The 57,671-nt window shown below is 63.0% G+C and carries 36 protein-coding genes (1 of these 36 running past the window's edge); 7 read left to right on the top strand and 29 right to left on the bottom strand.

Going from position 1 to position 57,671, the window contains the following annotated elements:
* On the bottom strand, window positions 1-587 hold the 5' end (the start) of the coding sequence (locus ABD837_RS13510) for an AAA family ATPase (RefSeq protein ID WP_345055398.1). 676 nt of this gene lie to the left of the window's left edge; the window shows 587 of its 1,263 coding nt (coding positions 1-587); it begins with the start codon at window positions 585-587; its stop codon lies beyond the left edge, outside the window.
* 459 nt (window positions 588-1,046) lie between these two features.
* On the opposite strand from ABD837_RS13510, the gene ABD837_RS13505 reads away from it, so the two are divergent.
* Window positions 1,047-1,733, top strand: coding sequence for a hypothetical protein (locus ABD837_RS13505; protein WP_345055396.1), 687 nt, complete (start codon window positions 1,047-1,049; stop codon window positions 1,731-1,733).
* A 186-nt stretch (window positions 1,734-1,919) separates the two neighbouring features.
* On the opposite strand, the gene plsY is transcribed toward ABD837_RS13505, so the two are convergent.
* Together plsY and ABD837_RS13495 are read right to left on the bottom strand one after the other, a co-directional pair.
* Entirely contained in the window at window positions 1,920-2,567 is a 648-nt protein-coding gene (gene plsY, locus ABD837_RS13500) for a glycerol-3-phosphate 1-O-acyltransferase PlsY (protein ID WP_345055394.1), read from the bottom strand.
* A gap of 176 nt (window positions 2,568-2,743) precedes the next feature.
* Window positions 2,744-8,323 (bottom strand): hypothetical protein, encoded by a 5,580-nt coding sequence (locus tag ABD837_RS13495; protein ID WP_345055391.1) that lies wholly within the window; start codon window positions 8,321-8,323, stop codon window positions 2,744-2,746.
* 314 nt (window positions 8,324-8,637) lie between these two features.
* Between ABD837_RS13495 and ABD837_RS13490 the strand changes: the two genes are divergently transcribed.
* Entirely contained in the window at window positions 8,638-9,666 is a 1,029-nt protein-coding gene (locus ABD837_RS13490; protein WP_345055389.1) for a Gfo/Idh/MocA family protein, read from the top strand.
* A gap of 52 nt (window positions 9,667-9,718) precedes the next feature.
* Here the strand turns inward: ABD837_RS13490 and ABD837_RS13485 are convergent, their stop codons facing one another.
* From ABD837_RS13485 to ABD837_RS13475, 3 genes are all read right to left on the bottom strand, one after another.
* The gene (locus ABD837_RS13485; protein ID WP_345055387.1) at window positions 9,719-11,542 is read right to left on the bottom strand and encodes a glycoside hydrolase family 43 protein; all 1,824 of its coding nucleotides are present in this window, start codon (window positions 11,540-11,542) and stop codon (window positions 9,719-9,721) included.
* A gap of 18 nt (window positions 11,543-11,560) precedes the next feature.
* On the bottom strand, window positions 11,561-12,418 hold the full coding sequence (locus ABD837_RS13480) for a fumarylacetoacetate hydrolase family protein (RefSeq protein WP_345055385.1): 858 nt from the start codon (window positions 12,416-12,418) through the stop codon (window positions 11,561-11,563).
* A 132-nt stretch (window positions 12,419-12,550) separates the two neighbouring features.
* Window positions 12,551-14,236 (bottom strand): sodium/sugar symporter, encoded by a 1,686-nt coding sequence (locus ABD837_RS13475; RefSeq protein ID WP_345055383.1) that lies wholly within the window; start codon window positions 14,234-14,236, stop codon window positions 12,551-12,553.
* A gap of 294 nt (window positions 14,237-14,530) precedes the next feature.
* On the opposite strand from ABD837_RS13475, the gene ABD837_RS13470 reads away from it, so the two are divergent.
* Entirely contained in the window at window positions 14,531-15,574 is a 1,044-nt protein-coding gene (locus ABD837_RS13470; protein ID WP_345055381.1) for a YeiH family protein, read from the top strand.
* Between the two features lie 150 nt (window positions 15,575-15,724).
* Here the strand turns inward: ABD837_RS13470 and ilvA are convergent, their stop codons facing one another.
* The 11 genes from ilvA to ABD837_RS13415 all read right to left on the bottom strand — a co-directional run bounded on the left by ilvA (window position 15,725) and on the right by ABD837_RS13415 (window position 28,932).
* Window positions 15,725-16,990 (bottom strand): threonine ammonia-lyase IlvA, encoded by a 1,266-nt coding sequence (gene ilvA / locus ABD837_RS13465; RefSeq protein WP_345055379.1) that lies wholly within the window; start codon window positions 16,988-16,990, stop codon window positions 15,725-15,727.
* A 370-nt stretch (window positions 16,991-17,360) separates the two neighbouring features.
* Window positions 17,361-18,422, bottom strand: a complete 1,062-nt coding sequence (gene ilvC / locus ABD837_RS13460) for a ketol-acid reductoisomerase (RefSeq protein ID WP_345055377.1) — start codon at window positions 18,420-18,422, stop codon at window positions 17,361-17,363.
* Window positions 18,423-18,603: 181 nt separating this feature from the next.
* Entirely contained in the window at window positions 18,604-19,206 is a 603-nt protein-coding gene (gene ilvN, locus ABD837_RS13455) for an acetolactate synthase small subunit (protein ID WP_345055375.1), read from the bottom strand.
* A gap of 133 nt (window positions 19,207-19,339) precedes the next feature.
* Window positions 19,340-21,115: a biosynthetic-type acetolactate synthase large subunit gene (gene ilvB, locus ABD837_RS13450; protein ID WP_345055373.1), complete on the bottom strand. Its 1,776-nt coding sequence runs from the start codon at window positions 21,113-21,115 to the stop codon at window positions 19,340-19,342.
* A 57-nt stretch (window positions 21,116-21,172) separates the two neighbouring features.
* The gene (ilvD, locus tag ABD837_RS13445; protein ID WP_345055371.1) at window positions 21,173-22,930 is read right to left on the bottom strand and encodes a dihydroxy-acid dehydratase; all 1,758 of its coding nucleotides are present in this window, start codon (window positions 22,928-22,930) and stop codon (window positions 21,173-21,175) included.
* Between the two features lie 130 nt (window positions 22,931-23,060).
* Entirely contained in the window at window positions 23,061-23,948 is an 888-nt protein-coding gene (locus tag ABD837_RS13440; RefSeq protein ID WP_345055369.1) for a branched-chain amino acid transaminase, read from the bottom strand.
* A gap of 296 nt (window positions 23,949-24,244) precedes the next feature.
* On the bottom strand, window positions 24,245-25,363 hold the full coding sequence (leuB, locus tag ABD837_RS13435) for a 3-isopropylmalate dehydrogenase (RefSeq protein ID WP_345055367.1): 1,119 nt from the start codon (window positions 25,361-25,363) through the stop codon (window positions 24,245-24,247).
* On the bottom strand, window positions 25,357-25,965 hold the full coding sequence (leuD, locus tag ABD837_RS13430; protein WP_345055365.1) for a 3-isopropylmalate dehydratase small subunit: 609 nt from the start codon (window positions 25,963-25,965) through the stop codon (window positions 25,357-25,359). Before leuD ends, leuB begins: the two co-directional genes overlap by 7 nt.
* Window positions 25,966-26,097: 132 nt before the next feature.
* Window positions 26,098-27,492, bottom strand: coding sequence for a 3-isopropylmalate dehydratase large subunit (gene leuC / locus ABD837_RS13425; RefSeq protein ID WP_345055363.1), 1,395 nt, complete (start codon window positions 27,490-27,492; stop codon window positions 26,098-26,100).
* Between the two features lie 107 nt (window positions 27,493-27,599).
* Entirely contained in the window at window positions 27,600-27,764 is a 165-nt protein-coding gene (locus tag ABD837_RS13420; RefSeq protein ID WP_345055360.1) for a hypothetical protein, read from the bottom strand.
* Between the two features lies 1 nt (window position 27,765).
* Complete coding sequence (locus tag ABD837_RS13415; protein WP_345055358.1) at window positions 27,766-28,932, bottom strand: 2-isopropylmalate synthase; 1,167 nt, start codon at window positions 28,930-28,932, stop codon at window positions 27,766-27,768.
* A gap of 166 nt (window positions 28,933-29,098) precedes the next feature.
* Here ABD837_RS13415 and ABD837_RS13410 point away from each other — a divergent pair, with 166 nt between their 5' ends.
* The 3 genes from ABD837_RS13410 (at window position 29,099) to ABD837_RS13400 (ending at window position 35,007) form a co-directional block, all read left to right on the top strand.
* The gene (locus ABD837_RS13410) at window positions 29,099-30,643 is read left to right on the top strand and encodes a hypothetical protein (protein WP_345055355.1); all 1,545 of its coding nucleotides are present in this window, start codon (window positions 29,099-29,101) and stop codon (window positions 30,641-30,643) included.
* Between the two features lie 281 nt (window positions 30,644-30,924).
* Complete coding sequence (locus ABD837_RS13405; RefSeq protein WP_345055352.1) at window positions 30,925-31,599, top strand: flavin reductase family protein; 675 nt, start codon at window positions 30,925-30,927, stop codon at window positions 31,597-31,599.
* A gap of 87 nt (window positions 31,600-31,686) precedes the next feature.
* The gene (locus ABD837_RS13400; RefSeq protein WP_345055349.1) at window positions 31,687-35,007 is read left to right on the top strand and encodes a cyclic nucleotide-binding domain-containing protein; all 3,321 of its coding nucleotides are present in this window, start codon (window positions 31,687-31,689) and stop codon (window positions 35,005-35,007) included.
* Window positions 35,008-35,146: 139 nt separating this feature from the next.
* Here ABD837_RS13400 and ABD837_RS13395 read toward each other — a convergent pair whose 3' ends face one another.
* The 9 genes from ABD837_RS13395 to ABD837_RS13355 form a co-directional block, all read right to left on the bottom strand.
* Window positions 35,147-36,193, bottom strand: coding sequence for an adenylate/guanylate cyclase domain-containing protein (locus ABD837_RS13395; RefSeq protein ID WP_345055346.1), 1,047 nt, complete (start codon window positions 36,191-36,193; stop codon window positions 35,147-35,149).
* An 82-nt stretch (window positions 36,194-36,275) separates the two neighbouring features.
* Window positions 36,276-36,656, bottom strand: a complete 381-nt coding sequence (locus ABD837_RS13390) for a response regulator (protein WP_345055343.1) — start codon at window positions 36,654-36,656, stop codon at window positions 36,276-36,278.
* A gap of 52 nt (window positions 36,657-36,708) precedes the next feature.
* Entirely contained in the window at window positions 36,709-38,718 is a 2,010-nt protein-coding gene (locus ABD837_RS13385; protein WP_345055340.1) for an ATP-binding protein, read from the bottom strand.
* Window positions 38,719-39,007: 289 nt separating this feature from the next.
* Window positions 39,008-41,164, bottom strand: coding sequence for an ATP-binding protein (locus ABD837_RS13380; protein WP_345055337.1), 2,157 nt, complete (start codon window positions 41,162-41,164; stop codon window positions 39,008-39,010).
* On the bottom strand, window positions 41,161-43,188 hold the full coding sequence (locus tag ABD837_RS13375; RefSeq protein ID WP_345055333.1) for an ATP-binding protein: 2,028 nt from the start codon (window positions 43,186-43,188) through the stop codon (window positions 41,161-41,163). Before ABD837_RS13375 ends, ABD837_RS13380 begins: the two co-directional genes overlap by 4 nt.
* 25 nt (window positions 43,189-43,213) lie before the next feature.
* Window positions 43,214-45,562 (bottom strand): ATP-binding protein, encoded by a 2,349-nt coding sequence (locus ABD837_RS13370; protein ID WP_345055331.1) that lies wholly within the window; start codon window positions 45,560-45,562, stop codon window positions 43,214-43,216.
* Between the two features lie 13 nt (window positions 45,563-45,575).
* Window positions 45,576-47,738 (bottom strand): ATP-binding protein, encoded by a 2,163-nt coding sequence (locus tag ABD837_RS13365; RefSeq protein ID WP_345055329.1) that lies wholly within the window; start codon window positions 47,736-47,738, stop codon window positions 45,576-45,578.
* Between the two features lie 65 nt (window positions 47,739-47,803).
* On the bottom strand, window positions 47,804-49,240 hold the full coding sequence (locus ABD837_RS13360) for a sensor histidine kinase (RefSeq protein WP_345055325.1): 1,437 nt from the start codon (window positions 49,238-49,240) through the stop codon (window positions 47,804-47,806).
* A gap of 2 nt (window positions 49,241-49,242) precedes the next feature.
* Window positions 49,243-49,920, bottom strand: a complete 678-nt coding sequence (locus tag ABD837_RS13355; RefSeq protein ID WP_345055322.1) for a DUF6989 domain-containing protein — start codon at window positions 49,918-49,920, stop codon at window positions 49,243-49,245.
* A 227-nt stretch (window positions 49,921-50,147) separates the two neighbouring features.
* On the opposite strand from ABD837_RS13355, the gene ABD837_RS13350 reads away from it, so the two are divergent.
* Window positions 50,148-51,098, top strand: a complete 951-nt coding sequence (locus tag ABD837_RS13350; protein ID WP_345055320.1) for an IS110 family RNA-guided transposase — start codon at window positions 50,148-50,150, stop codon at window positions 51,096-51,098.
* Window positions 51,099-51,234: 136 nt separating this feature from the next.
* Here the strand turns inward: ABD837_RS13350 and ABD837_RS13345 are convergent, their stop codons facing one another.
* From ABD837_RS13345 to ABD837_RS13335, 3 genes are all read right to left on the bottom strand, one after another.
* The gene (locus tag ABD837_RS13345; protein WP_345055317.1) at window positions 51,235-52,989 is read right to left on the bottom strand and encodes a hydroxysqualene dehydroxylase; all 1,755 of its coding nucleotides are present in this window, start codon (window positions 52,987-52,989) and stop codon (window positions 51,235-51,237) included.
* Window positions 52,990-53,183: 194 nt separating this feature from the next.
* Window positions 53,184-55,322, bottom strand: a complete 2,139-nt coding sequence (locus ABD837_RS13340) for an ATP-binding protein (protein ID WP_345055314.1) — start codon at window positions 55,320-55,322, stop codon at window positions 53,184-53,186.
* 84 nt (window positions 55,323-55,406) lie between these two features.
* Window positions 55,407-57,359, bottom strand: coding sequence for a tetratricopeptide repeat-containing sensor histidine kinase (locus ABD837_RS13335; RefSeq protein ID WP_345055310.1), 1,953 nt, complete (start codon window positions 57,357-57,359; stop codon window positions 55,407-55,409).
* Window positions 57,360-57,671: the final 312 nt, after the last annotated feature.

The raw sequence follows: 57,671 nt of genomic DNA, 5'->3' as shown, positions 1-57,671 counted from the left end.
ACGGCATGGGCTAGCGTTTTAAGCTGAGCATCGTTAGATGACCCCAAATCAAGTGGTCCTCTTAGGCTGTTTCCCACGATACCAAAATCTTCTTCTCCTACCACAGTACCCGACCGGCCATTCGGCAACAGATATGGTACTTGCACACCAGCATGTTCTCGTTCGTCGCCTTTATACATGCACTCAAAAACGACACAAGGGTTCGGGACTAGAACCTCGAATTTCTCATAACTGATGAAAACTTTCGACGGCTCCTTTTGTGTACCTTCAGAAATTTCAATCGTGTACCGAAGGTGTTTTTCATTTGCTGCCACTACTATCTCAAATGAAATAGGTCCTTCAATCCCCCGCGTCCGAATTCCTGCAAACCGATTACGTTTTCCCCAAGCACTTTTTAAATCAAGGGCCATTGCATCCGCTAAAAAATCCAGCGCGTCCAGCACCGTGGATTTGCCGCTGCCGTTCGGCCCGATGAGCACCGTGAGGGGCGTGAGGTCGCGAAACTCCACGTCGCGCAGGGCCCGGTAGTTTTTGATGCGCAGGTAGGTGAGGCGGGGCACGGCCGGAAGTTGGGCGCGGGTGGGCATAGCAGTAGCAACAGTTTGACACAAAGTAACACCGTTTGCCAACGCTCCTCCGCGCCGGGTTTCGATTCTCCCGAATCCTCCCTACCTTCCCCGCTCCTTCCGCTCCTAACTCCCACCCCTAACCCCCTTTCTACCAACCACCGCCGGGATGCTCCCTTCCCCGGCCGCCGGGCTCTCGGGCCCCGCCACCGTACTTGTCGACCCGGCCGGGATGCTCCCGGCTCCGGCCGCATCGCATGACGCCATACCACATAGGCTCGCCAGCCCGGCCGCACGCCCCGACGCCACCGCTGAGAGGCTTGACGGCTCCGCTGCTATCTCTGACGGCTCCGCCGCGATGCTTGACGCCACGGCCGCCTCGTTCGCGGCTGCGGCGGGCATCGTTGTCGGGTCCGCCGGGTTTGAGCGGCCAGCGGCACCCGTTATTTTTCCACGTTCACCCTTTTTCCCCTTTCCGCCATGAATGATAAGCAGCGGGCCAAACTGGCCATGTTCCAAACTACCCTGCTCGTGCTGAAAGAGCACACCGGGGACTACACCGCCAACAAGGCCTTGACGGCAGCCGTGGGTGCTTTCCAAACCGAAGTCGACCTCCTCGACCCCGAGCACCAGGCCCGGCGGCCTGAGTCGGGCGGCCTCACCCTCGTGAAGAAGAAAACCCGTGCCCGCGTGGTGCTCGCCGCCCACAACATCGGGGCCGCCCTCTTTGCCTTCGCCGCCGACCCTGCCCGCGAAGACCTTCCCCTCCAGGCCGCCGTCGACTACACCCAGCGCACCCTCGAGCGCCAGTCCGATGCCGACCTTATCCGCATCAGCGCCCTCATTCTCACCAAAGGCACCGAGCACGCCACCAACCTGAAAGACCTCGACGTGGCCGCCACCGACCTCACCGAGCTACGCGACGCCATCACCCAGTTCAAAGCCGAACAGGCCGCTCCCCGCGCGGCCCGCTCCGAAGGGGCCGCCGACACCAAGGAGCTGGCCTGCTACTACCGCGAAGCCCAGGCCCTGCTCGTGAGCCAAATCGACCGCCAGCTGGCCCGCTACGAAGCCAAAGCCCCCGCATTCTTCGCCGCCTACCAGTCGGCCCGCAAGCCCAACGCCACGGCCGGGCGCAGCGCCAAGCCGGCCCCCACCCCCGGCTAAAAGCCAGAACGATGTAGAGACGCGACCCTTCGCGTCTCGGCGTTGAACGAGTACGGCTGAACGACACCCGGACGGCGCAGTTCTGGAGACGCGACGGGTCGCGTCTCTACATCGTTCGCCATCAAACAACAGCGCCCGACCACAATGGTCGGGCGCTGTTGTTTAGGCACGGGCCAACAGACTCCCCTACTTCCGCTCCCACGGCATGGGCACGCGGCTCTCGGTGCCGCTGCGCAGCCGGCCGATGTTGGCGCGGTGGGTGTAAATCAGCAGGGCGGCCAGCAGGAAGCCCACGTACACCAGAAACGGCTGTGCCGGGCGGAACTGCGGCAGCAGCTGCAGCAGCGCGAAGGTGACGCCCGCCGTCATGCTGGCCAGGCTCACGAAGCGGAAGAGCAGCAGCATCACGATGAAAACGAGGATGCACACGCCTACCGTGGCCGGGGCCACGCCCAGCATCATGCCCAGAATGGTGGCCACGCCCTTGCCGCCCCGAAACTGCGCAAACACCGGGTAGATGTGCCCCACCACGGCCAATGCGCCGCAAGCCAGGCGGTAGTATAGCTCGTGCTCGGGCGCGATGGCGCCCTGGGCCACCAGCCACTGCGGCAGGAAAAAAGCAGCCACAAAGCCCTTCAGCGCATCCACAAACAGCACGAAGCTACCCGCTTTCGGCCCCAGTACCCGGAAAGTGTTGGTAGCTCCGGCGTTGCCCGAGCCGTGCTCGCGGATGTCGGCCAGCTTGAAGAAGCGGCGGCCCACCCACAGGGCCGTGGGAATAGAGCCAAGCAGATACGCGGCCAGCAGGGCCAGAGCGATGTAGAGGAAGGGCATTGGGTGGGCAATGAAGCGCTAAATGAGTATTGGGGCAATAAAGAACGTCATGCCGGGCGAAGTCAAAGCATTGCTGTCGCAAGAGTAACTGATTACTGCTGCGGCAGAGATGCTTCGACTTCGCCCGGCATGACGCTCAGGGTTTGGGAGAAGGGCCGGGCGAACTGGCGGGTGGCCTAGTTCTCGCCGAAGGGGTCGGAGCCAGCCTTTTTCTTCTGCTTCTCCTCGTCCTTCTTCTTTTTCTCTTCTTCTTTTTTCAGTTTTTCCTCTTCCTTTTTCTGCTTCTCTGCCTCTTTGGCCAGGCGGGCCGCCTCCTTTTTATCGGGAGCGTTGGGGACGTCGACGGGTGCTTCCGGGGTGGGCGGCTCGTTGGCTGGTGCGGCCTCTACAGCAGGACTGCCGGTGGCGGGCGTTTTGGCGGGCTCGGCCTTGCCTGCAGCAGAGGTGCTGTCGGTTGCCGCTTTCGTAGCAGGAGCCGGCTTGGCAGCCGGGGTTGTAGCGGGCGCTTGGGCCACCGCTTTTTTCGCGGGTGCGGGGGCTGGGTCTTCCATCACGCCATCGCCGAAGGGGTCATCGGCCTTGGCCTTTTTCTTCTTTTTGGCGGGCGCGGCAGCTGCCTCGGGGGCAGGCGCGCTGGGGTCGCTGGCCAGGGCCTCCTCTACGGGGTCCTTCTTCTTTTTCTTCTTGTTGGCCATCTCGTCGAAGACGGGGGCAGGCGCGGCCGGACGGCTTGATTTAGCGGCGGCCTTGGGCTTGATGCCCAGGAAGTCTTTCTGGAAATGGTCGCGGAAGTTGTCCGCGTCGGCAAAATCGCCCAGAAAAGCCCCGTAGTTGCTGGCGGTTTCGTACTCGCCCTTGGCTTTGTCGGCAATTTCGGCGTCGAAATCCTCGTTCTGCGATTTCACCAGCAGCAGGTTGTTGGCAAACTTCAGGTAATACCAGCTCGTCTTGTCGGCTTCGAGGTACATCTGCACGATGTCGCCCCCGGTTTCGCGGCGGATTTCGATGTAGCCGTTTATCAGCGCATTCATGGACTCCTTGCCCACGCCGGCAAGGCCAATGGGGCCAACCGAGTACCAGGCCCGGCGCCGGTCGTTCCAGCGCAGGTTCACCCGGCTCAGCAAAATGGTGTGGGCCAGCTTGGGCGAAAGCTTCATCAGCGGCTCGGCGAACCCGCGACGCTGCGAAGCGGCATCCACCCCCTTGTCGCCGATGAACTGGGCCAGGTTGAAGAACTCATTGGTTGAGCCGGTCTGGGCCTCGGGCAGGTTCTTGGTGGTTTTGGCCAATTCGTTGGCCATAATGTCGAGGGCTTTCGGCGGCAAGGTCACGTCGATGCCCAGCAGCGCCTCAACATCGTAGCGGGCACTATCGGGGTTGGCCGTGCCAACGCCAGCTCCCACCATCTTGAAGTCCTTGATGGTGTTGCCAATGAAGCTCATCGGGCCGTGGAACTTAAGCGAGTTGGTGGCATCGGTGTACGTCAGCGCCGAGCCCTCGTAGGCGTTAGCATCGGCCGGGTCGCTGCGCGAAATGGTGTATACCTCCTTCTTATTGTCGTAGCGCAGCTTGCCATCCACCTTGAAGACCGTCAGGTCGGTCGAGTTGGGAATGGCGGCCGCGTAGAGCGGGTAGAGCACATTGGTCTGGTCCGAGAGGAAAATGCCCGTTACGAGGGGCGCGCCGTCCTCCGCTTTCACGTCGTTCAGGTTCAGGCTGAAGTTTTTCGGGTCGATGGAATCCTTCACGGCCACCCACTGAGCTAAAGCGCGGTTCTTTCCAAACTGCAGCTGCACCTGCCCATTGAAGGCAAAGCCCCGACGGCGCGAGTTTAGCTCCACGTTGCCGCGGTAGCCGATGCGGGGCGTGAGCTGAAATTTGCTGGTATTGCTCACCACGGCCGTAGCCACGGTGGCCGGCCCTTCGGCGGCCCCGTTTTCGGTACCAATGGCCTCGCCCGATTCGTTGCGCTTAAATTTCTTGCCCTTGCCGGCCATCACGGCGGCCTGGTCGGGGCCGAAGCTGCCGAAGCGCAGCGCCACCGAGTCGTGCGCCGTTTTAAAGATGTACTCGCCGCTACCGGCAAACGACTCCTTCGAGAGCACGTCGATGTTGCTGTTATACAGGTTGTGGAACTTGGCCAGCGAGTCGAGCAGCACGTTGGCATTGTGCAGGCGCTGCAGGCGGCCAGCGGCCAGGATATTCACGCGGCCCGAATCAGGAATAATCCAGGCATCGGCCGCAGCGATGTAGGGCACGCCACCCACCTTCATCTGGTATTTGGCCAGGTCATAAATGCCGGAGGAAGCCTTGAACTTCAGGCCCAGCTGGTTGGGACTGGTAGCATAGAAGTACGACTTGGTCGAGTCGTTGCCCGGGGCTACACGCAGGCGCACCTCTTTCTTCTTGAAGTCCCAGTGCCCGCCGCTAAGGGTGGTACGGAACTTCGAGTACGGCAAATCGATACTGGCCTTGCTACCCTTCTCCCGTTTGAAATCGGCATAGCCGTTTTTCAAATTGTAGTTGAACTCCACTTCGGCAGCCGACAAGGCGGGCTTGTTTGCCTCCGCCGATTTCACGTTGAGGGTGGCGTGCCGGCCCGAGTAGCTGTCGGTTTTGAATGTGAAGTCGGGCGACCTGATGAAGGACTGCGGACCGTCGAGGCGGCCGTCGCCGCCGGCCGTGGTGGGCGTGAGCAGTGCCGTGCCCTTGAAGTTGTAGGCCGTGATGGTTTTCGCGCGCGCATCGCCCTTCGCGTACAGGCGAATGGGCGCGTCGGAGCCGGGCGGGGTGCTCAGGAACATGGAGTCCTGCTTCACTTTCCAGTTCATGATGTAGCCGCGCGGCAGCGCCATCTTCGGAATGTCTACGCCGTCGGTGTGCTTGGCCGCCACGTTGCCCATGGTGCCCACGGCCACCACCGAGTCGCGGTAGAGCACGAAACTGCTGGACGTGAACGTCCCCGTCTGGTACGTCACCATGCCATCGGCTTGCAGGCCGCGGCCGTCCATGCGCACTTTATCGAACACGCGGCCCTTGCCTTTGTAGAGCGGGAAGCCATCGCGGGGTACATCGTAGGTGAAGCCCAGCGCGCCGTCTTCCTGGAGGGTAAGCTTGGTTTTGAGGTCGGGAATGATGCCGCCGCTGCGGAAGGTGCCCTCGAAACCAGCTGCCGATTTACTCAGCCCGTTCAGCGAGTCAAGCTTAAAGGGCGGAATGTCGAACACCAGGGTCGAGTCGTAGGCTCCACCCAGCACGTCCTGCTTGCGGAAATACACGTTGGCCCCGCTCTTCGAGTCGAAGGCCGGGTACTGCGCCATCTTCTTGCGGCCCGACTTGTTTCTGGGGTCGTTCAGGTAGAGGCGCCCGGTACTTACCGAGCCTTTGTTGGTGAGGGCAAAGTCAGCTTTTTTACCAGTGGGGCGGCCCTTTTTGTCCTTGGTTTCGCTGCGAATGACGATGGAGTCAATCTTGGCCATGTCGACGTAGAACCCCTTGTAATCGAACTTGAAGTTGCGCCCCTTGAAGCGCATGGCCGAGGCCACTACCGTGCCGCCAAAGGTGATGTTGCGGTCCTGGCCGATGCGAATGATGGCGCTGTCGGGCTTCACGTACACCGTAGCCGAGTCGTCGGAAAAGTTGAAACGCTGCACGCCGCGCACCGTCAGCTCGTTGGTGTTGAGGTTAAGCGTGGCGTTTTTGCCCGAGCCCGCCAAGGACTTGATGGCGATGTGGTCGTAGTCCTTTTTGTCGCGGGCCGAAGCCACGTAGTGCGTGCCTTTGGGCAGAATGGTTACTTCACCGGTCTGGGGGTTCCAGGCCACGTAACCGTCGCGGGCCAGGCCCGACATGGCGCTGCGCATGTTGGCTTCGCTGGTGCCCAGGTCGGTGGCCAGGTTGCTCACATTCACGGTTTTCACGTTGCTATGCGCCTGGCTGTAGCCTACCAGCATCTGGAGCGGATGCAGCCGGTTGATGCTCTTCAACTGCTGGTATCGGTCGTTGGTGAAGAACTCCTTGCTTTCAAAATCGGCCGACTGCTGGTTTTTGGCCGAGAGCACTGCAAAGTCAAGCGCCGGCTTGTGCAAATCCCAGTTCAGGGCCTGCGTCCGGATTTCGAGCTGATGGTAGGAGTCGCTGTAGGGCGTGTTTTTGTATAAGCCTTCCTCGCGCGCCAGCTTCAGCTGCTGCAAGTTTTTGGTGTATTTGAGCTGCACGCCGGGGTGGGTAATCGAGTCTTTCGCCCCTTCGTAAATGGTAACGCCCGCCCGGCTGGCCGTGATGACGGAATCGCCGAGCACATAGGCCCGCGACGATGCCCGGAACTTGGGCTTACCCTCCAGGCTCACCGTCAGGTTAGAGAGCGAGCCATCGAGGGCCGCGCTCAATACCTTGAAGCCGGCCATCGACAAGCCCCCGCGGTACTGAATATTCTGGCCCAGGTTCTTAATCCGGGCATCGTTGGTGAGCGAAATGAAGCGCGGGTAGCCGGTGTCGACCTGCCCGGGCTTGCGGCGCACGCTCTTGTAGCTGAGGGCGCCCTTTACGGGTGCTTCCAGCAAGTACGGGTACGTCACCGTCACGGGCTGGGCCGTGAACTCGGGCTTGGTCATGTCGAAGTCGAACGGCCCCAGGTCAGCCGTGACCAGATTGGTGCGGATGGACCACACGAACTGCCCGCTCGAGGCCACAAACCGGTGGGTGTTGAACACTGCCGTGCCGCTCACTTTCTTGATGAAGACCGAGTCGCCCCCGGTCGCCATAAACATGTCGGCGTTTTCTACTTTCAGCACCGGCCCGCGCACGGGCGGTGGGGTGTACTCATCGTAAGGCATCGCCGAGGGCGTGAAAGCCGCCGGCTGGTCGAAATCCGACGATTTAGCAACCGGGGCAGCGGGCGTCGCAGCAGCCGGCTTGGCGCCGGCTTTGGCCACGGGCTTTTTGGCGGGCGCGGGCTTTTTCTTGCCCCCCCCCCAGCTATCGTCGGCATCGCCCCAGCCGCCGTTGGAAGGCGACGACCACATATCGGCGGTGTCCCAGCCGCTGCTGCTGGCTTTTTTCTTTTTGGGCGCGGGCTTAGCCGTTGCTACGGGCTTTTTGGCCACGGCCTTAGGGGCGGCGGGCAGCGGCTCCTCTTTGGGGGCGGGCGCGGTGGCCCCAAACTCCAGGTTCGACTGCGGCACCGCCAGCGGCGTGTAGGCAAACGAAATGGTGCCGTTCACGGCGCGCAAGGTGTTGTAGCCGGTGCGGTAGAGGTAGCCGCCGTGGAAAAAGCGGTTGGTGCTGGTCAGAAACCGGTCGGTTTCCATGGGCTCCTCGTGGTTGAGGCTCTGGGTCAGCACCTCGAGGAACTGGTCCATCTGCGCATCGTTGAGGTGCGCCAGGGTGGCACCGGCCACGATGGTATTGAACAGCGTTTCGAAGTGCGGGCGGGCCCGGAAGTGCTGGGCCAGCATGGTTTGCGAGAGCGCCACAATGTTGCGCTGCTGCGTGGTCGTCAGCCGGTTCGAGGACCATAGCTCCGTCATGCGGGCCGCGATAACGCGAGCGCCGGCATTGTTGGTGCTGGCCATCATCGATTGCACGTCGGCGATGTATTGGGCGGGGTCGGTCGAGAGCTTGCCAGACTGGTAGCGCGGCGTCGCAGAAGCCGCCGCTGGGGTAGCCGGCGCGGGCTTGGTTTGCGCCTGCGCAACCTCCACGCTGCTACTCAGCAGGCCCAGGCAAACACATATTATCGTTACGATTTGCTTCATAAATTGTCTATACACAGCAATAGGTCCGGGTGGGGCGGTGAGCGCAACGACCGGGAGTATTACCTCCCAAACGCTTAACTCCGAGGATAGTGCCCATAACCTACCGAAAATAAACCCGGTACAAGTTAGGCATAATCAAAAAATCAATTTCGCATTATGTGGGCTGAGAGCTCAATACCCTTTGATTGTCAATAATTTTCCTGCTTCCATCCTTTTCACTCACCTCCGCATTGTGCCACTTTAGGGGCTGCTGCTAGGTCCACACCTCATCAGCCCAAAGGGGGCGCGGCACTTGTCGACCCTATCTTGCCTCCATGGCTGCTACTCCCATTCGCACCGCGCTGCTGGCCTACGGCATGTCGGGCAAACTCTTTCAGGCCCCCTTTCTGGCGGCCCATCCGGGCTTCGAGCTCTACGCTGTAGTGGAACGCACGGAAGCGCGCATGCAACACGATTATCCCGGCATTCGGAGCGTTAGGAGCGTGGCCGAGCTGCTGGCCGATACCACCGTGGAGCTGGTAGTGGTGAACACGCCCAGCGCCACTCATTTCGAGCTGGCCAGCCAGGCGTTGCGGGCGGGCAAGCACGTGCTGCTCGAAAAACCGGTAGCTACTTCCGTCGCGCAGCTGCAGGAGCTGCTGGCCCTGGCCCGGGAGCAGGGGCACCACCTGCTGGCCTACCAAAACCGGCGCTGGGACAGCGACTTCAGCGCCGTGCGCCGCATCATCGCCAGCGGCCAGTTGGGCCAGTTGCTTGAAGCCCACTTCCGGTTCGACCGCTACAAGCCCGCGCTCAACACCAAGAAATTTAAGGAAGAGCCTGGCCCGGGTGCCGGCTTGCTTGCCGACTTAGGCCCGCATATCATCGACCAGGCCATCAGCTTGTTTGGAGAGCCCATCAGCGCGCGCAAGACCCTAGGCACCAACCGCCCCAACTCGCAGGTCGACGACTTTTTCAGTTTGCACCTGCGGTACCCGCAGGGGCTGAACGTGTGGCTGACTTCCAGCCTGTTGGTAGCAGCGCCCGGCCCGGCGTACGTGCTGCACGGCACCCAGGGCAGCTACCAAAAAGGCCGCACCGACCCGCAGGAAACCCAGCTCCTGGCCGGCCTTACGCCCACCGCGCCCGCCTATGGCCACGAGCAACCGGGCCAGGAAGGCCTGCTGACATTGGCCTCGGCCGAAGGCCAGCTGCACACCGCGCCCGATGCTGCCGCGCCGGGCAACTACCTGGGGCTGTTTGAAGCAGTGCACGAAACCATCCGGCACGGTGGCCCCTATCCGATTACAGCCGAACAGTTGCTGTGGCAAAACGAGTTGCTGGAGTTGCGGGCCGAGGATTGAGCTACCGGATAAAGACGCACACTTGCGTTTAATCACTGCATGACACCCAATTCTACTCCAATAACTGGGTCACGTGCCACCAGTCCACGTCGGCGTAGCCAGCGTCGTTGGTACGGCCCACGCGGCTACAGAACAGGCCCATTTTAGCCCCAATCCAACGGCCTTCACGGGCCGAAAACGCTTCCCCTATCTCCTCGAAGTTTTCGCCGTCGAGGCTGTAGCTGAAGCGGCAGCGGGCCCCGGCGCGCACTGCTACCCGCAGGTAAACAAGGCCGGAAGCGGGCGCGCTGATGCGCACGGGCACGGTGCTGGTTTCGAGCGTGAGCTGGTCGGTGTTGCGGCAGGTAGCCAGGGCGAAGCTCCAACGGCCTTTGTTGCTGCTCACCGACAAGTAGGCATAATCGAGCCCGTCCATTATCAGCCCCACCTGTTCGCCCTCGGCCCGGGGCACGAAGGTGAGTTTCGCAGTGGCAGTGAAGGTTTCGGCGGGCAATTTCTGCAGCAGGCGGCTGGGTACCAGGCCGTAGTTTTTGAAATCGGCCGGCAGGGTTTGGGCATAAAGACGCAGGTAACCTTGCGGGCCATTGGGCATGGCCCAGCCCGCCTGCGGGTTGGCCGGCCACTGCCACTGCGGCCCCAGCGCGACGCCCTCGAACTCGTCGGAAGTCGGCGGTGCCGCCAGGGCAACGGGCGGCCCGGGTACACGGGGCTTGCGGTAGCGCAGCACGGGCTGGCCGCGCCCGTCGCCGTCGGGGTCGGTGCCGATAACGGGCCAGTCGTTTTGCCACACCATGGGCTGCAAGTGCACAACCCGACCGTAGGGGCCCCGGTCCTGGAAATGCAGAAACCAGTTCTCCTGCCCATCGGGCGTATCAACCCATGCGCCCTGGTGCGGGCCATTGATGGCCGTTTTGCCCTGGTCCATCACAATGCGCGCCTCGTAGGGGCCAAACACGGTTTTGGCCCGCAGGACGGTTTGCCAGCCGGTGGGCACCCCGCCGGCGGGGGCAAAAATGTAGTAATAGCCGTGGCGCTTGTAGAGCTTGGGGCCTTCGATGGTGGGGTGCTCGGCGTGGCCGTCGAACACGAGCGCATCATCGCCAAACAGGTGCAGGCCGTCGGGCGTCATCGGGCTCACGGCCAGCACGCTTTTGATGCCGGCGCGGCTGCCCGCAAAGGCGTGCACGAGGTAGGCGCGGCCGTCATCGTCCCACAGCGGGCAGGGGTCAATCCACCCTTTGGCTTCCTTGATGAGAGTGGGCTTATCCCAGGGGCCGGCGGGGTTGCGGGCGCGGGTCACGTAGATGCCCCTATCCGGGTCGGGGAAATACAGGTAAAACTGCTGGTTGTGGTAGCGCAGAGCCGGGGCCCATACGCCGTTGCCCGGCTGCGGCAGCCGGAAAGCGGCCGGTAGTTCGGGCAGGGCGTTGCCCAGCAGCTCCCAGTTCACCAGGTCTTTCGAATGCAGAATAGGCAGGCCCGGCAGGCTGCTGAAGCTGGAAGCCGTAAGGTAGTAATCGTTGCCCACGCGCACCACGTCGGGGTCCGAGTAGTCGGCATTCAGCACGGGGTTCTGGTAGGTGCCATCGCCGAGGTCGGGCTGCCACACTGGGGGCAGGCCAGAGGTAACCACAGGGGCGGCAGCTATGGGCGCAAGAGTGGCCTTTTTCGGCATCCGCGCCGGGCGTGCTCCTCGCGCCGGTTTAGCAGCAGGGGCTTGGCCCGCAACCGGCAGCAGCGGCAGCACCAGCAGGCTCGCTAACAGCAGCAGTAGTTGTCCTTTCCTGCCCAGGCTCTGGGCCGCACCCTGCTCCCCGGCGGCCCGGCAGGCAGCTCCAGTGCTGATAGCTTCCGGCCAGGTCGCGGTGCAGTGCATAAGGGCGTACTATGGATATTAAGCAGGCGAATAAGCCCGCAGCACCTGGCGGGCGCTGCCCAAGCCGTCGATGCCCATCTCGACTATGTCGCCTGGGTTCAGATATTGCGGGGGCTTCAGGCCTATGCCCACGCCAGCCGGGGTGCCGGTCGAGAGCACATCACCAGGCAGCAGGGTCATAAACTGGCTGACGTAAGAAATCAGAAAGGGCAGCCCGAAAATGAGTTTGGCGGTGTTGCTGTCCTGTTTGGGTTGGCCGTTCACCGTCAGCCAGAGGCGCAGGTTGGCGGGGTCGGCAATCTCATCGGGCGTTACGAGCCAAGGGCCCAGCGGCGCGAAGGTATCGCAGCCCTTGCCTTTGTCCCAGGTGCCGCCGCGCTCCAGCTGGAAGGCCCGCTCCGACACGTCGTGGTGCAGCACGTAGCCAGCTACGTAGTCGAGCGCGTCGGCTTCGGTTACGTAGGAGGCGCGGCACCCAATTACCACGGCCAGCTCCACCTCCCAGTCGGTTTTCTCGGAGCCGCGCGGGATGATGATGTCGTCGTTCGGCCCGGCCAGGGCACTGGTGGCTTTTAGGAAGAACACCGGTTCGGCAGGGTAGCCCAGGCCCATTTCATCGGCGTGGTCGGAGTAGTTCAGGCCCACGCACACGATTTTCGAGGGGCGCGCCACGGGCGGGCCGAGGCGCTCATCGTCCGGCAGCACCGGCAGCTCGCCGGCCTGCGCCTGCACAAAGGCCGCCAGCCGCGCCGGACCGTTGGTGGCGAAGAACTGCTCGTTGTAGTCTTCGCCGAAGGCAGCGACATCGTACCGTTTCCCATCGAGCAGGACTCCCGGTTTTTCGTGGCCGGCGGGGCCGTAGCGTAACAATTTCATTTGAAGCAAAATAAAGTTTGAAAGCTATAAAACGGGTAGAGACGCAACATTTTGCGTCTCCTCGCGAGCAAATCGTTCAACGAGGAGACGCAAAATGTTGCGTCTCTACCTACATTACCCCAGCAGGTTTGCCTACCAGTACACGGTGTAGAGCGTGGTGATGATAACCAGAATAACCGCCACGCCGGCCAGGAAGCTGGGCTGCGGACGGAACATGGTGCGGTCGACTTCGAGGCCGTTGGTTTTTACGCCACGGTTGGTTTCGAAAATACTGATAACGACCATGGCCAGGATGCAGATGATGAACACGAAGCCCATGCGGTCGAGGAAGGGGATTTCATATACACCCTCGGCATTTTTCACCGCGAAGCCAAAGGGCGCCAGGCCCGACAGGTCCGCCCAATTGGGCAAGAACTTGAACAGCACCGACAGCAGGAAGCCGCCAATGGTAGCAAACAGGGCCGCCGTCGAGGTGGTGCGCTTCCAGAAGAAGCCCAGGATGAACATGGCGAAAATGCCCGGCGACACGAAGCCCGTGTACTCCTGAATGTACTGGAACCCGCCTTTTTTGTCGATGCCTAGGTGCGGTGCAATCAGCACGCCCATAATCATGGCCACGACTACGGCAATTTTGCCGGTGGCTACCAGCGTCTTTTCCGAAGCTTCGGGGTTGATGACTTTCTTGTAAACGTCGAGCGTGAAGATGGTGGCAATAGAGTTGGCTTTGCCAGCCAGCGAGGCCACCACGGCGGCCGTGAGGGCGGCGAAGGACAAGCCCTTCAGGCCCACGGGCAGGATGTTGAGCAGCACCGGATAGGCGCGGTCGGGGTTCAAATCGGCGCCGGCACCAAACTCGGCCGAGCCAAATACATCCTGCTTATAGAGCACGAAGGCCGCGATGCCGGGCAGCACCACAATCACGGGCATCAGCAATTTCAGGAAGGCGGCGAACAGGATACCGGCGCGGGCCGTGGGCAAGTCGGCGCCCAGGGCGCGCTGGGTAATGTATTGGTTGCAGCCCCAGTAGTTCAGGTTCACAATCCACATGCCACCGAGCAGCACCGTAAGTCCCGGCAAGTCGATGTAATTTGGGTTGTCGCGCTTGAAAATCATGTGGAAGTGGTCACCGGCCTCCGAGGTGAGCAGGTTGAAACCGTTGATGACGCCGCTGGTGCCGTTGTGCTCGGCCACCAGGTTCAGGGCCAGGTAGGTGGTAGCCAGGCCGCCCAGAATCAGGAAGAACACCTGAATCACGTCGGTGAAGCCAATCACCTTCATGCCGCCCAGGGTGATGAGGACGGCGAACGCGGCCAGCATGTACAGGCAGAAGGTGAGGTTGAGGCCCGCGATGCTGCTGATGGCAATGGCACCGAGGTAGAGAATCGAGGTCAGGTTGACGACGATGTAGAGCGCCAGCCAGAACAGGGCCATAATCATGGCCACGGTGCCGTTGTAGCGCTGGCTCAGGAACTGCGGCATCGTGAAAATGCGGTTCTTGAGGTACACCGGAATGAAGAACGTGGCCACCACGATGAGCGTGATGGCAGCCATCCACTCGTAGGTGGCAATAGCCAGGCCCATTTTAAAGCCCGAGCCCGACATGCCCACAAATTGTTCGGCCGAGATGTTGGAGGCAATCAGCGAAGAGCCGATGGCCCACCAGGTAAGCGAGCCCTCAGCGAGAAAGTAGTCTTTCGAGTCGCCTTCGAGGGTGCCGTCGTGCCCGGTTTTGCGGCGGTAAATCCAGATGCCGTAGCCGGCAACGATGATGAAGTAGACGAAAAAAACGATGTAGTCAATCGTTGCGAGCTTGTTCATTGAGCAGCGTTGAAAAAGAGAGTGCAGTAAGTTGCCAGCGGAAGGAACGCAGCGGGCAGACTATGAAAAAGTAATGTTCCGCCAAAAAAACCGCTTCTGAAAGGAAAACCTGGTATTTCTTTCCGTAATCGATTGTGGTAGGCGCGCGGCCCAAAGTCATTCCGCCTCGCCAGCAACCAGTAGTACTGGCGCAGCGGAAAGGCCTATTATAATCTCAGGTAATTCCGAATAACACTTTTCAATTACCCAAAACATGGGCAGCTACGTAATTTTGACCCAACTACATGCGCTCCCATGCCTGCTCCCACCCAAGCCCCACCCACCCACATTACCCCAGCGGCAACCGAACCAGTGGCAGCACCTGCGGCCGGTTTCTGGCGCGCTTTCCATACGCCGCATCTGGTGGCGGGCTACCCCGTTACGGGGCAGCAGGTGGTGTTTGGGCTGCTGCTCGTGTTTTGCCTCACGCCTTGGGCCTCGCCGCCGGTGGCGCTGGCGCTGGGCCTGGTACTGGCCCAAACGTTGGGCAACCCCTTCCTTTCCCAAACCAAAGCCGCTACGGCCAAGCTGCTGCAATACTCGGTGGTGGGCCTGGGCTTCGGCATGAATGCCCACGCGGCGGTGCAGGCCGGCCGTGAGGGCATTTTGTTCACGGTGGCTTCCATTTTCGGTACGCTGGTGCTGGGCTACTTGGCGGGGCGCTGGCTGGGGCTGGGCCGCCACGTTACGCACCTTATTTCGTGCGGCACCGCTATTTGCGGGGGCAGCGCTATTGCGGCCGTGGGGCCGGTGCTGCACGCCAAAGATGAAGAAATGTCGGTGGCGCTGGGCACGGTGTTCGTGCTTAATGCCATTGCGCTGTTTGCCTTTCCGCCCATCGGCCACGCCCTGGCCATGACGCAGCAGCAGTTTGGCCTGTGGTGCGCCATTGCCATTCACGACACGTCGTCGGTAGTGGGGGCGGCCAAGGTCTACGGCGACCAGGCGCTGCAGGTAGCCACCACCGTGAAGCTGGCCCGGGCCCTCTGGATTATCCCGGTCAGTATTGGCACGGCCATGCTTTTCAAGCAAAAGGGTGTTAAAATCACGATTCCCTATTTCATCTTCGGTTTCATCGCGGCCATGCTGCTGAACACCTACGTGCCCGCCCTGCATCCGCTGGGTCCGGTGCTGGTGAACCTGGCCAAAATCGGCCTCACGCTGACCCTGTTCTTTATTGGTGCTGGCTTGTCGGCCAAAATCGTGCGCTCGGTGGGCGCCCGGCCGTATGTGCTGGGCGTGCTGCTGTGGGTGGTTATTTCGAGTGTTTCGCTCTGTGTAATTCTGCACACGGTGTAGAATCTATAACGCAAGAATGAACGTCATGCCGAGCGCAGCCGAGGCATCTCGCGTGCAACAGTAACTCAATTGTTCAACGATGTTGATTAGTGGTGGCACGCGAGATGCCTCGGCTGCGCTCGGCATGACGGGCTTCCTTTAATCAAGCTGCTACACCAGCAGCGCCAGGAAATCGGGCTGGCCGTTGAGGTATTCGAAGCGGAAGCCCTCCTCCCCCATGCGGGTTTTGATGGCTTCCACGTCGTGCGGCTGCTTCACTTCGATGCCGACGAAAACGGGGCCTTTTTCCTTGTTGTTTTTCTTGATGTACTGGAAGTGGATGATGTCGTCGCCCTCGGTTAGCACCTGGTTCACGAAGCGACGCAAAGCGCCGGGAGCCTGGTTGAAAGTCACCATGAAGTAGTGCTTCAGGCCCTGGTACTTGGCGGCGCGCTCCTTGATGTCCTCCATGCGGGTGATGTCGTTGTTGGAGCCGCTCACCACGCACACCACGGTTTTGCCCCGGATGCGGGCGGCCAGCTGGTGCAGGGCCGAGATGGTGAGCGTGCCCGCAGGTTCCAGCACCATGCCTTCCTCGTTGTACATCTTTAGCAAATCGAGGCAGACCTGGCCTTCGGGCACCAACACTACTTCATCGAGCAGCTCACGGCACAGCTCGTAGGTGAGTTGGCCCGGGCACTTCACCGCCGCGCCATCCACGAAGCTGTCGATGCTGGCCAGCGCCGCGTGCTGCTGGTTTTGGATGGCATCGTGCATCGAAGGCGCGCCCAGCGGCTGCACGCCAATGAGCTTGGTGGCCGGGCTCAATAGCCGAAACACGCTGCCTACGCCCGCCGCCAGCCCGCCCCCACCAATGGGCATAAAGCAGTAATCAATCGGCCCGGGAGCGGCTTTCAGAATCTCCAGCCCCACGGTGGCCTGCCCTTCCACGATGGCTAAATCATCGAAGGGGTGAATAAATGTGCTGCCGCGCTCGTCGCAGAATTCCCGGGCCTCGCGAAATGAGTCGTCGAAGCTGGCCCCGGTGAGGATGACTTCCACGAACTCTTTGCCAAAGAGGCGCACCTTGTCGACCTTCTGGGCCGGCGTTTGGGCGGGCATGAAGATGTAGCCCCGCAGGCCCAGCAGCTGGCAGGCGTAGGCCACGCCTTGGGCATGGTTGCCGGCGCTGGCACACACAATTTCGCGCTCGCCGGCAATGGGCGGCAGCGTGCTCATCTTGTGGTAGGCCCCGCGAATCTTGTAGGAGCGCACTACCTGCAAGTCCTCCCGCTTGAGCAGCACCGTGGCTTCGTAGAGACGTGAGAGGCCGTGGTTTTGCAGCAAGGGCGTTTTGTAGATGACATGCTTGAGGTTGCGCGCCGCCCGCTCCACGTTTTTGAGCAGCACGGCGGGCTGAGCCACTATTTGGTCCATATGCTTGCATTTAAGTAGTCGAGAAAAAGTAATTCGGCATCGGCCCGGTCCGACCGCCCTAGGCGGTCGGACCGGTTGAAGCACCTCCGGTTTTGCGCTGACGACAACCGGTCGGACCGCCTAGGGCGGTCGGACCGGGCCGGACGATGACCTGATTACTTCTGCTCGATTACTTAACAGGTGAAAAGCGGCCTGGTACCAAGGCACCGGCTATTCTTGCCTTCCAAAAAAGGAAAGGGCTAGGGCTGAAACATATTCTTCGGTTTACAAGCAATAAGTTTCAGCCCTTGGAACATATTTTGAAACTCTTCCCGAATATGTTTCAAAGCCTGAAACTTATTTAGAATCAGCTCCCGAATATGTTTCAAGTCTAGGCTTCCACCCTCTCGACGGCTTTGGAGCGCAGCTGGCGCACGGTCGCGCCGGTGGCCCACAGCTCCGACTCGCGCACTTCTTTCAACTCGGCTTCCAACTCCTGGCGGTAGTTGGGCGTGGTGCCGCGCTCGATGGTGCGGCGCGCTTCTGCGCCGCTGGCCACACTGTCGTACAGCTCATTGAGAACGGGCAGGGTGGCTTCGCGGAAGCGGCCCTTCCAGTCCAGCGCCCCGCGCTGGGCGGTTACCGAGCAGTTGGCAAACATCCAGTCCATGCCGTTTTCGCCCACCAGCGGCACGAGGCTCTGGGTGAGCTCTTCCACGGTTTCGTTGAAGGCCTCGGAGGGCGAGTGGCCCCGCTGGCGCAGCACCTGGTATTGGGCTTCGATGATGCCGGCCAACGCGCCCATCAGCACGCCGCGCTCGCCGGTGAGGTCGGAGTACACTTCCTTCTTGAAGTCGGTTTCGAACAAATAGCCCGAGCCCACGCCGATGCCCATGGCAATGGCCTTTTCCCAGGCTTGGCCCGAAGCATCCTGAAACACGGCGAACGACGAGTTCAGCCCACCACCGGCCAGAAACAGGCGGCGCAGGCTGGTGCCGCTGCCCTTGGGCGCCACCAGAATCACGTCCACATCGGCGGGCGGGATGATGTTGGTCTGGTCGTTGAACGTGATGCCGAAGCCGTGCGAGAAATACAGCGTTTTGCCCGGCGTAAGCTTGCTTTTGAGCAGGGGCCACAGCGCAATCTGGCCCGCATCCGACAGCAGGTTGCAGATGATGGTGCCGCGCTCGGCCGCTTCTTCCAGCGAAAACAGCGTCTCGCCCTCCACCCAGCCGTCGCGGATGGCCCGGTCCCACGACGGCGTGCCCTGGCGCTGGCCGACGATGACGTTGAAGCCGTTGTCGCGCATGTTCAGGGCCTGGCCCGGGCCCTGCACGCCGTAGCCGATGACGGCAATGGTGTCGTTCTGGAGGTATTCCAGCGCCTTTTCAAGCGGGAATTCGTCGCGGGTGATGACGGTTTCGTCAACGCCGCCGAAGTTGATTTGTGCCATAGAGGTTGGGGTTTTGAAGGGTTTAGTATTGAATGTTCTGGCGTTCGCCTCACCCTCCCGGCCCCCTCTCCGGCGGAGAGGGGGAGCCAAGCGACAGAGGCTTTATTTGTTTCAATAGAATTGATGGTCGTTGAACCGCTGTGCCCCCCTCTCCACCGGAGAGGGGCTGGGGGTGAGGCGGCTACATCGTAAACACCGCGTCGCGGCTGTTCAGAAACTCGTTTTCGGCCACGTCTTCGCCGGGCTCGCGGCGCTCGAACTCGCGCAGCTTGTGGTTGAAACCGTCGCTGGCTTTGATGATGGCAATGCGGGCGCTGCGCACGAATTCGATGAGGCCGTAGGGCTGCAATACCTTGATTAGCGCGTCAGTCTCCTCGCGGTGGCCCGTCGTTTCAAACACCGTATAATCCTTGCGAATGACTACGGCGCGGGCCCCGTTTTCGCGCAGCAGGCGCTCCACCGAGGCGCGCTCGGCTATCACGTCGGTGGGCACTTTGTAGAGGGCCATTTCCTGCCAAATCACGTCGGCGTTGGTGTTGTAGTATACTTTCAGCACCTCCACCTGCTTCTCAATCTGGCGGGCCAGCTTGCTCACTACCTCTTCGGTTTCGGTGATGACGATGTTGAAGCGGTGGATGCCTTCGATTTCGGAAGGCGACACGTTCAAGCTCTCGATATTGATTTTGCGGCGCGAAAAAATGATGGCAATGCGGTTGAGCAATCCCACCTGGTTTTCGGTGTAGGCCGTGATGTTGTATTCCTGGCGGTCGATGGTGAGGAGCATGGTTTCGGGGCGATGTAGAGACGCGACCCATCGCGTCTCGGCGTGTGCTGATGTTGTTATGACTGCGCGGCGCAGAGTGTTTTTGGCGGGCCGTTCTGGCGGGAGACGCGAAGGGTCGCGTCGCTACACCGTGCTACCGCAGCCGTATTTCCGCCACGCTGCAGCCTTGCGGCACCATCGGGAAGATGTTGTTTTCCTTGGCCACCAGCACTTCCAGCAGGAAGGAGCCGGGCTGCTCCAGCATCTGCCGCAACGCGGGCTGCAAAGCCTCACGAGCTTCCACACGGCGGCCGGCGATGCGGTAGCCAGCGGCCACGGCCACGTAATCGGGGCTTTCGATGTCGACGAAGGAGTAGCGGTGCTGATGGAACAGCTCCTGCCACTGCCGCACCATGCCCAGGAAGCGGTTGTTGAGGATGATGATTTTCACCTCGACGCCGGTTTGCATGATGGTGCCCAGCTCCTGGATGGTCATCTGCACGCCGCCGTCGCCGATGATGGCCACTACCGGCCGGTGCGGCGCACCGAATTTGGCCCCAATAGCGGCCGGCAGCGCGAAGCCCATCGTGCCCAGCCCGCCGCTGGTGATGTTGCTGCGGGTGTGGTTGAAGCGGGCGTAGCGGCAGGCCACCATCTGGTGCTGGCCCACGTCGGTCACGATGATGGCCTCGCCCTGCGTCAGCTCGTTGAGCTGTTGCAGCACCTCGCCCATCGTCAGCTCCTCGCCGGTGGGGAACAGCTCGTCTTTTATCACGGCGGCTACTTCCTCAGCCATGTAATCCTGAAAGCGCTGGTGCCATTCGGGGTGGCTTTTCGACTCGATGAGGGCGGTGAGCAGCGGCAGGGTTTCTTTGCAGTCGCCCCACACGGGCACGGTGGCGGCCACGTTTTTGTCGATTTCGGTAGGGTCGATGTCGAGGTGAATAACCTGAGCCTGCCGGGCGTACTTGTCGAGGCGGCCCGTTACCCGGTCGTCGAAGCGCATGCCGATGGCAATGAGCACGTCGCACTCGTTGGTGAGCACGTTGGGGCCGTAGTTGCCGTGCATGCCCAACATGCCCACGTTCAGCGGGTGGTCGGTGGGCAGCGCACCCGCGCCGAGGATGGTCCAGGCGGCCGGGATGCCGCTTTTTTCGATGAAATCCTTGAACTCCTGCTCGGCTTTTCCCAAAATCACACCCTGGCCCCAAAGCACGAACGGGCGCTCGGCCTGGTTGATGAGCGCCGCCGCCTCACGCAGGTATTCGGGCCGCACAATGGGCACCGGCCGGTAGCTACGAATGTGCGTGCACGGCACGTAGGGCGCAAAATGGAACGGCTGGAGCTGGGCGTTTTTGGTGATGTCGATGAGCACCGGGCCGGGGCGGCCGCTGCGCGCGATGTAGAACGCCTTGGCCAGCGCTTCGGGGATTTCCTCGGCCTTGGTCACCTGGTAATTCCACTTCGTAACCGGCGTGGTGATGTTGATGATGTCGGTTTCCTGGAAGGCATCGGTGCCCAGCAAATGCGCAAATACCTGCCCCGTGATGCACACCAGCGGCGTGCTGTCAATCTGCGCATCGGCCAGGCCCGTTACCAGATTGGTGGCGCCCGGCCCGCTGGTGGCAAACACCACCCCTACCCGGCCCGAGGCCCGCGCATAACCCTGCGCCGCGTGGATGCCGCCCTGCTCGTGGCGCACCAGCACGTGGTTCAGCCGGTCGTGGTAGTCGTAGAGGGCGTCGTAGATGGGGATGATGGCTCCGCCGGGATAGCCGAACACGGTGTCTACGCCCTCGGCCAGTAGGATGTCGAGCACAGCCGTGGCCCCGGTAGCAGTGGGGGCTAAGGTTTCTTCTGCAGCTAATGGAGCAGCAAAAACCGTGGTTTCCGGCTCGGCTAGGGCTATGGTTGGCTCAGTGGTTAACATGGATTTGAGCTTGAATTCGGTTTTATGGCGCGGCTGGGCCAGGGGGTGAGGTTGGCGTCAGGCCGAGTAGTGGGTGATGGTGTCGCGGAGCAAAGGCTCCGCGCTACTTTCTTCCAATAAATCGGTGATGCAGCCGTGGCTGGCGTCGCTCACGGTGCGGATGTATTTCAGCAGCACGCCCTGGCGCACGGTGGGGCGCGGGCGCTGCCACTGGCTGCGGCGCAGCTCCAGCAAAGCCGGCTCAATCTGGATATCAATGGTATTAGCGGCCGCATCGAGGATTATCCAGTCGTCGTTTTCGACCAGCGCGATGGCCCCGCCGTCGTAGGCCTCGGGGCAGACGTGGCCGACCACGAAGCCGTGGGTGCCGCCCGAAAAGCGGCCGTCCGTAATCAGGGCCACCTTATCGCCCAGCCCCGCCCCAATAATGGCAGACGTGGGCTTGAGCATTTCCGGCATGCCCGGCCCGCCCTTCGGCCCTACGTAGCGAATCACCACCACCTGCCCGGCTTTGATGCTGCCTTGGGTGATGCCTTCGTTCAGCGCCTCTTCGGAGTCGAACACGTTGGCCGGCCCTTCAAATCGCAGCCCTTCCTTACCCGTGATTTTGGCCACTGCACCGCGCGGGGCGAGGTTGCCATACAGAATCTGGATGTGGCCGTCGGCCTTAATTGGGTTGTCAAACGGCCGTAACAAATCCTGCTCGGCACCCAGCGGCTGCACGTCGGCCAGGTTTTCGGCCAGGGTTTTTCCGGTCACCGTCAGCAGGTCGCCGTGGAGCAGGCCGGCATCGAGCAGGGTGCGCATCACGGCGGGCACGCCGCCCAGGGCCGAGAGGTCTTCCATGAGGTACTTGCCGCTGGGCTTGAGGTCGGCCAGCACCGGCACGCGGTTGCTCACGGCCTGGAAATCCTCCATGCTCAGCGGCACACCGGCCGCGTGGGCAATGGCAATGAGGTGCAGCACGGCGTTGGTGGAACCGCCCAGCACCGTTACCACCACCAGCGCGTTCTCGAAAGCTTCGCGTACCAGAATATCGCGGGGCTTGATGTCGCGCTCCAGCAACCGGCGCAGGTAGGCCCCAGCGTCGAGGCATTCCTGGTTTTTCTCCACGCTCACGGCGGGCAGCGACGATGAGAACGGCACGCTCATGCCCAGCGCCTCGATGGCGGCGGCCATGGTGTTGGCGGTGTACATGCCACCGCAAGCGCCCGGCCCCGGGCAGGCATTGTGAATGATGCCGCGGTAATCTTCGTCCGAAATCTGGCCCTGCAGCTTCTTCCCATAAGCCTCAAAACACGACACGATGTTGAGCTGCTGCCCCTTGAAACTGCCGCCCTTAATAGTGCCGCCGTACACCATCAGGCTCGGCCGGTTGAGGCGGGCCATGGCGATGAGCGCGCCGGGCATGTTCTTGTCGCAGCCCACCACGGTGGCCACGGCGTCGTAGTTGTGCGCGCCCGCCATGGCCTCAATCGAGTCGGCAATAATCTCGCGCGACACCAGCGAAAACCGCATGCCCGGCGTGCCATTCGTAATGCCGTCGCTCACCCCAATCGTGTTGAAGCGCAGCCCCACCAGTCCCTGCGCCTGCACCCCCAGTTTCACGCCGTCGGCCAGCGCGTCGAGGTGCATGTTGCAGGTGTTGCCCTCAAACCCCGTGGAACAGATGCCCACAAATGGCTTGCGCAAGTCCGCATCCGACAACCCCGAGCCGATGAGCATGGCCTGCGAGGCCGGCAAGCTGTCGTCCTGGGTGTAGATGCGGCTGTATTTGTTGAGAATCATGGTGTGGTTGGGGTAGCAGGTTTTCATTATCGGGCTGTTCGGACGTCATGCAGAGCGTAGCGAAGCATCTCGCGTGTGGTAGTAATTCAGTCGTCAGAATTAGTGGTGGCACGCGAGATGCTTCGCTACGCTCTGCATGACGGGCTTTTTACATCGTTCAGGCATTCTGCTCGACCAGCGCGCCCGTCACTAAGGCCCGGTAACGCTCGGCCAGCTGGGCACCCAACGTTTCGGAGAATGGCGTGCTGAATTCCAGCTCGTCGATGGCGGCAATGCCCACAACTTCGGCGGCAGTGCCGGTGTAAAAGGCTCCAGTAGCGCCCTGCAGCTCGTCGGGCGTGAAGAACTTTTCCGTCACGCGGATGCCGGCTTCGCGGGCCAAATCGATGATGGTGTTGCGGGTGATGCCGCGCAGAATGCTGCCCTGCGGGGCGGTAAACAGCTCGCCGTCTTTCTCGAAGAAGAAATTGGCGCCGGGGCCTTCGGCTACGTAGCCGTTCATGTCCAGCAATAAGGCTTCATCGTAGCCGCGGCCTTTGGCTTCGGAACTGGCGATGATGGAGTTGACGTAGTGCCCCGACACTTTGGCTTCGATGGGCACGGCCTTGGGGTTGGGGCGCTGGTAGGGCGAGATGGTGAGGCGCAGGCTCTGGTCGCCGAGGTACTTGCCCCAGTCCCACACGGCAATGAGCAGGTTGCTGCTGCTGGCGTGCTTCAGGGTCATGTTGGGGTCGCCGGCGTACACCAGGGGCCGGATGTAGGCATCGGCCAGGTTGTTCTTTTCGAGCAGCTGGTAGGTGATGTCGGTTAGCTCATCTACTGAATAGTGGAAAGGCAAGCCAATGCTCTGGCAGGAGTAGTGCAGCCGCTCGTAATGCTCCTGCGCTTTAAAAATCTGCGTGCCGCTGGGCGTTGCGTAGGCGCGAATGCCTTCGAAAACCGCGTAGCCGTAGTGCAGCGACTGGGCGTAGGCACCCACCACGGCTTCATTGGCTTTCACGAACTCGCCATCCACAAAAGCCAGGGTATCGGAATTGAAATACATGTGCGTTAAAACTTGAAAGAGAGAAGGGTGTATCGAAAAAAAGCCTTTCTAAGCGCGGGGCTTAGAAAGGCTTTTGCAGGGTGCATCAAGCTGTTCCTAAACGCCCGCCGGGCAAGGAGTAATGACAGTAAAGAAGAACAGACAGCGTTTTTTCATGGGTATTTAAAACGTCATGCTGAGCGCAGCCGAGGCATCTCGCGTGGGGTAGTAATCCAATCGTTGAAAAGAGTTAGTGGTGGCACGCGAAATGCCTCAGCTGCGCTCGGCATGACGTTCTAATACCATCCTTCAAGCGGTCAGATAATCGTGCTAAGTCCGATTTCGACGTTGTACTTATTCCACTGCTTCTCCCGCGAGTCAGCAACCCAGAAAGCAATGTAGTTGCCCACTTCTTCGGTGGTGTAAGGCGCGGAGTGATTGAGTTCCTGGGTCAGAATGCCGTTGTTGAGTGCTTCGTCCACAGCTTCGCGCACGAGGGCCGCTTCTTCGTGTAGTTCCAGGTGCGCGAGCAGCATGGCAGCCGAGAGAATGGCGGCAATGGGGTTGGCAATGCCCTTGCCCTTGGCCTGCGGGTAGGAACCGTGGATGGGCTCGAACAGCGCCACTTGCGCGCCGATGGAGGCCGAGGGCAGCAGCCCCATCGAGCCGGCAATCACCGACGCCTCGTCGGAGATGATGTCGCCGAACATGTTCTCGGTCAGAATCACATCGAACTGCGTGGGGTTGAGGATGACCTGCATGGCGGCGTTGTCCACGAACAAGTAGTCCACCGTCACCTCGGGGTATTGGGTTGCCATTTCGCGCACCACTTCGCGCCAGAGGCGGGAAGTTTCCAGCACGTTGGCCTTGTCCACGAGCGTAAGATGTTGCCGGCGGCCGGCGGCGGCCTGAAACGCCAGGTGCGCGATGCGCGCAATTTCGGGACGGCTGTAGGTGCAGTGGTCGTAGGCCACTTCACCATCGGCGGTGCGGCCCTTCTCGCCGAAGTATATACCGCCGGTCAGCTCCCGGAAGATGAGCATGTCGGTGCCTTCGATGCGCTCCCGTTTTAGGGGCGAATGGGCCAGCAGCACATCGTAGGCCACCACGGGGCGGATGTTGGCGAACAAGCCCAGCTCCTTGCGCAGGCGCAGCAGGCCTTGCTCGGGGCGCACCTTGGCGCTGGGGTTGTGGTCGTACTTCGGGTCGCCGATGGCGCCGAGCAGCACGGCATCGGCGTTGCGGCAGGCGGCGAGAGTTTCGTCGGGCAGCGGGTTGCCCGTGGCGTCGATGGCGCAGGCGCCCACCGGGTGCGAGCTCAGGTCGAAGTGGTGGTGGAACCGCTCGGCCACGGCTTCGAGCACCTTTACGGCCTGCCGGCACACTTCCGGCCCAATGCCATCGCCGGGCAGTACGGCTATTTTCTTGCTTACCATTTTGTTTCCCAGGTCCAGTTTCGGTTTTGTTCGTAGGCCTCGATGGCGGGCTGCTGGCTCACCAGGTAGTCGATGTCGTCGTAGCCGTTAATCAGGCATTCCTTTTTGTAGGCGTCGATGTCGAAGTGAAAGCTCTCGCCGGTGGCGGGTACGTGCAGCGTCTGCTCGGGCAGGTTCACCACGAATTGGGTGTCGCCATCCTTTTCCGCAAGGGTGAACAGGCGGGCCAGCCCGGCATCGGTTACTTGCAGGGGCAGCAAGCCGGTGTTCAGCGCATTGCCCCGGAAGATATCGGCGAAGTAGCTCGAAATCACCACCCGAAAACCGGCATCGTACAGCGCCCAGGCGGCGTGCTCGCGGCTGGAGCCGCAGCCGAAGTTCTTGCCCGCCAGCAAAATCTGGCCCGCATAGCAGGCATCGTTGAGCACAAAGTCGGGCTTCGGCGTTCCATCGGCGTTGTAGCGCCAGTCGCGGAACAGGTTTTCGCCGAAGCCTTCCCTGGTCGTCGCCTTCAGGAAGCGGGCCGGAATAATCTGGTCCGTGTCGATGTTTTCGAGCGGCAGCGGCACGGCGGCGGAGTATAGGGTTTGGAATTTTTCCATTGGAGTAGTGACAAAATCGGCTGTCATCCTGAGCTTGCGAAGGACCTTATCAGGTCAGAACGATGGGCAGTAATTCAATTGGTGCGGGCGTGATAAGGTCCTTCGCAAGCTCAGGATGACAGAGAAAAAAACTCAGTTCAAATACTGCGTGATGTCTACAATGCGCCCCTGTACGGCCGTAATCGCCGCCACCAGCGGACTCGCCAGTAACGTGCGCGACCCTGGCCCCTGCCTTCCCTCGAAGTTGCGGTTCGAGGTAGCCACACAGTAGGCCCCGGCGGGGATTTTGTCCTCGTTCATGGCCAGGCAGGCGCTGCAGCCCGGTTCGCGCAGTTCAAAGCCGGCGTCGGCCAGAATCCGGTCCAGACCCTCGGCAATGGCTTGCTGCTCTACCTGCTTGGAGCCGGGCACGATGATGGCCTCGACGTGGCCGGCCTTGTGCTTGCCCCGCACGTAAGCCGCTACCGCCCGCAAATCCTCGATGCGCGAGTTGGTGCAGCTGCCGATGAATACGTAGTTAATTTCCTTGCCCAGCAGCGACTCGCCTCGCTGGAAGCCCATGTACTGCAGTGCCTTGTCGAAGCTCTCGGCTTCGCTGGCCGGCACTTCGCTGGGGATGTGGCCGTTCAGGGCGATGCCCATGCCGGGGTTGGTGCCGTAGGTTATCATCGGCGGGATGGCGGCCGCATCGAAGCGGTGCTCAACCTCAAAAACTGTGTCTCCGTCCGAATACAGCGTTTTCCAATAAGCCACAGCCTGCTCCCACGCGGCTTCTTTTGGCGCATAAGGCCGTCCCTGTACGTAGGCGAAAGTCGTTTCGTCGGGGGCAATGAGGCCGCCACGGGCACCCATTTCAATACTCATGTTGCACACCGTCATGCGGCCTTCCATGCTCAGGGCGCGCACGGCGCTGCCGGCGTATTCCACGAAGTAGCCGGTAGCGCCACCCGTGCCGAGCTGCGCAATCACGTAGAGAATCAAGTCCTTGGCCGTGACGCCGGGCCCCAACTCGCCTTCTACCGAAATGCGCATGCGCTGGGGACGGCTGAGCAGCAGGCACTGGGTGGCCATTACCTGCGCCACCTGGCTGGTGCCGATGCCGAAGGCCACCGCGCCGAACGCGCCGTGCGTGGAAGTGTGGCTGTCGCCGCACACAATGGTAGTGCCGGGCAGCGTGAGGCCCAGCTCCGGCCCAATAACGTGCACGATGCCCTGGCGGGCGTGGCCCAGGCCATACAATTCCACGCCATATTTGGCGCAGTTAGCGGTCAGCTTATCTACCTGCGAGCGGCCCAGGGGGTCGGCAATGGGCAGGTGCTGGTTGCGGGTGGGCACGTTGTGGTCGGCCGTGGCGAGGATGCGCGCGGGCCGAAACAGCGGCAGGTCGCGGGCTTCGAGTTCATCGAACGCCTGCGGGCTGGTCACCTCGTGGATGAGGTGCCGGTCGATATAGACGATATCCAGGCCGCCGGGCGCGGGTTGAACCACGTGCGCTTCCCAGATTTTATCGAATAAGGACTTGGCCATTTTTGGTAGAGACGCCTATTTGCGTCTCGTCGTATGGTGGTTTTGGATGGAAATCCAGGAGCATCTATCGTTCAATGACGAGACGCGAATACGCGTCTCTACCTCGTTCAGGCTTCCGTTTGGGTGAAATCAGGAGTGGTGGGGGCGGCTTGCTGAACCACGGCCACGGCGTAGCTAATCCAGTCGGCGTAGCGCTGGGGCGCTGGTTCTTCGGGTTGGTGCTTATTGGCAGCAGCCGTGAGGCTGGTATAATGGTCGTTGGAGGTGTTCATATCAGTTAGCGGTAATGAGTTTTTCCTGTTCAACTAATTCGTGCAAGTCCTGGTCCACGACTTCCCGTTGGCGGTCGGCCAGCTCCATGAAGCGGGCGTAAGCCTTATTCAGCTCGGGCTTTTCGAAATCGTAGCCCAGCTTCTGGAGGCGGTAGGCCAGGGCGGCGCGGCCGGAGCGGGCCGTGAGCACGATGGACGAGTCGGCCACACCCACTTCTTTGGGGTCGATAATTTCGTAGGTTTCGCGGTGCTTGATGATGCCATCCTGGTGGATGCCGCTGGAGTGCGAGAAGGCGTTGGCGCCCACAATGGCCTTGTTGGGCTGCACGGGCATGGTCATCAGGTGCGACACCAGGGCCGAGGTTTCGGACAGCAGGCGGGTGTTGATGTTGGTGTGCAGGTTGAGGTAGGGGTGCTGGCGCAGAATCATCACCACTTCTTCCAGAGCCGTGTTGCCGGCGCGCTCGCCCACGCCATTTATCGTGCATTCAATCTGGCGGGCGCCGTTCATCACGCCGGCGATGGAGTTGGCGGTAGCCAGGCCAAGGTCGTTGTGGCAATGCGTGGACAGCCGCACGGTGTGGATGCCGCGCACGTTTTCGTGCAGAAACTTAATTTTGGCGCCGTATTCCTGGGGCAGGCAGTAGCCGGTGGTGTCGGGGATGTTGAGGACGGTGGCGCCGGCTTTAATAGCCGCCTCGCAAACGCGGGCCAAGAATTCGTTGTCGGTGCGGCCGGCGTCTTCGGCATAAAACTCCACGTCTTCCACAAAGCTTTTGGCGAGCTTCACGGCGGCGATGGCGCGGGCCAGCACGTCCTCCCGCGTGGTGCAGAGCTTGTGCTGAATGTGAATATCGGACGTGCCGATGCCGGTGTGAATGCGCGGGTAGCGAGCGGGCCGCAGGGCCTCGGCAGCCACGCGAATGTCGTTTTCGACGGCCCGCGAGAGGCCGCATACGGTGGCTTCGCGGGTTTGGGCAGCAATGGCCTGCACGGCGGCAAAATCGCCGGGGCTCGACACCGGGAAGCCGGCTTCGATGACGTCGACGCCGAGCTCTTCGAGCTGGCGGGCAATGAGAAGCTTCTCGTCGCGGTTTAGCTTGCAGCCCGGCACCTGTTCGCCGTCGCGGAGCGTGGTATCGAAGATATGGATTTGCTGGGTAGCCATGCGATAATTGCCCGGAAGCATTGGGCTGAGCGTGTGAATAGGTCGGCAAGAACTACCCCACGCCTGCGCCGCAAAACCACATTTTTGGAAATCTTACTATTTCCAAACCCCGGTTTTTATCTAATAAACGGCTGCCTTTCACACACTTGCATTAGCACCTTATACAATGCCTACCAAAAGCCAGGAGCCTGTTTTTCAGTTAATAAAGTCCCTGACGCGGACCGAAAAGCGCCATTTCCGGCTGTTCACCAACCGGCCGGGCCCAAGCGAGGACCTCAAATTCTTGCTGCTTTTCGATGCGCTGGACGCGCTGGATACCGCCGATGACGCGGCCGTGCTCGCCCAGGTGCCCAGCTTGAAGCGCGCCCAATTGGCCAACCTCAAGGCCAGCCTCTACCGGCAGTTGCTGGCCAGCCTGCGCGTGTACCACGCCAGCCAGAACCCCGACATTCAGCTCCACGAGCAGCTCGACTACGCCCGGGTGCTCTACAACAAGGGCTTCTACCAACAGGCGCTGCGCATGCTGGAAAAGGTGAAACAGGGCGCGCGCCAGGCCGAAATGCCGCACATCGTGCTACTGGCCCTCGACTTCGAGAAGATTATCGAAAGCCAGTACATCACCCGCAGCCTGAAGGACCGCGCCGATACCCTCACCGCCGAGGCCACCGATACCGTGGCGCACCTGGCCAACCAGCACGCGCTCAGCAATGCCTCGCTGCGCCTTTATGGGCTGTACTTGAAGGCCGGGCACGCCCGCAACCGCGCCGACCACGAGCGGGTAACGGCGTTTTTCCGGGAGCAATTGCCGCCGCAAATGCCTAGCGGAGGTGGCTTTTTCGAGAAGCTCTATTTCTACCAGGCCCACGTGTGGTACCACACGCTCAACCAGGATTTCCGGGCGGGCTACCGCTATGCCCAGAAGTGGGTCGACTTGTTTGAAGCCGCGCCGGCCATGAAGGAGCTGCAAACCATGCTCTACATCAAAGGGCTGCACAACCTGCTGGCTTCGCTTTACAACCTGCTGTACTACAGTAAATTCAAACAGGTGCTGGTAACGCTGGAGGAATTTGCCGCCAACCAGACGCGGCGCAGCAGCCCTAACACCGAAATCCTGCTGTTTCAGTACCTCTTCACCAACCGCATCAACGCTTACTTTCTGGAAGGCCGCTTCACCGAGGGCCTGACCATCATCCCAGACCTGCTGGAGCAATTGGAGCGCTACAAGCCGCAGCTCGACCTGCACCGCACGCTGGTGCTGTACTACAAAATTGCCAGCCTGTACTTCGGCAGCGGCGAGTTTGCGAAGGCCATCGAATACCTGAACCTGATTATCCAGCACAAGGAATTGAGTTTGCGCGAGGACCTGCAATGCTTCGCCCGCATCCTGAACCTAATTGCGCACTACGAGGCCGGCGACGACGCGAGCCTCGATTATCAGATTCGCTCGGTGTACCACTTCCTGGGTAAGATGGACGACCAGCAGCCCATGCAGGTCGAGATTTTCCGGTTTCTGCGCAACGTGGGCAACATCGCGCCGCACGAGGTGCGGGATGCCTTTGTCCGGCTCCGCGACAAGCTCATCGTCATCGCCGCCACGCCCTACGAGAGCCGGCCGTTCCTGTACCTCGACATCGTTTCGTGGCTGGAAAGCAAAATTTCGAACGTGTCGGTGCAAGAGGTAATGCAGCGGAAGTTTCGGGGGATGAAGTAACTGACGTTACACCGCCAGGCACCCCGCGCCGCTTAAACTATTCCAACGGCGTGGAGATACGAACTGAAAGTTGGCGCTACTGCCTGGCGGGCTTCTCAAACAAAGTCGTGCACAACATCCCTAAAGTAAGTAGCGCGAACGCTGCGAGTTCGCGTGGGACCGTATTGGCTGGGTATTTTGAGGGAAGTAGGCAAGTAGTCGAGAATGCCGCAAGAATCGGGTTTTCGGCCGGGCGGCGCGGCGGGAGCTTTGCAGCATAATTCACCTTCGATTGAAACTCCATGCACATTGCTAGCGAACCCGCCATTCTGTATTTCGGCACGCCGGTCGTGCTCATCAGCACCGTCAACGCCGACGGCTCCGTGAACCTGGCCCCCATGTCGTCGGTGTTCTGGCTGGGGTGGCGGGCCGTGCTGGGGCTGGCTGCTCCGTCGCAAACCACCCAAAACCTGCTGCGCACTGGCGAGTGCGTACTCAACCTGCCGTCGGTTGATTTGGTAGGAGCCGTGAACCGCCTGGCCCTCACCACCGGCTCGGACCCGGTACCCGCTGGCAAGCAGCAGAAAGGCTACCGCACCGAGCGCGACAAGTTCGGCACGGCGGGCCTGACGCCGGTGGCCGCCGATACCGTGGCGCCCCCACGGGTGCGGGAGTGCCCCGTGCAGCTCGAAGCCGTAGTGGAAGCCGTGCATGGCCTAGCCGACAACGACGCGGCCATTCGCGGCCGGCTGGTCAGCATCGAAGTGCGGGTTCAGCGCGTGCACCTCGAAGAGTCGATTTTGCTGGCCGGGCACCCCAACCGCGTAGACCCCGATAAGTGGCGGCCGCTCATCATGAGTTTTCAGCATTTTTATGGCCTCGGGGCGCGGGTGCACGACTCGGCCCTGGCCGGCATTGCCGAGCACCTCTACCGCAGCCCCGACGTGGACCGGGCCCGGCAGGCGCTGGCGCAATAGGCCGCAGGAGCAGGGACGGCGGCCCAAAGCAGGGCGCGTGTATCTTTGGGCGAAGCCGCGCCCGGTGGTGCCGGCGCTATTTCCTGCATGCTTTCGGCCACCTCTCTGCAACGCCTCTTCGGCATCAAAGCCAGCGAAACCCGCACCGTGGGGCTGTTTTTGCTGCACAATTTTTTGCTCGGCATCGGCTCGGTGCTGGTGTACGTGGCGGCCAACGTGCTGCTGCTCGAGCACAACCCCGAGCAGAGCCTGCCGCTCGGCTACGTCGTGGGCGCGCTGGCCATGATGGCCGTGGGCAAGGTCTACACGCATTTCGAGCATCATTACCTGCTGAAAAAACTAGCCGTGCGCGTGCTGCTGGCCGTGGTGGCGCTGGTGGGCGTGCTGGGCGTGCTGGTGGTGGTGGGCCATTCGGTGGCAGCGGCCGTCGCCATCATGGCCGGCTACCGCGTCATTTACCTGCTGACTAATCTTGAATTCTGGGGGATTTCGGCGGTGGTGTTCGATGTGCGGCAGAGCAAGCGCTTGTTCAGCATCATCAGCTCGGGCGACATGCCGGCCAAAGCCCTGGGCGCGGTGCTGGCGGCCCTTATCCACGGCGACGGGCAGCTGCCGGTGCTGCTGGGCGTGTCGTTTGTGGCATATCTGGGGGCCCTTTTTACGCTACGCGCCACCCTCAGCTCGCACGTGGTGGAAGCTACGGCGCGGCCGGTACGGGCCGTGGCGCAGCCGCCGAAGAAACTGGTGCAGCAGCTGTTCGGCGGCAGCCAGCTGGTGCTGGCCATGTGCCTGAGCCTGGTGACCATCGCAGCAGTTATCACGGCGGTCGAGTACATGTTCTTCCTGAACGTGAAGCACAAGTTTCACGATGCCGATGACGTGATGCAGTCGGTGGGCTGGCTGCTGGCGGCCACCTACTTAGCGGCCACGTTCTTTAAGCTGCTGGTGAGCCGGCAGGCGCTGGAGCGCTACGGCGTGCAGTGGTCGCTGCGGCTGCTGCCGGTGGTGGCACTGGTGGCACTGGCGGTGTTTGGCGGCTACAAAGTGGCCAGCGGCTACTCGCAAACCGGGCAGCTGGCCTTCTACTGCGGGCTGTACCTGCTGCTCGAAGTGCTGCGCCGCACCGTGTTCGACCCGGTGTTTCTGGTGCTGTTTCAGCCGCTGGCGCCACCGCAACGGCTGGCGGCTCACACCCTGGCCAAGGGTTTTTATGAACCCGTGGGCATGGCTCTCACGGGCCTGTTGTTCTTCGCATTGCGTTCGTCGGGCCTGCTCGATGGCGGCCTGCCCTTCTTCTGGATGGGCGCGCTGCTCGTGCTGGCACTGCTGTTTTTGCGACGCACGTATCTGAATTACCTGGCCGAATTGAAAGAGGGCCTGGGCCGCCGCTTCGCCGAAACCGCCGAGCTGGCCTTGCCCGATGCCGCCCGCCACGTCGTGCTGGCCCACCTGCTCAGCCCCCACCCCATTGAGGTACTGAACGCCGTGGCCTGGCTGCGCAAGCACGAGCCCAATTCGCTTCCCGAGCACGCCCCACGCCTGCTCGAACACCCCGACGAGCGCATTCGCCTGGCCTTGCTGGCTGCGCCCGAAGCCCGCCCGTTGCCACTTAATACTTTGGTAGGGTTGGCCCAACACGACCCTGTTCCGGCAGTACGCGAAGTTGCTGCACGTGAGCTAGCTACTGCTTCTCCTATCGAATCAGTCCGAGCTGTTCAGGATATGCTTTTGACCGGAATTGATTGGGCTGCTCGCCAAGGTGCTATCCGGGGATGCCTGGCACTCGAAAAGGGCAATGTAGCTGCCCGCAAAAGTTTACGGGCGCTACTTACCGACAATCGTCCCGCTGCACACCAAGCGACAATAGCATTATTAAGTTTCTATCCACTAGATGTGCAGCAGCAGTTGATTGAGCGCCAACTGGCCAGTGCCGAGCCCGAAGTTGCGCAAGCTGCGCTGCGAGCCATTGGCACCGTCGGACACCTGGACTTGGCCCCTCACCTGCTAACTGCCATCAACGACAAGCAGCGCTGGCAAACAGCGGCCGACAGCCTCGTGGCCCTGGGCCCGGCCGTGGTGCCGCTGGTGCGCGAAGCCTTATTGCGCGAGGCCGAGCCGGCCCACCCGCATCGCCTGTCCACGGTGCTCGAACGCTTGGATACCACCGCCAGCCGTGCTGTGCTGGTGGAGCTGGCCCAACATCCACACCTGTTTTCGCGTGGGGTGGCGCTGCGGGCGCTACGCCGCTTTCCGGCCCTGGCAGCCGACCGCCCCACATTTGAGCACCTGCTCCGCGATGAATTCAGCTTAGCTGCGCAGTTACTGCAAGGTGTGGTAGCCGATGGCCGCCCCGCACTGGCCGTTGCCGTTGACTACGAATTGACGCTGCTACACCAGCGTGTATTTGGCTTGCTAACCCAACTCTACGATGCCGAGCTGGTGGCCACCGCCCAGCGCAACGTGGCTCACGCCGCCCGCGAGCGCCAGGCCAATGCCCTCGAAATTCTCGACAACCTCATTCCCCGGCCCATTTATCAGGGGCTGCAAGCGCTGCTCGACGACTCGCCGGTGGCCGACAAGGCCCGGCTGTTCGCCAGCCTTACGGCGGCTCCGGCGCATCACCACAGCCTCGTGCCCATGAGCGCGGCGGCCGCTGCCGGTAGTGCCATCGCCCCGCCGCCCCACGTGCACCACTACGCGCCCCAGCCGAGCGCTGAGTCGCTGCCGATGCTGTTGCTGCGCCACGGCCACAGAGCCTTCACTTCCTGGACGTTGAGCCAGGCGCTGCGCCACTGGCAGCCCACCGAACCCAATGCCCTCGAGCTGCTGCGCCCCTATTGTGCCTCGCCCTACCTGCTGTTGCGCGAGAGTGCCAGCGTGGCGGCGCAGGCCCTCGCGGCCCGGCAAGGCCTTTCTCTTTCCGCCCTTCATCTTCCTCTTGAAATGAGCCACGCTCACGCTACTTCCGACACTCAAATTTCAGCCCTGGAGCGGGTGGTGGTGCTAAAAAGCACTGCCCTGTTTGCCACCACGCCCGAAAACGTGCTCAGCAGCATTGTGCCCATCATGAAGGAAGTGACGTTCCGGGAGGGCGAGGAGATTTTTGCCAAGGGTGACATTGGCACTTCGCTTTTCATCGTGCACGATGGGCAAGTGGGCGTTTTCAATGGGCCGCAGCAGCTGGCTACGTTTGGGCCGGGCGACTTCTTCGGCGAGCTGGCGCTGCTCGACGCGGAGCCCCGCTCGGCCACGGCCGCCGCGCTGAGCGAGGTGCTGGCTTTCCGCATCGACCAGGAAGACTTCTACGATGTGATGGAGGAGCGCGGCGAGGTGCTGCGCAACATTCTGCGCATGCTGTGCCAGCGCATTCGCACCCAAAACGAGAAGATGCGCGAGTTGGCAGGGTAAGTAGCACGCAGCCTTTGCTGCGTACACGAGCGCAGCGAGTATGACGGGCCTACTGCTGATACTCGCTGCGCTCGTGTACGCAGCAAAGGCTGCGTGCCACGACGTGGCGTGGTGCTTACGACGCGTACGGCTCTCTATACTACTCTACCACCTCGTAAATCTTCACCGGCTGGGCCTTGTTTTTGAGCACCACCTCATCCACGTACTGGCACTGAAAGGACTCCTTTACCTTTAAGTAAACGGCTTCGCTGATGATGACCTGGCCGGCTTTGGCCGCCGTCTGCAGGCGTTGCGACATGTTTACAACGTCGCCGATAACAGTGTAATCCAAGCGCTTAAGGGACGCCGAGCCGATGTTGCCCGACACCACTTCACCGGTGTTCACGCCAATGCTCACCTCGGGGCGGTAGTCGAGGCCGGCGGGCAGGGGCGTGCTGCTCTGCTGCAAGGCGGCACGGGCCGATAAGGCTGCGTCGATAGCGCGGTCGAGGTGGTGCTCGCCGCGAAAAACGGCCATCACGGCATCACCCATAAATTTATCGACGTGGCCGCCCTGGGCAATAAACTCCTTCACCACCAGGTCGAAATAGGTATTGAGCAGGCCCACCACGTCGGTAGGCGGCATTTTTTCGGCCAGCGCAGTAAAGCCGCAGATGTCGAGGAAAACGACGGTGGCCTCCACGGTTTCGGAAGCCAGCAGGCGGTTTTCGAAGTCGGGCCGTGTCATGAAGTTGAGCACGGTTTCGTCGACGTACATCTTCAGGATGTTGTTTTCCTGAATGGCGCGAATGGTGTCGCGCAGCTGGCGCACCTGCTCGGCGGTTTTCTCGATGGTGAGCTCCAAGTCGGCGAAATCGACGGGCTTCACCACGAAGTCGAACGCGCCGCGGTTCATGGCGGTGCGCAGGTTGCCAAGGTCGCCGTAGGCCGATACGATGACGGTTTTCATGTCCGGGTGCTCAGCGTGGGTGCGCGTGAGCAGGGTCAGGCCATCCATCACCGGCATGTTGATGTCGGAGAGGATGACGTCGGTATCGGGGTGTTCGAGGATGCGCGTGAGGGCCTCCTGGCCATTACTCGCAAAGACGAACTCGTACACGCTCTCCCGGATTTTGCGCCGAAACTTCTGCTTAATCAGCAGCTCAAGGTCGGCTTCGTCGTCGACAACCAGGATTTTGGTTTTCATAGGGGGAGCGGCAATCGGAATAACAGCACGAAAATACGTTTGAAAAGGATGAAGCGAAGCTCCGGTTCCTGACTGGCCTGGCCTACACTGTGGGCAGCTCCTGCAGCTTTTGCCGTAACACGGCAAAATCGAGGGGCTTGGTGAGAAAGTCGGTGGCGCCTAGGCTCAGTGCTTGCTGCCGGCTATTGTCGTCGCCGTAAGCCGTAATCATCATCATGGTAGTGGGCGGCATGTGGCCTTCCTGCTTCACGTAGCCCAGCAACTCGAGGCCGCTCATGCCGGGCATGTTGATGTCGGAGAGAATGAGCAGCACTTCGGAAGGCCGGGCGCGCAGAAATGCCAGGGCTTCCTCGCCCGAAAAGGCGAAGTTGAAGCTCAGCTCGCCGCTGCGGATTTCGCGGCGGAAACGCTGCTGGAACAGGTCGCGCACATCGGTTTCATCGTCAACAACCAGAATTTGCATGGGGTGAATTTGCAGAATGATGAGGGAGTTTCAAAGGTAGCCCCGCCGCGGCTTAAGCCGGTAGGCAGACGAGGAATTCGGTGCCTCGCCCCGGCTGGCTCTCCACGCTGAGCGTTCCGCCGTGGGCTTTGGTGATGATGTCGTAGCTCAGCGACAAGCCCAGCCCCGTGCCTTCGCCCGTGGGTTTGGTGGTGAAGAAAGGCTGGAATATTTTGGCTCTGATGTCGTCGGGAATGCCCGTGCCGTTATCCGCCACACGGATTTCGACTTGGTTACCGAGGTATTTGGTGCTGACACTGACGGTGGGTTTATAGCCGGCTTCGCCCCTTTGCTGGCGCTTTTGCACGGCATAGAAGGCATTGCCTAACAAATTCAGCAGCACCCGGCCCAGGTCGGTCCCGGCGGCTTCGACCAGCGGCAGGCTCGGCGCAAAGCCGGTTTCCAGAGTGGCGTTGAAGGTTTTGTCCTTGGCCCGCAGACCTTGGTAGGCTAGGCGCAGGTACTCGTCGGCCAGCTGGTTCAGGTCCGTCGGGGCGCGCTCGCCGGTGCTCGTGCGGCTGTGCTCCAGCATCCCCTTCACGATGGCCGCCGCCCGCTTGCCGTGCTCCGTGATTTTCACCAGGTTCTGCGTTACATCCTCGGCCAGGGCGGCCACTTCGGCCGCGTCGCCGGCGGCCTGCGCTTCCCGCAACTCGTCCATCAGCTCGGTGCTCACTTCCGAGAAGTTATTCACGAAGTTGAGCGGATTCTGAATCTCGTGGGCGATGCCGGCCGTGAGCTCGCCCAAGCTGGCCATTTTCTCCTTTTGGATAAGCTGGGCCTGCGTGGCGTGCAGGTCGGTCAGGGCCTGGTTGGTTTGGTCGCGCTGGGCCTGAATTTCGGCTTTCTGCTGGTGGAGCAGGGCGTTGGCCCGCTGCTGGCGGCGGTTGCCGCGCCAGAGCACGAAGCCCAGACCCGCCAGCAAGGCCAGCACGGCCAGCGTGGCCCCGAGCAGCAGGCGCTGGCGCCGGGCGCGGGCCGCATCGAGCAATTGGGCTTGCCGCAGGCCAGCGATGCGTGCGCTCTGGGCGCGCTCGGCTTGCTCGATTTCGTAACGGGCCACATGCAAGGCCCCCTCGTTCGTGTCCAGCGAATCGGCCAGGGCCAGGGCGGCGACTGCGTAGCGAGCAGCCGGGGCGGGCTGGCCGTGCTGCTGGTAGAACCGGGTGAGCGCGCGCAGGTAGCTCAACCGCAGCGGGGTGCTGTGGAGTTGCCGGGCTTGGCGGTAGGCCGAAAGCCACTGGGTCTCGGCCCGGCCCGCGTTGCCCTGGGCCCCGTAATACCGCGCCCAGGTCGCATCCAATTCCAGGTTGCCGCTCGCTGATACCAGCGGGAGGCGAAGGGAATCGACAAGGTGCTGAGCTGTCTGCAGGAACGGTCGGGCCATTTCTGGGTGGCCCTGCGCCAGCAGCACCGCACTACGCAGCGTAGCGACGTGGGCTTGCTTGGTAGCCAGGGGGTAGCTTTCGCGTATGGGGAGCACAAGGGCACTGTCGAGCGCGCGCAACGCCGCCGGGTAGTCGCGCCGCTGCAAGTACACTTCGGCCATGGTTTTGTAGGCATAGTAACTGTCGCCGCGTTGGCGGCGCAGCCCGGCCACCGCCTGCTGGAGGTAGTGCAGGGCCTTGGCCGTGTTGCCCCACTCGGCGTAGAGGCTGCCGACCGGAATCAGCTGCCGGTAGAAATAAGGGCGATAAAAGGCGCGATAGAGCACCGCGTCCTGCAAGTAGTGGCTCAGGGCTTGGTTGTAGTCGCCCCGGTACATGTAGTAGCCGCCCAAGCCCTGGTGGCAGGGAGCCAGGTTTTCGGTGGCCCCGCGCGGCTCGTAGTACGCCAGCTTGGCCCGGTAGTAGCGGCCGCGGGCCTCGGGCCGGTTCAACTCGTTGAAGAGCACGCGCATGGCCGAGAGCAGCAAGGGAACGGGCCGGCCCAGCCGGTCGAAAGCGCCCACGGCGGCCTCCAGTGTATCGAGCGCGGCAGCTGGGTCTTTGGCTTTGAGCAGCCGGTTTCCGCTCGCCAGCAAGCGGTAGGCGCGTTGCTCCGGACGCTGAGCGCCGCCGCTTCCGCGGTTTCCTCCGCCGTGGGGTCCGCATCCCGTCCCACCAGGGGAGCTACATCGGCCAGGTGCATGAGCGTCCGCAGGCGGGCCGAATCGGCCCGCTGCCCGGCCAATACCCGCCGCAGCGAATCGGGGTAGGCTTCCCAGTAGCGGTAGCGGGCGGCGGATTGGGCGCGGGCCGCGCCGCTGCCCAGCAGCCCCGTCAGCAACAACAGGCGCGGGAGGCCCCGCAGGAAGGAAAGCAGCATGAGCGTTAAGCGGGTATGGAAATGGTGAACGTGGTGCCCTGGCCGGGCTGGCTTTCGACAGCCAGCGTGCCGCCGTGGCCCTGCGTGATGATGTCGTGCGAGAGTGAGAGGCCCAGGCCCGTACCCTCGCCGGTAGGCTTGGTGGTGAAAAAAGGCTGGAAGATTTTCGACTGCACCTCGGCCGACATGCCCGTGCCGTTGTCTTTAACCCGAATTTCCACTTGGTTCGCAACCCGTTTCGTGCACACGCTGACCATGGGCTGGTAGCCGGCCTCGCCCGTTTGCTGGCGCTTTTGTACGGCGTAAAAAGCGTTGCCAAACAGGTTGAGCAGCACCCGGCCCAGGTCGGCTCCGGCGGCTTCCACCAAGGGCAGGCCCGGCGCAAAATCCGTGTCCAGCGTGGCGTTGAAGGTTTTGTCCTTGGCGCGCAGGCCCTGGTAGGCCAGGCGCAGGTACTCGTCAGCTAGTTGGTTGAGGTCAGTTGGGGCCCGCTCGCCGGTGCTCGTGCGCGAGTGCTCGAGCATGCCGCGCACGATGCCCGCCGCTCGCCGCCCGTGCTCGGTAATTTTCACCAGGTTTTGTTTGAGGTCGCCCAGCAGCTCGGTTTCCAGGGCCGGGTCGCGGGTCGGGCGCGCCTGTTCTTCTGCTAGCTCCTCCACCAATTCGGTGCTGACCTCGGCGAAGTTGTTCACAAAGTTGAGCGGGTTCTGAATCTCGTGGGCGATGCCGGCCGTGAGTTCGCCCAGGCTGGCCATCTTCTCTTTCTGAATGAGCTGCGCCTGCGTGGCCCGCAAGTCCGTGAGGGAGCGTTGCAGCTCGCCGGTGCGCTCGGCCACCTGGGTTTCGAGGGTTTCGTTCTGGGCGGCCAGCAGGGCCTGCTTGTCCTGCTCCTGCGCGATGGTCTGAGCCGAAAGCTGCTGCACCTCCGTTAGCTTCAGCAGCAGCAGCTGCGCATCGAGGGCGAACTCGCGGGCCAGAAACAAGGAGATGCCCAGCGCCGGCGCCAGGTAGGTTAGCATGACTGAAGCGAAGACAGGGTAGTAGACTCCGGCCACTACCAGCGCGAATCCTGCCACAAGACTAAGCAACCCGACGGCGAAGCCGGTGCCGATAATCCCGACGCCGCGCTGGCGCTCCCGCCACGCTTTGACCGTGAGGCGCAGCAGTTCAACGATGGCCAGCCCAATAAATACGGCTACCGCGATATTGGAGGCAGCATTGTTAAAAAGATACAGGCCACCCCAGGCCAGGGTCAGGCCAGCGGCACCCCACAGCCCGTAGTAGAGGCGGCCGGGACGGTAGCCAAACAGCGCGTACAGCGCCCGCACCACCCAGAGGTAGCTCAGCAGCTGCAACCCGACCCAAACCGGCTGCGACGCAAGGGACTGCGCCATTGACGAAAAGTTGGTGTCACCCATCAGGTAGCTGCGCAGCCAGCAGCACAGAGCCAGCGACCCGGCGTAAAGGGCAAAATAGAGGTTGGCGCGTCGGGCGGGGTTGTAGCGAAAGAAAACCAGGTGCAACAGGGTGAGCAGCCCAAAGATGCCAGCCAGCACCATAAGCCGGGTGCCTAGCTGCGCGTGGTCGGCGGTCTGCCGCCGAAACTGCGGCTCCGTGAATAGCTGGAAGAAGAGCGGCGGGTAAGCATCTGCACCCAGCAGCCACGGGGGATACTGATAGGGGGCAAAGCGCACGGCCAGTACGTGCGGCGTGCGGCCCAGGCCGGGCAGGTCCAGCGGCGCGGACGTGTTGGGGTTGGGCTGCACCTGGGTAAGGTCGGGATGCATGATACCATCGCGGCGCACCAGCCGCCCATCGAGGTACAGCTCCCAGGCGCCGTTGGCGTTGGGCAGTAGCAGTAGGGCGCGCCGGCTTAGGCTGTCGCCGAGCCGGAAGCGCAGCCGCAGCCAGCCAATGCCCGTGTGCAGGCGGGCGGGCAGCTCGCGCCGGGGCCGGTAGGGGTTGAGGGTGTCCCAGCCGCGGTCGTCGAAGTCGGGGCGGGCCCAGGTGGGGTCGTCGCCGGGGTGGTAGTGCCAGCCATCTTTGAGCATCAGGCCCGCGGCGGGCAAGCGGTTGAGGCGCAGCACCGCGGTATCAGGGCCTTGCGCCGGGGCCGGGACCGCGCAGAGCAGCGTGAGCAGCAACAGGAGCAGGTGTTTCATGGGCGCGAGGTGGGCAGAGCGATGGCAAAGGTGCTGCCCTGGCCGGGCTGGCTTTCCACACGCAGCGTGCCGGCATGGCCTTTGGTGATGATGTCGTAGCTCAGGCTCAGGCCCAGGCCCGTGCCCTCGCCCGTGGGCTTGGTCGTGAAAAAGGGCTGGAAGAGTTTGGCTCTGACCTCGTCCGAGATACCCGTGCCGTTGTCCATCACCCGAATTTCGACCTGCGCCCCCACGCGCCGGGTTTGCAGCGTCACGCGCGGCGCGTAGCCGGCTTCACCCTGCTGCTGGCGCTGGCGCACGGCATAAAACGCGTTATTGAGCAGGTTGAGCAGGACCCGGCCCAGGTCGGTGGCCACCACCGATACCCGCGGCAATTCCGGGTCGAAATCGGTTTTTAGCTCGGCCTGGAAGGTTTTATCTTTGGCCCGTAGCCCCTGGTAGGCCAGGCGCAGGTACTCGTCGGCCAGCTGGTTGAGGTTGGCGGACTGGCGCTCGGCGGTGCTCGAGCGCGAGTGCTCGAGCATGCCGCGCACAATGCCCGCCGCCCGCTGGCCGTGGTGCTGAATCTTGACCAGGTTTTGCCGCACGTCGCTCAGCAGCTCGGCTTCCAGCTCGTTGTCGCGGGCCGGGCGGGCCTGCTCCTCGGCCAGCTCCTCCATCAACTCAGCCGACACCTCGGAGAAGTTGTTCACAAAGTTGAGTGGGTTCTGAATCTCGTGGGCAATGCCGGCCGTGAGCTCGCCCAGGCTGGCCATTTTCTCGCTTTGGATGAGTTGGGTTTGGGCCGCCCGCAGGCCGGTGAGGGAGGCGTCGAGCTGGTCGCGTTGGGTTTGCAGCTCCTGCTTCTGCTGCGTCACGGCCTCGTTCAGCTCGCGCAGCTGCTCGTTGCTGCGGCGCTGCAGGCGGCCGTATCGCCACAGCAGCACGAGGGCCGGCACGGCGCAGAGCAGGGCGGCCAGCAACAGGTTCTGACGCTGCCGGGCGGCGGCTTTGGCCTGCTGGTCGGCCTGCTCCTGCTGGCGCAGGCGCTCGCTGAAATCCAGGGTTTGCATCTGAATGGTTTTGGCCTGGCTGAAGAGGCTGTCGCGGGTGGCGTTGGCCAGGGCCAGGTAGCGGAAGGCGGCCGCGCTGTCGCGCCGGGCCGCGTAGGCGCGGCTCAGGTACTCGCTGGCATCGAGCACATTGGCGGGGTTGTGATACTGCTGCCCGGCGGCCAGCGCCCGGCGGGCATAATAGAGCGCCGAGTCGGGGTGGCCGGCGGCCCGCGCCAACTCGGCCAGGCCCAGGTACACCGGTGCCACAAAATAGGTCACGGTTCGAGCGCGCCGCAGGCTGCGTTGGTAATACTGGCGGGCCTGCTGTGGCTGCCCCTGCCGGGCTGCTACGTCACCCAGGGCGCTCAAGTCGCTGACTTCACTTACCCGGTCGTGCTGCTCCAGGTCCAGCTTGTAGCCGGCGCGCAGGTACAGGGTAGCCGAATCCAGCAGCCCCAGCTTGGAGTAGGCTTCGCCGATGTTGCCCATTACCCGCGTGAGCAAGGCCCGATTGCTGGTTTGTTCGCCAAGCTTTTTGGCCCGGAAATAATACTCCAGCGCCGGCCGAAATTTGCGCTGCTCGGTATTGAGCCGGCCCAGCGCATTGTAAACCGTGGCCACGGTCGACTGGTCGTGCAGGGCTTCGGCCAAGCGCTGGCCCTGCAGCAGCAGCTGCTGGGCCGCCGGAAAATCGCCGGAGTTGCGCAGCCCCACGCCCAGCCGAATGTAGGCCTGGCATTCGCCGCGCACGTAGTGCAGCTCGTGCGCCAGCTGCAACGCCTGCCGGGCCCGTTGGGCCGAAGCCACGGCATCAACTTCAGCCAGCTCGTAGGCTAGCTGCGTCAGAAGCAGCACCCGGTTAGTATCGGCTGGCGCGGTGGCTAGGCGCTGCTGCAGGCTGTCGGCACGGGTAGCGGGCCGCTGGGCCTGGGACGGCCATGCGGCTGCCAGCAGCCCAATTAGCAACACCCATTTAGCGTACGTATTCATCCGAGCTGATATTACTGATGGCGAGTTAATTGGGCAAGCTAATGAGGAATTCGGTGCCCTGCCCCGGCTCACTCTCCACGCTGAGCGTGCCGCCGTGGCCCTGGGCGATGATGTCGTGGCTCAGGGAAAGCCCCAGCCCCGTGCCTTCGCCCGTGGGCTTGGTGGTGAAAAAGGGCTGGAATATTTTGGCTTTGATGTCGGCGGGAATGCCCGTACCATTATCGGCCACGCGGATTTCAACCTGATTATGCAGCTGTTTCGTCGTCACCGTCACCGTGGGCTGGTAGCCCGCCTCGCCGGTTTGCTGGCGCTGCTGCACGGCATAAAAGGCATTACCGAACAGGTTGAGCAGCACCCGGCCCAGGTCGGCCCCGGCGGCTTCGACCAGCGGCAAGTCCGGCGCAAAGTGCGTTTCCAGGGCGGCATTAAAGGTTTTGTCCTTGGCGCGCAGCCCCTGGTAAGCCAGACGCAGGTGTTCCTCGGCCAGCTGGTTGAGGTTGGTGGGCGCACGTTCGCCGGTGCTCGTGCGCGAGTGCTCCAACATGCCCTTGACAATGGCCGCCGCCCGCCGCCCGTGGTGGCTGATTTTGCCCAGGTTCTGTTCCAGGTCGTCGGCCAGTGCCGCCATTTCGGCCGCGTCGCCGGCGGCTTGGGCTTCTTTTAACTCAGCCACCAGCTCGGTGCTCACTTCCGAGAAGTTGTTGACGAAGTTCAACGGGTTCTGAATCTCGTGGGCGATGCCCGCCGTGAGCTCGCCCAGGCTGGCCATCTTCTCCTTCTGAATGAGCTGGGCCTGGGTGGCGCGCAGCTCCGTGAGCGAGGCATCGAGCTGGTCGCGCTGGCTTTGCAGGTCCTGCTTCTGGTTGGTCACCAGCCGCGTCAGGCGCTCCGAGCGCCGAAAAGCGAAGTACAGCACTCCTGCCAAACCCAGCAGCAGCACCGCCCCGCCCAGCACCGCCCACAGAATAGTTTGCTGGCGTCGGGCTCGGGCGGCGTCCTGCAGCTGGCTTTCGCGGAGGCGCGCAATGCGCGCCGTCTGGGCCTGGTCGACCTGCTCGTACTCGAAGTTGGCCACGTGCAGGGCACCCTGCGCGGCTTCCAGCGTGTCGGCCAGGGCAGTGGCGGCGCGGTAGTAGCGGGCCGCTAGGGCGGGTTGGGCGCGTTGGTCGTAGTGGTTGGCCAGCTCGCGCAAGTAGGCCCGCCGGAGCGGAACAATATTGCTCTGCCGGGCTTTGCGGTACGCCGTCAGCCAGGCGGTTTCGGCGCGGGCCGGCTCCGCGCGGGCGGTGTAGTAGCGGGCCCAGGTTGCGTCCAGCTCGAAATAGCCCTGGGAATTATAAAAAGCCAGCCGGAGCGAGTCGCCCAGGTGCTGAGCCCGCGCCAACAGGGGCGCAGCCTCGGCCGGGCGGTGCATATCGAGCAGCACCGCACTTTTGAGCACCAGCGCATAGGCCCGGTTGGCCGGAACCCCGGCGGCGTAGCTGCGGGTGGTATCGGCAGGCGTGCCGACCAGCGCCAGATTGGCGTAGCGCAGGGCGGCGGGGTAGTCGTGCAGCTGCCGGTAGGCCTGGGCAACGCCGCGGTAAGCGTAGGTGGTGGCGTCGAAGCCGTAGTGTCGGGGCAGCGTCGCGAGCACGGCTAGCGACTGGCGTAGGTAGTGCAACGCCTTGGCCGGGTTGCCCCAGTCAGCGTACGTGCTACCAACCACTTTCAGCTCGTTTGCATAGGTGTGCCGCAGAGATGGCACGGCCAGGCTGGCGGCGCGCAGGTAGTGGCTGATGCCCTGGTTATAATCGCCCTGGCGGATGTAGTACCCGGCCAGCGCATGATGGCAAATGGTCCTATTCTCCCGGGCTCCGCGGGACTGGTATAGCGCCAGCTTGGTCCGGAAATAGGCGGCCCGTTCCTCCTGCTGCTTCAACTGCGTGAACATCCAGGCCACCCGGCTCAGCAGGTAGGGCACCGGCCGGCCCACCCGGTCGAAGGCGTCGATGGCAGCCCGCAGGCTGTCGATGGCAAGGGCCGGGTGCTGGTTGCGGCCGTAGCGCTGCCACGTGCTGTAGAGCAAGCGGTAGGCGGCCGCATCGGGGCGGCGCAGGCGACGCGTGAGTGCCACCAACTCGCGGCCCTTTTGCTTCCTGTCGGCGGCCGCCGTGTAGTCGTCGAGGTCGCTCAGGTGCTGGAGGGTACGCAGGCGGGCCGTATCCTGATGTTGGGTGGCCAGCACCCGGCGCAGGGAGTCGCCCTCGGCCTCCCAGTAGCGGTACGGAGCCGATTTCTGGGCGGCCAGTGGGCCGCTCAGCACCAGCAGTGCCAGCGCCAGTAGCAGGCCGGCCCATTTTGGCAACAACAGCTCAGGCTTTGGGGTAGACATGAGGAAGGGAAGATTAAGCGGGCAGCAAAATGGTGAATCTACTGCCCTGGCCTGGCTCACTCTTTACCGTGAGGGTGCCGCCGTGGGCTTTGGTAATAATGTCATAGCTCAACGACAAGCCCAACCCAGTGCCCTGGCCCGTAGGCTTGGTGGTGAAGAAGGGTTGAAAGATTTTGGCCTGCACCTCAGGCGGCATTCCCGTGCCGTTGTCGCTGACGCGGATTTCCACATGCCCGTTCTGGCTTTGCGTCAACACGCTAACGGCGGGCGCGTAGCCCGCCTCGCCGGTTTGCTGGCGCTGCTGCACGGCATAAAAGGCGTTGCCGAACAGGTTGAGCAGCACCCGGCCCAGGTCCGCACCCACCGCCTGCACTTCGGGCAAGCCGGGCGCAAAGTCGGTTTCTAGCTTGGCGTTGAAGGTTTTGTCTTTGGCCCGCAGGCCCTGATAGGCCAGGCGCAGGTACTCGTCGGCCAACTGGTTGAGGTCCGTTGGGGCGCGCTCGCCGGTGCTCGTGCGGCTGTGCTCCAACATGCCGCGCACGATGGCCGCAGCGCGGCGCCCGTGCTCCGTAATCTTGGTCAGATTTTGCCGCACGTCCACCGCCAGGGCCGTTACCTCTTCCGCGTCGCCGGCGGCTTGGGCTTCTTCCAGTTCAGTCATCAGCTCGGTGCTCACCTCCGAGAAGTTATTCACGAAGTTGAGCGGGTTCTGAATCTCGTGGGCAATGCCGGCCGTGAGCTCGCCCAGACTGGCCATCTTCTCCTTCTGAATCAGCTGGGCCTGCGTGGCGTGCAAGTTCGTGATGGAGCGTTGCAGCTCGCCGGTACGCTGCGTCACTTGGGTTTCGAGGGTTTCGTTCTGGCTTTCCAGCAGCGCCTGCTTGTCCTGCTCCTGGGCCAGGGTTTGGGCCGAAAGGCGTTCGACTTCGCGCAGCTTGACTTGCAGCAGCTGGCTATCGAGAGCAAACTCGCGGGCCAAGTAGAGCGAGATGCCCAGCGCGGGTGGTAGGACGAGTAGCGTGAATTCGAGGTAATTTACTACCAGCGACGTCTTGACGCTTGCCAGAACCATCGCGGCCGTGACAAGCAGCCATAAAAGGGCAAAAGCAAAGCCCGCTGCAATGATGCGGGCGCCGCGCTGCTGCTGCTGCAAGGCCTGCCCCGTCAGACGCAGTTGCTCGGCCGTGGCCATGGCCATAAACCCTAAAAAGGCAAGGAAGCTCAAGGCTGAATAGCGCCAGAATACTTCCACCACCACAAAGCCTATGCTGCTGGCCCACAAGCCGGCGTAGAGCCGGCCGGGCCGCCGGCCAAACAACTCGTACAAAGCCCGCACAGCGTACAAGGCGCTCACCACCATCAAGGCATAGAACGCGGGCACGGTCCATTCGGCCCAACCGCCATGCGCGGGCGAGAGCAGGGTTTCAATATAGTAAAGTGCCAGCGCGGCCAGCGCCAGCGCCAGGGTGTAGCGGGCAAAGAAGCGGTTGGCCCGTTGGGCCGGATTGTAGCGATAAAAGGCCAGATGCAGCAGTGCAAGCAGCAAAAACACGACAGCTGTAGCGTAATACACCACTAGGGCCGATAAATGCTCGGCTTGCCGCTGCCGCACCTGGCGCTCCGTACGCAGGGTCAGGACAAAAAAGCGCATGTTGTCCATGCCGTGCTGCAACCGGGCCTGGTAGGGTGCGAAGCGCACGGCCAGCACCCCCCCGCGGGTTCCAACGTCGGCTGGCAGTTCCAGTGGCTCCAGAAGCAAGCTAGTCGCCTGCACATCGGTGGGCACGGCACTAAGCAACCCGTCGTGCCGCAGCAGCTTGCCATTGACGTAAATATCGGTGGCCCCCAGGTAGTAAGGCACCAGCACTGGTGCCCGCAACCGCAGGCTGTCGCCGAGCCGGAAGCGCAGCCGCAGCCAGCTGATGCCGGTTTGCGTGGCCCGCGGCAGCTCGCGCCGGGGCCGGGTGGGGTTGAGGGTATCCCAGGCGCTGTCGTCGAAGTCGGGGCGGGCCCAGGCGGAGTTGTCACCGACGTGATAGCGCCAGCCCTGGCTCAGCAACAGGCCCCCGTCGGGCACGCTGCTGATGGTGAGCACAGCCGTATCGGCGGGCAAGGGCGCGGCAATGGCAACCCCGGAAAGCAGCCACAGGGCCGCGAGCAGTAGAAAGTAGCGCATAGGCAAAGCGGGCCACGCAGCACTTCCGGCTCGCGGGTAGAATTAATTCGAGTTTAAACAGCGCTTTAAACCGGCAAGCTAATCACGAATTCAGTGCCTTCGCCCTCACGGCTTTCCACGCGCAGGGTGCCGCCGTGGCCCGTAGTCACGATGTCGTGGCTCAGGCTCAAGCCCAGGCCCGTGCCCTCACCCACGGGCTTGGTGGTGAAGAAGGGGTGGAAGATTTTGGCCTGCACCGCCTCGCTCATGCCCGTGCCGTTGTCGCGGATGCAAATTTCGACGCCACCCGGCCCGGCGCTGGTTTGTACCGTTACCTTGGAATGGTAGCCGGCCTCTGTGGACAGTTGGCGCTGGCGCTGCTGCACGGCATAAAAGGCGTTGGTGAGCAGGTTGATGAGCACCCGGCCCAGGTCCTGCGGCACCACCGCTACCAGGGGCAGAGCCGGCGCGAGCGCGGTCGTCAGCTCGGCGCTGAAGTTGCGGTCTTTGGCCCGCAGGCCCTGGTAGGCCAGGCGCAGGCTGTCTTCGACCAGGGCGTTGAGGTCGGTGGGCACGCGCTGGCCAGTACCGGCGCGCGAGTGCTCGAGCATACCCTTGATGATGGACGTGGCCCGCTGCCCGTGCTGGCTGATTTCGCGCAGGTTCTGCTTCAGCCCGGCCAGGATTTCGCCCTCCAGGCCGGCGGCGCGGAGGGTGCCGCCGGGGCGGGTGCCGCCGATGTCGTCAACCAGCTCGGTGCTCACCTCGGCGAAGTTTTTCATGAAGTTGAGCGGGTTTTGCAGCTCGTGGGCGATGCCCGCCGTGAGCTCGCCCAGGAAGGCCATCTTTTCGCGCTGCACCAGCTGGGCCTGGGCCGCCTGCAGGCCGGCCAGCGACTGTTCGAGTTGGGCAGTACGCTCCGAGAGCAGCTCGTTCTGGGCCCCGACGGCGCGCAGCGTGTGGGTGTTGATGTTGTCGAACACCAGCGCCACCACCACCAGAATCAGCATCAGCCCGGCCAAAATGTCGAGGTGCCAGAACTGGGCTTTGTCGGCCGGCACCAGGTTCGGAAACCCGTAGTGCTGCTGCTCCAGCCCCCAAAAAGCCAGCACCGTGGCCAGGCCCAGGCCAAAGAAAATCAGCCCGGCCTGGCGGCCCAGCAGGAAGGTACCCATCACGCTGCACAGCCCCAGCCACCAGGTGGTGGGCGCATAGTAGCCGCCCTGGTACACCGAGTTCACCAGCACCGTAATGTAGCCGACGAACACGAACGAATACCCCAGCACGACGTGCGAATACCACCCGGCGCGGTAGCCAAACACCAGCAGCAAAAAACTGATAATCCCGAACAACAGCACATAAAAGCCCGGCATCAGCTGGGCCCACCAGCACAGCAGCATGAAATTGAGCGAGAACAAGCTCGTCAGCAGCGCAGTGTTGATAATGATGCGCACCCGCCGCCGCAGGTCGGGGCTGCCAGCAAAATCAACGGGAATAAAGTAGTCGGTAATGTTGGCAAACATGTTTAACCGGCAATAGTAAAAGCGACGAAGCAGGCCAGCAGCATGGCCGCGCCTTCCAGCAGCCCGGCCAGCGGCACCCAACGCCCGCCGCGCCCCAGCGCCAGCTGCAGCAGGGCCGGCACGGGCAGCATCAGCAGGGCTTCGGCCAGGTAAATGTAGCGCGGCACGCCCCACCAGTCGGGGGCCAGCTGGTAGTTCCACCACCCCGCCCGAATGGCCCAGTTTTCGTACAGCGGAATGAGAATGCCGCTCGCGGGCACCAGCAGCAGCCCCACCTGCCAGGCCCGAAGCCGCCCCAGCAGCAGCCAGCCCACGTACCCAATCTGGGTGAGCACCACGGCCCAGCTAAACGGCATGTACAGCGGCGAGTCCCAGAGCATGGCTTCGGCCCGGGTGTAGAGCAGCGTATTGGTCGACTCCACCAGGTAGGCATCGGCCAGCAGCTCGGCCAGGCCCGCCACCAGGGCAAAGCCCAGCAGCCGCGCCACCAGCCCGTCGCGGGCCAGGGCGGCGTACAACGCGTAGCCGGCAAAGAGGCCGTAGCTCCAGTAGGCTGCGGTAATCCAGCCCCGGTGCGTGAAGCTGTCGTGCACGAGCAGGGCAATGCCCAGCGCCATCATGGCCAGCATGAAGGGCGTGCGGAAGCGAAACGGCACCGGGGTGAGCGTAGAATTGGGCATAGGCATAGGGTCGGCGGTCATCATATGTTTGTGGTGGCACCCCTTTGGGCCACGCCGAAGTTGGTCATTGGTCGTGGAGACCGTTCAGCATGCCGGCACCCGTTGGGTCGCTCGCCTGTGAGCCCGGACAGTTCAGTGGTCTTTACAGGCCGGATGAATGATGGCGGGAGAAGGGGCGGGCGCGCCATTCTTTCGCATGGTTTCACCTTCTCCCCCCCCTTTTTTTTATGGATTACATTGGGATAGACATTAGCCAGGACTACGTGGACGCGGACCTGCCCGGCGGGGTGCAGCGCCTGGCCCAGGACCCCGCCGGGCTTCGCGCGCTGCTGGCCGCCGTGCCGGCCGGGGCCGTGTGCGTGCTCGAAGCCACGGGCCCCTACGGCCTGCGCCTGCTCGCCGCCCTGCACCGGGCCCAGCGGCCGGTGTGCGTCGTGAACCCCTTGCAGGTGCGCCGCTTCGCCCAAAGCCAGCTGCGGCGCAGCAAGACCGACCGCACGCACGCACAGCTGCTGAGCCAGTTCGGTCGGGCCTTCACCCCGGCCCTGCACGCGCCGACGGCTCTTTGGCTCACGCAGCTGCAGCAGCGCCAGGCCTTGCTCGACCTGCTCAAGGGCCAGCGCACGGCCCTGGGCAACCACCAGCACGCGCTGGCCCAGTCGCCCTGGCCCGACCCGGTCAGCACCCGGGCCCTGGAAGCGGAGCTGGACCGCCTGGACCAACAGGTGGCCGACTTGGAAAAGAGCCTGGCACGCGACGCGCGGGCCCAGTGCGGGGCCGACTACGCCCGGCTGCAAACCATCCCCGGCGTGGGGCCGCGCGTGGCCCTGGCCCTGCTGCTGGCGGGCCCGGGGCTGCGCGCCTTTGCCGGCTGGCGGCAGGCCGTGGCCTACGCCGGGCTCTGTCCGCGCCATTACGCCTCGGGCACGAGCGTGCGCGGCCGGCCCCGGCTGAGCAAGCTCGGCGACGGACGCTTGCGCAAACTGCTCTACCTCGGGGCCTGGTCGGCCAGCCGGGCCAATCCAGCCTGCCAGGCCCTGTACCAGCGCCTGCTCGAACGCGGCAAAGCCAAGCCCCAGGCCCTGTGCGCCGTGGCCGCCCGCCTCTTGCGCCAGGCCTGGGCCCTGCTCACCCACGAACGCGATTTTGACCCCCATTTTCATCTTGCGCTTGCATAAATAATACAGTTCATGCTGAGCTTGTCGAAGCATCTCTACCTCAATACTAATTAATTATTTGCGCGGTAGAGATGCTTCGACAAGCTCAGCATGACGTGCTTTTTTCGTTTTCTGCTTATTCGGAAATAACTCTAGTCTACTTAAAGCCAACAATTCGATGGTACAAGTGGTTGGCCGCGTGCAGCAGCCGGCCCAGCCAGCTCAGCTCGTTGGTCCAGGGCAGGCCCTGGGCGAAGCGGCGGCGGTCTTCCCAGCGCAGCACGGCCAGGATGTCGGGCTCGTGCAGGGGCCAGATGGGGCAGGGCGCTGCCGCCGAGCCGCTGGCGGCCAGGATGCCGTTCACGGCCCGGCGGGCGGCCTCGTTGGCACCTTCCATCGTGGCCAGGTCGGTGTTGGTGCGCACGTAGTCGGCGGCCAGAAAAAAGTTGGCGATGCCGGTGCTGGCCTCCGGGCGCAGGCTCCAGGAGTTGGCCGTGTTCACCAGCAGCGGCTCGGCGTCGTGCTCCGACACGGTGGGGTTATTCAGTGCCCCGTCCTCGGGTCGGATGTCGGCGTCCACGTTGGCCCGGATTATCATGTTGCGGTCGAGCAGCATGCCGCCACCGTTGAGGGCGGCCTCGAGCTGGTTCCACACTTCATGAATGATTTCGTCGCGGGTGCAGTGGTGGGCGGCCTTGCCGTTGAGGCCGGGCGTGAACCAGTCCGACACGTCCACCGACAGCAGCCCCTTCACGTTGCCCTCGCCGTAGCCGCCGAGCGGAAACTTCGGCCAGAACTGAGCCTGCGAAATCACGGTAAGCGCCCACTTCGAGTCGATGCAGATGACGTGGCCGTTGGTGAGCGGCACGTCCTGATTGAGGTAGTACTGCACCCCATTCATCCAGTTCAGGCTGTGGCGCTTGGGGTTGGCCAGCTCGTGGATGCAGCCCAGGGTGGCGTCCACAGCCAGCATCTCCGGGCTCACAAGCAGGGCCATGCGCTCGAGCGGCACCGCCGCGAGGTAGTAGTCGGCCTGCACCCGGCGAGTGGTGCCGGTGGTATGGTCTCGCACCGTGGCCCCACTGATGCGCTGGGTCTGCGGGTCGCAGTGGATGGCGGTGGTGAGGTGGTTGTGGTGGTACTCGACCCCCAGCGTTTGCAGGTGGCGCAGCCACGGAAACAGCCACACGTCGTTGGTGGGGCCATTCAGCACGCGGTCGGTGTGGGCGCTGGGGTTGGCCATGAGCAGCAGCAGCTGCACGAGAATGTCGCCGCCGGTTTTGGTGCTCATCAGCTTGGGCTGGGCCGCCACCAGCGAGTGGGTGAGGCCACCCACGCAGTACTCCTCGTAGGGGCAGGGCTGGCGGGTGCCGCACTGGCGGTCGGTGCTCATGTACTGCCACCACGCCACCCGCTCGTAGGTTTGCTGGCGGCGCTCATACGAGCTGCTCATCAACTGCCACACCCGCGCCCCGAACAGCTCCTTGTCCGCGTCGGTCAGCCCCGTGTCCGACGTCAGCAGCTCGTCGAGCAGCACCCGCAGGTCGGCCGCCGACTTGGGGAAGTTTACCAAGCCGACGATGGGCTTTTTGCCGCCGCGGCCCAGCAGCATCCGGGTGGTCATCACCAGGTTGTCGTACACGCCCTGCCGGTTGCCGGGGTAGGGAATGCGCTTCATCGTGTCGGTAACGTGGCGGTAGAAGCCGGGGAAAAACCGGAAGCCGTGCTCGCCCGGCAGAGCCGGGCGCTCGGGCGTGGCGCTGCCCGGTACCCGGGTGCTGCGGGCCTTGCCGCCCACGTACTCCGGCTGGCGCTCGTACACGGCCACGGCAAAGCCGCGCTCGGCCAGCTCGTGGGCAGCGCTCATGCCTGCCACGCCACCGCCGAAAATTGCCACTGTTGGTTTCGCCATGAATTGAGTAAGGGTTGGATAAGTGCGTGTAGGCTGCAAGCAGCGGGGCCGTGAGGGAGAACGAAGGACTCAGGGCGCAACCACCCCGGTAAATAGCCCGGGTGCCATAAGCAGTAAAATTAGCGCACAGGCAAGGGTGGCCCGCGCAGCTTTCAAAGCTCGCAGGTAGAATTAATCCAGGAAGAAAGCGGGTTTTAAACCGGCAAGCTAATCACGAATTCGGTGCCTTCGCCCTCACGGCTTTCCACGCGCAGGGTGCCGCCGTGGCCCGTGGTCACGATGTCGTGGCTCAGGCTCAAACCCAAGCCCGTGCCCTCGCCCACCGGCTTGGTGGTGAAGAAGGGGTGGAAGATTTTGGCCTGCACCGCCTCGCTCATGCCCGTGCCGTTGTCGCGGATGCGGATTTCAACGGCCGCCCCATCCACTGCCCGCCGGGTGCTCACCACCACGCCGGGCACGTAGGGCGCAACGTCTTCCTCAGAGCCGGCCGGGGCGGCCAACTGCTGGCGCTCGCGCACGGCGTAGAGGGCGTTGGTGCACAGGTTGAGCAGCACCCGGCCCAGGTCGGGGGCCACCACGTTCACCAAACCCAGGCCCGGGTCGAGGTCCTGCCGCAACGTGGCGGTAAAGTTGGGGTTGGCGGCCTGCGCGGCGTCGTGGGCCAAGCGCAGGTGCTCAGCTACCAGGGCGTTGAGGTCGGTGGGCTGGCGCGGGGCTGCCCCACTGCGCGAGTGGGCCAACATGTCTTTGATGATGGACGACGCCCGCTGCCCGTGCTGGCTGATTTGCTGCAGGTTCTGCTTCAGCCCCGCCAGGATGTCCTGCCCCAGCCCCTCACCGGAACGCGCCCCGTTAATGCCTTCAACCAGGTCCGTGCTCACATCGGCAAAGCTTTTCATGAAGGTGAGGGGGTTTTGCAGCTCGTGGGCAATGCCCGCCGTGAGCTCGCCCAGAAACGCCATTTTCTCGGCCTGCACCAGCTGGGACTGCGCCTGGCGCAGCTCGTCCTGCTGCCGCTGGAGCAGGGCATTGGTGCGGCGCCGGCGGCCAACATTCCGCCACAGGCTCCAGCTCAGGCCCGCCACGGCAGCCAGCCCCAGCAGCGCACCCAGCAGAAACCAGCCCTGCTGGCGGTTTCGCGCCCGCAGCAGGCGTTCGTTGCGGGTAAGCAGACTAATCTGGGACTGTTTTCTGACGAGCTCGGCGCGAAACTCCACTACCGCCACCTTGCGCTGCTGGGCACTGGTGCTGAGGCTGTCGCGGTACGCGCCAAATAGCTGCTCGTAGCGGTAGGCGGCTTCGAAGCGGCCGCGCCGTGCCAAGGCTAGGGAGAGCACCTGGCTGGCATCGCGGCTGATGCTTTTGGCGCCGCTGCGCTGCGCGGCGAGCAGGCAGCGCTGCCCGTACCACAAGGCGCTATCGAGCCGGCCGGCGTGCAGGTAGGTGCGGGCCAGCAGCAGTTGGGTGCGCGTTACCTCGCCCAGTTTTTGCAGGCGCGAGGCCCGCGCCAGGCTGCGGAGGCCAACGGCCAGCGCCTGCGGCACCTTCCCCTGCCGCTCCAGCATGTCGCCGATGTTGATGTCCTCGTACAGAATGCCGCCTTCGTCGCGCATGCGCTGGTAGCTGGCGGCGTCCTGCTCGTAGTTGCGCTGGGCGGCGGCCCACTGCCCCAGGGCCCGGTTCAGGTCGCCAATGCCGGCATAGGCGTGGCCCACGCTGGGTTGGTTGCCGGAGGCCACGGCCCAGCGCAGGCCCTCGCGCAGGTAGCGGCGGGCGCGGGCGTACTCGCCCAGGTAGGTGCTCGTGGTGCCCAGCTGGGTGTTGAGAAAAGCCTGCCACTTGCGGTCGTGCTCGGCATCGGCCAGGGCCAGGCCGGCCAGGTTGGCCTGCAGGGATTCGGCCAGCTGGCCTTGGTCGAGAAAAATACAGGTCAGGTTGTAAAGGCTGCGGATTTGGCCCCGGCGGTTGCCGGTTTGGGTAAAGGTCTTGTTGGCCTTTTCCGAATAGGCCTGTGCCAGCCCGTATTCGCCGCGGTGGCGGTGGTAGAACCCCAGCCCGAGCTGTGCTTCGGCCATGCCTCCGGGGTAGGCCAGCCGCTGCGCCAGGGCCAGCGCGGCCCGAAACAGAGCGGCCGACTCATCGGGGGCGTTGTTGCGCAGCACCAGGGCCAGGGCACTGAGGCGGTTGACGCGGGCCGTATCGGGTCGGGGGTGGGCCTGCACCTCGGCCCGCAACCGCTCGGCGGCCGGAAGCTGCAGCGGCGAGCCGGCCGCAATTTGCCAGCCCAGCAACCACAGAACGACCGCGCCTCGGCGCCACCAAAAATTTTTCAAGTGCGCAAGCACCCACAGTGGGCGCGCTTAAATATAGGCATATTAGCCGCGTATTTCCACCACGGCGGCCCCGGTGGTCGAGGCCTAAACCGGCAGCGTGAGGATGAATTCGGTGCCTTCGCCTTCGCGGCTTTCCACGCGCAGGGTGCCGCCGTGGCCGGTGGTCACGATGTCGTAGCTCAACGACAACCCCAGGCCCGTACCCTCGCCCACGGGCTTGGTGGTGAAGAACGGCTGGAACACCCGGGCCTGCACGTCGGCCGGCATGCCCGTGCCGTTGTCGCGGATGCGCACCTCCACCTCGCCCGGCACGGCTTGGGTGGTCACCGTTAGTTCGGGGCGGTAGGCCGTGCCGGCGGGTTGCTGGTACTGGCACTGCTGCAAGGCGTAGAAAGCGTTGGTGAACAGGTTGATGAGCACCCGGCCCATATCGAGCGGCACCACCGACACGGGCGGCAGCCCCGAGGCCAGCGTGGTCGTTAGTTGTACCTCGCACCCCTTGTCCTGGGTGCGCAGGCCCTGCTGGGCCAGGCGCAGGCTGTCGTGCACCAGCGTATTCAGGTTCACGGTTTCGCGCGGGCCGGTGCCAGTGCGCGAGTGCTCGAGCATGCCCTTGATGATGGACGTGGCCCGTTGCCCGTGCTGGCTGATTTGCTGCAGGTTCTGCTTCAGGCCGCTCAGAATTTCGGCTTCCAGCATGGCGTTGCGGGCCGGGCCCTGCCCGGTAGGGTCGTGCTGCTCGCCCGTGATTTCATCCACCAATCCGGTGCTTACCTCGGCGAAGTTCTTCACAAAGTTGAGCGGGTTCTGGAGCTCGTGGGCAATGCCGGCCGTGAGTTCGCCCAGAAAGGCCATCTTCTCGCGCTGCACCAGCTGCTCCTGCGCCGTTTTGAGCTCGGCCAGCGACTGTTCCAACGCTTCGCGGGCGCGCCGCTGCTGGCTGGCGTGCCGGGCCAGAATCGCGGCCAGTACCAGCAACCCGAGCAGCACCCCCACCAGCGCAAACGTGCGGTAGCGGGCCCGCAACGCGGCCTGCGCGGCCGTGGCCTGCTGGGCGCGCTGCTGCTCGCGGTAGTTGAGGTTTTGCAGGCGCATCACCTTTTCCTGCCCAAACAGCGTGTCCTTCATCACCAGCATCAGGCTCTGGTACTTGAGGGCGCTGTCGGCCGCGCCGCGCCGTTTGAAGTCCTGCGTGAGCAGGGTGCTGGCATTGAGCACGCCGCGCAAAAAGCCGTTGGTACGGCCCACCTGGCAACCCAGGCGCGCATAGTAAATACTGGAGTCGGGCCGGCCCATTTGCTGGTACAGCTCGGCCAGGCCCACGTAGGCAAAGTTGAGGCTGCGCAGGTGGCCCACTTTTTTCGACTCGGCAATGCTTTGGTAATAGTAGCTGCGGGCCAGGGCTACCTCGCCGCGGCGGCGGGCTTCATTGCCCAGGCCGTAGAGGATGTAGTTGGTGGGAGTGCGCAGGCGGCGGGCCAGCACCAGGGCCCGCTCCTGGTACAGCCGGGCCGAATCGAGCTGCCCAAACACGTCGTATGCCAGCCCGATGTTGCTGAGCTCGATGACCACCCGGCGCTCGTCGTGCAGCTGCTCCCCAATTTTCAGGGCCTGGAAGTAATAGCTCAATGCCTGCCGCCGGTCGCGCAGATACACGTAGATGATGCCAATGCTGCGCAGGTTTTGGGCCGTGAGGGCCCGGTCGCGGGTGGCCCGGGCAATGTGCAGCGACTGCTGAAACAACTCCAGCGAGCGCGCTAGATTGCTTTCGCGCAGGGCCGCGCCCAGCCGGTTCAGGGCCTCGCCCTCGCCGTGCCGGTAGTGCACCCGGCGGGCCAGCGCCAGCGCCTGCTGCGCATACACGGCCGCCGAATCGGTACGCTGCGTCCAGAGCTGGTCGCTCACCTGGCACAGCAGCAGCACGCGGTCGTAGTCGGTCTGGGGCAGCTGTAGCAGGTGGCGCAGGCTGTCGAGCACCACGTGCGATACGGCCGGCACCGGCTTTGGCCCCGGAGCTGCCAGACCCAGGCCGGGCATGCCCAGCAACAGTCCCAACGCCGAACGTCTCAACCAGACTAAGAAGAAGGAAATGTTCAACGGATTATGCCTGTGACAGGCGAATAACAAATGCCGAACCGCAGCCCCGAAAGCTACGCGCGCCTAAAGATACCGCCCTGGGCCTCTGTTGTGCTACTCCAGCGTAGTGCCCAGCCGCAACCGGGATGGCCCCGCACAAGTTTGGCGAGCCGGCCGGGCCGGCATGTACTGCCAAAAAGGAGCGCTGGCCAGGCGCATTGCCCGGCCGCCGAAGGCCCCAGCAGAAAACTATATTTTCCTGGTTTCGGCCAA

The organism is Hymenobacter glaciei (assembly GCF_039539585.1).
GTDB classification, from domain to species: domain Bacteria; phylum Bacteroidota; class Bacteroidia; order Cytophagales; family Hymenobacteraceae; genus Hymenobacter; species Hymenobacter glaciei.
This window is presented reverse-complemented; position numbering and strand designations above follow the sequence as displayed.

Excerpts from the sequence above, each read along its gene's own strand:
- ABD837_RS13440 (WP_345055369.1), bottom strand. The coding sequence starts at position 23,948 with ATGTATTTCAATTCCGATACCCTGGCTTTTGTGGATGGCGAGTTCGTG.
- ABD837_RS13505 (WP_345055396.1), top strand. The coding sequence starts at position 1,047 with ATGAATGATAAGCAGCGGGCCAAACTGGCCATGTTCCAAACTACCCTG.
- ABD837_RS13390 (WP_345055343.1), bottom strand. The coding sequence starts at position 36,656 with ATGCAAATTCTGGTTGTTGACGATGAAACCGATGTGCGCGACCTGTTC.
- ABD837_RS13365 (WP_345055329.1), bottom strand. The coding sequence starts at position 47,738 with ATGCGCTACTTTCTACTGCTCGCGGCCCTGTGGCTGCTTTCCGGGGTT.
- ABD837_RS13480 (WP_345055385.1), bottom strand. The coding sequence starts at position 12,418 with ATGAAATTGTTACGCTACGGCCCCGCCGGCCACGAAAAACCGGGAGTC.
- ilvC (WP_345055377.1), bottom strand. The coding sequence starts at position 18,422 with ATGGCACAAATCAACTTCGGCGGCGTTGACGAAACCGTCATCACCCGC.
- ABD837_RS13335 (WP_345055310.1), bottom strand. The coding sequence starts at position 57,359 with ATGCCCGGCCTGGGTCTGGCAGCTCCGGGGCCAAAGCCGGTGCCGGCC.
- leuC (WP_345055363.1), bottom strand. The coding sequence starts at position 27,492 with ATGGCCAAGTCCTTATTCGATAAAATCTGGGAAGCGCACGTGGTTCAA.
- ABD837_RS13355 (WP_345055322.1), bottom strand. The coding sequence starts at position 49,920 with ATGCCCAATTCTACGCTCACCCCGGTGCCGTTTCGCTTCCGCACGCCC.
- ABD837_RS13400 (WP_345055349.1), top strand. The coding sequence starts at position 31,687 with ATGCTTTCGGCCACCTCTCTGCAACGCCTCTTCGGCATCAAAGCCAGC.
- ABD837_RS13475 (WP_345055383.1), bottom strand. The coding sequence starts at position 14,236 with ATGAACAAGCTCGCAACGATTGACTACATCGTTTTTTTCGTCTACTTC.
- leuD (WP_345055365.1), bottom strand. The coding sequence starts at position 25,965 with ATGGAAAAATTCCAAACCCTATACTCCGCCGCCGTGCCGCTGCCGCTC.
- ABD837_RS13495 (WP_345055391.1), bottom strand. The coding sequence starts at position 8,323 with ATGAAGCAAATCGTAACGATAATATGTGTTTGCCTGGGCCTGCTGAGT.
- leuB (WP_345055367.1), bottom strand. The coding sequence starts at position 25,363 with ATGGTAAGCAAGAAAATAGCCGTACTGCCCGGCGATGGCATTGGGCCG.
- ABD837_RS13360 (WP_345055325.1), bottom strand. The coding sequence starts at position 49,240 with ATGTTTGCCAACATTACCGACTACTTTATTCCCGTTGATTTTGCTGGC.
- ABD837_RS13380 (WP_345055337.1), bottom strand. The coding sequence starts at position 41,164 with ATGAAACACCTGCTCCTGTTGCTGCTCACGCTGCTCTGCGCGGTCCCG.
- ABD837_RS13350 (WP_345055320.1), top strand. The coding sequence starts at position 50,148 with ATGGATTACATTGGGATAGACATTAGCCAGGACTACGTGGACGCGGAC.
- ABD837_RS13405 (WP_345055352.1), top strand. The coding sequence starts at position 30,925 with ATGCACATTGCTAGCGAACCCGCCATTCTGTATTTCGGCACGCCGGTC.
- ilvB (WP_345055373.1), bottom strand. The coding sequence starts at position 21,115 with ATGTTAACCACTGAGCCAACCATAGCCCTAGCCGAGCCGGAAACCACG.
- ABD837_RS13375 (WP_345055333.1), bottom strand. The coding sequence starts at position 43,188 with ATGAATACGTACGCTAAATGGGTGTTGCTAATTGGGCTGCTGGCAGCC.
- ABD837_RS13415 (WP_345055358.1), bottom strand. The coding sequence starts at position 28,932 with ATGGCTACCCAGCAAATCCATATCTTCGATACCACGCTCCGCGACGGC.
- plsY (WP_345055394.1), bottom strand. The coding sequence starts at position 2,567 with ATGCCCTTCCTCTACATCGCTCTGGCCCTGCTGGCCGCGTATCTGCTT.
- ABD837_RS13420 (WP_345055360.1), bottom strand. The coding sequence starts at position 27,764 with ATGAACACCTCCAACGACCATTATACCAGCCTCACGGCTGCTGCCAAT.
- ABD837_RS13345 (WP_345055317.1), bottom strand. The coding sequence starts at position 52,989 with ATGGCGAAACCAACAGTGGCAATTTTCGGCGGTGGCGTGGCAGGCATG.
- ilvA (WP_345055379.1), bottom strand. The coding sequence starts at position 16,990 with ATGGACCAAATAGTGGCTCAGCCCGCCGTGCTGCTCAAAAACGTGGAG.
- ABD837_RS13370 (WP_345055331.1), bottom strand. The coding sequence starts at position 45,562 with ATGTCTACCCCAAAGCCTGAGCTGTTGTTGCCAAAATGGGCCGGCCTG.
- ilvD (WP_345055371.1), bottom strand. The coding sequence starts at position 22,930 with ATGAAAACCTGCTACCCCAACCACACCATGATTCTCAACAAATACAGC.
- ABD837_RS13470 (WP_345055381.1), top strand. The coding sequence starts at position 14,531 with ATGCCTGCTCCCACCCAAGCCCCACCCACCCACATTACCCCAGCGGCA.
- ABD837_RS13485 (WP_345055387.1), bottom strand. The coding sequence starts at position 11,542 with ATGCACTGCACCGCGACCTGGCCGGAAGCTATCAGCACTGGAGCTGCC.
- ABD837_RS13395 (WP_345055346.1), bottom strand. The coding sequence starts at position 36,193 with ATGAAAACCAAAATCCTGGTTGTCGACGACGAAGCCGACCTTGAGCTG.
- ABD837_RS13410 (WP_345055355.1), top strand. The coding sequence starts at position 29,099 with ATGCCTACCAAAAGCCAGGAGCCTGTTTTTCAGTTAATAAAGTCCCTG.
- ilvN (WP_345055375.1), bottom strand. The coding sequence starts at position 19,206 with ATGCTCCTCACCATCGACCGCCAGGAATACAACATCACGGCCTACACC.
- ABD837_RS13490 (WP_345055389.1), top strand. The coding sequence starts at position 8,638 with ATGGCTGCTACTCCCATTCGCACCGCGCTGCTGGCCTACGGCATGTCG.